This is a genomic window from Phocaeicola sp. ICN-14070 (genome assembly GCF_037892625.1).
Taxonomy (GTDB): Bacteria; Bacteroidota; Bacteroidia; order Bacteroidales; family Bacteroidaceae; genus Phocaeicola; species Phocaeicola plebeius.
In genome coordinates this window covers 1-57,671 of sequence record NZ_JBBKBF010000002.1, presented here as the reverse complement: position 1 = coordinate 57,671, position 57,671 = coordinate 1, and the positions used below count along the sequence as shown (strand labels likewise).

The following is a 57,671-nucleotide window of genomic DNA, read 5'->3' as shown; positions in this document are numbered from 1 at the left end:
TGTCAACAAAACCTGGCTGAATTTCGATATGCTTCTGGCAAATACTTCTTCCAATATGTGGAAGAAGATGCCGCTGGATTTGTACCGTTTTGTGCTCGGAGCGGATATGAGTAAGCTCAACCAGGTGGGGAAACATCCACGCCGTCTGAATCCGCACTATCCGGAGGATACACGTGCGTACACCTTTCGTTTTGTACCGTTGAAAGAATGTTACTTTTCCAACTTGGAAATAAGGGATAAAGCATCTATTTATGTATGGGGAAATTGGGGACAGTTGCAGATATTCATGGGTATCTGTGCGCTGCTGCTGGTTACCGGATTGCTGAACTTCATCAACCTTTACATGATTTTTATGCTCAAACGCACGCACGAATACGGTATACGCCGGGTGTTTGGAGCAGGAAGAGGAGCTGTCTTTGCACAGATTTTTGCCGAGAACTTTCTGCTTTCCGCTTTGGCGGTGTTGCTTGCGTGGGTATGCATTGAACTGACACGGATACCTGTGTCCCGCTTTTTCGGGTTTGATTTCTCCTATACAGCTTTCGATGGGTATTTGTCCTTGGCGTTACTGGTATTCCTTCCGCTGATGGCCTCGCTTTATCCGTATTTCCGTTTCACGCGTATCTTGCCTTCTGTCGGCATTCGTCTGGTGAGTACCGCCGGGCAGTCGGTACGGGCGAGGATGGGACTGTTGCTGTTGCAGTATGTACTTACCTTGATATTGGTGGTACTGGCATTTTATTTTAATCGTCAGCTTGATACTTTGTTGAATACCGAACCGGGGTATCGTACGGAGAATATTTTAGTGGCGCATCTGGCACACGAATCGAAGGATTATTCGTCCTATCGGAATCCGGAAGACATACAGGCACGTGTGCAGCGAGTGAAACAACTTGGTGCTAAGATGAAAGCTTGCCCCGATATAGAGTATTGGGTAGCGGATCAATCTGCGCTGACCTCCAGTGATTATGGAATGAAGTTTATAGGAAACAACGGGCGTACGGCTTTTTTGTATATGTGGTATGCCAATCCTTCTTTCTTCCGGCTTTATGAACTGCGTTTTGTAGAGGGAACGCTTCCCTCAATGGAAGAGGAAGAAGATTGGAACAGGGAGTATTATGTGGTGAACCGTGCGGCACTGAAGGCGTTGGGGTATGATTCCTGTCAAGGAGCTACATTGATGTATGAAGATGACAAGGTGAGGGCTCAAAACCCGGAAGCGCATCCTATTGTAGCGGTTATCGATGATTATTATGACGGACATATCAGTGCGGGTGTGCATCCGATGGTATTTGTGGTGCGACGTGGCTCTTCCGGTGACCTGTATACGTTGTCATACCGTCCGGGACGTCTTGCTGCGGTGATGGATTACTTGAAAAAAGTGGAACGTGAAATATATGGCACAGAGGAATTTGAATATACATTGTTTTCCGACCAGGTGAAACAGATGTATGCGGCAGACCGTCGGATGGCAATGCTTTACACTGCGTTTGCTTTTATCGCCATTGTCGTATCTTGTTTGGGGCTGTTCGGCATTTCCCTGTTCGATATCCGCCAGCGTTACCGTGAGATTGCCATCCGCAAAGTGAACGGTGCCATGCTGAAAGACCTATATGTGCTGTTGCTCCGCCGTTACGTGGGGATGCTGTTGCTGGCAGCCGTGGTGGCAGTGCCGCTGGCTTGGCTGGCCATCTACTATTATACCGCTGATTTGGTGGTGAAGGCTCCGGTGACGGTCGGTCTGTTCCTGACAGCCTTCCTGATAGTAGCGGTGATTTCTGTGGCTACATTGCTCTGGCAGGTGAACAAAGCTTCCCGCATCAACCCGAGTGAAGTAATGAAAAGTGAATAATAAAAGAATGAACTTATAATGATTGCACATTATTTGAAAGTGGCTTTCCGCAATTTGTGGAAATACAAGACACAGCATCTGATTGCGTTGGTCGGAGTAGGGGTGGCCTTGCTGTGTTTCAGTATCTGTCTCTACGTGGTCCGTTATGCTTTCAGTATGAATCATTGTTTTGCAAACTATGAACGGATTGCCGAACTCAATATTCGTGACATGAAAGAAGGGAAGGTGTTGAATTATACTCCTGCGACGTTGGCCGAGGAACTGCGTCTTCAAAAGCCGGATGGGATTGAGGCATTATGTGTGGTGGATTATTCACCGATAGAACGGCCTTTCAACGTGGAGATGCCTGACGGGAAGCAGTTACCTTATTCCTTCGCCGTGGCAGAGACGGATTCTTCCTTTTTCCAAGTATTGACTCCTAAGATTTTGTGCGGTTCGGCTGAAGTGAGCAAGATGATGCCAAATTCATTGGTCGTGAGCGAAAGTATGGCACGCCGGGTATATGGGGATATTCGACAGGCGGTAGGAAAACAGCTGGTACTGATGCGCCGGTTGTACACTTCGCCGGATTCTACTCCACGTACCGGTGGAACGGTTTATACCATTCAGGCAGTGATTGAGGATATTCCAGAGAACAACAGTATTGCTTTTATGAAGCATCTGGATATGTTTTCCCTCAACGATTCGGAAGGAATCATCCAGAATGATGCCCGTTATGCCATTATCAGATCCTTTACGTATGCGTTGCTGCGTAAAGGTTTTACTCTGGAGCAACTCAATGAGTGGTTTTATCGCAGCAAACAGACGCATCGGATGCATGATACAAGCTTTGCGGTGGAAGCTCATCCGATGGGAGATAGGGACTGGAATGGGGGACTGCTTCGTACGATGGTATGGACTACAATGGTAGCCGGGGTATTGATTTTACTGGTGGCCTTGCTTAATTTCTTTCATCTGCTCGCGGGGTCTTTCCTTACTCGTATGCGTGAATTCAGTATCCGGCGAGTGGCGGGAGCGTCTGGAGACAGTCTTTTCGTCCAACTGTTTACACAGTCTGCTTTGTTGGTTTTGCTGGCCGGCCTGTTGATCGGTGTTTGCATCGAGGTGATGGCTCCCTGGTTGAGACTGGAAATGGCCGGATTGTATTTGCAGTTTGACGCTTCTCTGCTGATGGTACAGAGCCTTGAGTATTTGGCTGGCTTGTTGGGAGTATGTGCTTGGGTGTGTGGAATAGTCGTGTGGAAGGTACGTCGCATGCAGGTGCATGCAGGGGTGACTGGCGGTGTGCACCGGGGAGGAAAGAGACGGCTGCGGAATCTGTTGTTGGGAGTGCAGCTGTTCATCTGTTGGGTTTTTATCTCACTGGCAGCGGCACTTTATCTGCAATCGGATAAAACGGGACGTACCTTGTTCGGGACATTGAGCTTGGAGGAGAAAGAGCAGATTTTGAGCATTCCGATGGATTTTTCCTTTATGAACGCCGTGCAGAAGCAGGATCTGATACATCAGTTTAAAAACTTGTCGGGAGTCGAAGAGGTACTTCCGGCCGACATCAATTATTTGGGAGGTGTTTCCGGTACGGGTATGTATACGGAGAAAGATGATAAAGGCAGTTATGTGGATGTAAATGTGATGCGTATAACTTCCGGTTTCTTTCGTTTCATGCACATTCCGATGCGGTCGGGACATACGCCGCGTGAATCGTCCGATTTGGTGATAGACGAGGCATTATCTCATCGTCTCGGAACGGACATCATGGGGAAACCGCTTTATAATTTTGACGGAGATGCCTACACGGTTAAAGGAGTGTGCCAGACATTTGTGTCCAGTGTGTATTATGATAGTGAAGGATTTATATTCCTCCTGAGCGGGTTCGATGATTATTGTGGGCATTGCTATATAAAATGTAAGGAAGGACAGGCGGAAACCGTCTCTCAGGAGGTCCGGAAGATACTGAAAAAGACGTTGCCGGAAAGTGTGGAAGTGAAGGTAAGCACGTTCATGGACGACATCCGTGAGTCACAGGCGCTTGAGTTCAAGCTCCGCGGAATTGTATTGTTCTTTTCGGTAGTGGTGCTGGTGATTTCGTTGTTGGGCGTGTATTCAGCCGTGACCATCGACACGGAATATCGGCGGAAGGAGATGGCTATCCGAAAGATTAACGGTGCCGGAATGCGTCAGATAGTCTGGCTGTTTGCCCGACTTTATGTTACTTTACTGACGGTGACGGCTGTGTTGGGATTTGCGTTGGTTGAATTTTTGTTGAGGCAGTTTAGTACCTTGTATACGGTGTTCTTCCAGCATGGGGTGGCTTTCTATTTTTGCCTCTTCCTGAGTGTCTCCTTGTTCGTCGCCCTTACGGTAGCTTTCCGTATTTGGCAGGTATCCCGGGTGAATCCGGCAGAAGAAATCAAGCGGGAGTAATATAATAGTATAATAACCTAAAATGAATAAATAACCATGAGAAAACAAGTATTAGCCTGTCTGCTCTTAGGTGCATTGGGAGCACAGGCACAAGAGAAATTTGTAGTGGAAGGACAGTTGAAGCACATTTCCGACGGAACCGTGTTCAGTTTGATGAAGCGAGAGGGGAATGTAGGGAGTATGGCGGCTACCGACACGTTGCGGAACGGCACATTCCGTTTTGAGCTGACTACCGCCGGAAACGGGCTGGAACGCTATGATTTGATGGCACATGACAAGACGAGTTTTCCACCCATGTCGCTCAGCTTGTGGGTGAATCCCGGAAGTCGTTTGCTCGTACAGGGAGAAAATCCGTATATTTACTCTTGGAAAGTAGAGAGTGATGTCAAGGAACAACAGTTCCAGCAGCAGCTGATGCAGGCTTCCCGCAAGGAATGGGAAGAGTTTCAGCGGTTGTCCATGCAGAAGTTTGAGCTGATGAGGTCGGCTGCACAGGGAGGAAACAAGGAACAGGCTCGTGCAAAGGTAGACAGTCTGCAACAACTGACGGATAAGTTGAGCGATCAGATTACGCAGCATACTATCGCACTTATGAAACAGTCGCCGGTCAATGCCGTCTGGATGGATGAATTGTATCGGATGGGGATGTCGGTGAAGTTCCGTAAAGACTATCCGTATAAGGAAGACGTGCAGCAGTTGTACGACCGTCTGGATGCCGCACAGAAAGAGACTTTTGAAGGGAAGAGCGTGTACCTGGCCTTGAATCCGCCGACTGTAGTGAAAGTAGGCGAGGAAGCTGCCGATGCGGATATGTACGACTTGGAAGGAAAGGTTCACCGCCTGGCTGAGTTTCGCGGGAAATACATCTTGCTGGACTTCTGGAGCCGGGGATGTGGTCCTTGTATCATGTCGCAACCGGAGCTGAAGGAAATCAGTGAGATGTACAAGGACAGCCTGGAGGTGGTCAGCCTGAGCATTGAGAACCGGAAGGGATGGGAAGAGGCTTCTAAATCGCATGTCATGACCTGGAATAATTGGAACGATTTGGAAGAGAACAACGGACTGTATGCCCGTTATGGTGTCAGAGGAATTCCCCATTTTGTGTTGATTTCGCCGGAAGGAAAGGTGGTTGACAGCTGGAGTGGATATGCAAAAGGTTGGCTGAAACTGAAAATTAAAGGCTCGATGGCTCCCAAACAGCCGATGCGTATCGAATGGAAGGACGGTCACAAAGTGGTGCATCATCCGCGGAAGAAAACAGAAAAGATGGAGGTGCTGACCATCCGTCAGGTGGAGCTGACCGACTCGACTACGGTACTTCGCGTGCATGCACGGTATATTCCAAATTATTGGATTCGGTTGGACAAAGCGACTTTCTTGATGTCGGACAAGGGGGTGAACTATCCGCTCCTGCGCAGTGAAGGTTTCGCGATAGACGAGCAAGTGTTTATGCCCGATAGCGGAGAAATGGATTTTACGCTCTATTTTGCTCCGCTGCCCAAAGATACCCGTTGGTTTGACTTTTCGGAAGGCGAGCACGTGGAAGGGGGATACTATATCGAAGGCATCCGTCTGACAGAATAATAACGTATTAAAATTGATAATGGATGATACTGAATGTCACACTGAAAATGATTTTGCGAAGCTGGTGGCGGAACAAGGTGTTTTTCCTTGTTTCAGTAGCCAGTTTGGCATTGGGATTAGCCTGTACCAACTTGTTGGTGACGTACTTTGTGCATGAGCATGGGTTGGAAGGGCATAATCCGGACCGTGGCCGTATGTTTTTCCTGCGGCAGGATGACCCGATGACGGAGGGGAAACGAGTGGCCTTTGCCGGCGCAGAGGTTCCTCCGCAGCTGAAGCAAAGCTATGTCGAGGTAGAGGACTTTCTCCGGTTAGGAAAACTGGATTTGCTTTACTGCAAGGTGAACGAGCAGAAGGTGGAAGGTGATTTTAAGATGTTGTCGGCCGATACGACCCTGACGAGCTTTTTTGATTATCGTACGGAAGAAGGTAGTTTGAGTCAGGTACTCTGTCAGCCGGGGAAGGTGGCGTTGAGTGAGGCTTGTGCTCGTCGCCTTTTCGGAGGGAAACAAGCGGTAGGAAAGCAGGTAGAGGCACATTTCCGTTTTGGAGAGGCCCGTACGTATGAAGTGGCAGCAGTACTTAAGGAGCGTGAACAATCGCTTCTGCAGTTTGACATGCTGATAGCACACGACCCTGATTTCTTCTGGGGTGGACTTACACTGCTGAAGCTGACTCCGGGTACGGATGCGGGTCACCTGGCTGATAAAATGAATGCGGACAAGGTACCTACACTGATGCCCGGTCAGACGAAATATTACTTGGATCCGCTGGACGCCATTTGTTTCACTACTCCCGACGATGCTTCCCAGCAGACACTCGATTATGTCAGTCAGACACCCGTGCAGACTCTCTATATCAGTCTGCTGGCAGCCGTGCTGATACTGATTATTGCTTGCTGCAACTATACCAACATGAGTTTGAGCCGCTTGCTGCAACAGCTTCGTATGATTCATGTGGAGAAATTGATGGGGGCTACCTTGCGCAATATCCGTCTGCAACTTTTCGGGGATGCTTTCCTGACGGTGGTGTTGGCATTCGGCTTGTCCATTCTGTTGGTCAATGACTGTCTGTCACTGTTTAATGACCTGTTAGGCTCGCGGTTGACCATGACGTTCTTCTTCAGTAGTCAGATGTTGCCGTGGTTGCTGTTATTCATTCTGTTGATGTCGGTAATACCGGCATGGTACATCAGCTGTCGCCTGTCACGCTTGTCGTTCACGGAGTACCGCACCCTTTACAGTGGCCGGCGCAAACAGCGTTTTGTGGCGGTACTGGTAACAGTGCAGTTCGTGATTTCCACCGGATTGTTACTGGCTACGCTGACAGCACGCAACCAGATGGAACTGACCCGCCAGCGGGCTTCGCGTTACGAGGGCTGCATTGAGATAGGGGATGCCTTTGGTGCTCCGTTGGCCCTCTTCAAGACGGAACTGGAAAAACGGGTGAAAGGGATTGAATCCATGACACTTTCCAAGGCTTCGGTGCTTAATGCTTGGATACGTCAGTTGAACGTGCAGCGTCCCGGTGGGAAGGAAGTGCGTACCAATCTGCTGACATTGGAAGGCGACTCCACGTTGTTGCGCACCTTGCGCATTGAACAGTTGAGTGGAGAATCTCCTTCTCGTCTGTTGGAGCGTCAGGCTTCTCCTGTACTAGTGAACGAGAGTTTTGTCCGCTTGTTAGTGCCTGCGGGTACGGAGGTCGTGGGGCATGCCTTGCGCGAGTTCGATACGGAAACAAAAGACAGTCTGGCTGTAATTGCAGGGGTGGTGCGCGACTTTTCCGTCAATTCGCTGGAAGAAGCGGTAACACCTCTTGTCATCACGCTGTTGTCGGCAAGTGACTTGCAGAAAGGATTCTATTTGCAACTGCGTCTTCGTCCGGAAAACCGTGAAGAGACCTTGCAGCAGATAGAAGCCGTATGGAATGAAATGAATCCTAACCAACCTTTCGGTTATGCAGATATGCACCGGGATTTTATGGCACGTAACGGGAAAGTGCTTTCTTTGTCGCATATCCTGACTTTCTATGCTGTGATTGGGCTGTTGCTGACAGGTTTCGGATTGTTTGGCATTGCCTGGTATGCCACCCGTCAGCGGATACGCGAAATCAGTATCCGCAAGGTGCATGGAGCAACACGGGGGCAGATTATCTGGCTGCTTAACAAGCCGTTCTGTATCTATGCTGTAGTGGCGTATGTAGTGGCCATGCCTGTCGGCTGGTGGTTCATGCTGCATTGGCTGGAGCAGTTTGCGTACCGTGCCCCGCTTTCAATTGGTATCTTTGTATGGCCGTTGCTGGTGGTGTGGGGCATCTCAGCGGTCATTGTCTGCCTGCAAGGTTGGATATTGAGTCGGGTAAATCCGGTAGAATGTATAAAACAAGAGTAATATCATTAAAATAAAATTTTGAAGTATGATTAAGACAGAAAATTTACAGAAAGTATTCCGCACAGATGAAGTGGAAACTTGGGCATTGAATAATGTAAATATCGAAGTGAAGGAAGGAGAGTTCGTGGCTATCATGGGCCCTTCAGGTTGTGGAAAATCTACCTTGCTGAATATCTTGGGACTACTGGACAATCCCACGGGAGGCAAGTATTTCTTGAACGGAACAGAAGTGGGGGGCTATACTGAATCGCAACGTACTTCCTTGCGTAAGGGAGTGATTGGTTTCGTGTTCCAAAGCTTCAATTTGATTGATGAACTGAACGTATTTGAGAACATCGAACTGCCCTTGTTGTATTTGGGCGTACCTTCGGCAGAACGTAAACGGAAAGTGGAGGCTGCCATGGAGCGGATGGGGATTACACATCGTGCCAAGCACTTCCCGCAGCAGCTGTCGGGCGGACAACAGCAACGTGTGGCTATTGCCCGTGCCGTAGTATCAGGGCCGAAGCTGATTCTGGCCGATGAGCCTACCGGTAATCTGGACTCCAAGAACGGACGGGAAGTGATGGAATTACTTACCGAGCTGCATAAGGAAGGCACCACCATTGTGATGGTGACCCACTCGCAGCATGATGCCGGTTTTGCCGACCGTGTTATTAATCTCTTCGACGGACAGGTGGTAACGGAAGTGAACCTTTAAAAATAAGGTTTAGGCTTGTTTCTTAAACTGGCCGGGCGACATTTCGCAGTAACGTTTGAAAAACTTGCTGAAAGAAGCCTGGTCAGAGAAACAGAGCTTTTCGGCCACGTCTTGCACGCTGTTGGCTGGATTGAGCAGACAGACTTTCGCTTCTTCTATCAGGCTTTCGCTGATGAGCTGGTTGGCTGTCTTGCCATAGAGTTTCTTTAACTTGGCCGATAACGCATCAGGGGATACGTAGAGTTGGTCGGCATACCATTTTACGGTGTGGTGATAACGGCAATTGGTATGCATCAGGTATAGAAAACGAGGGAGGGTATCTTTCCAGCGGAAAGAATGCTCGAGCTCGTTTTCTTGTTTATACATGCGGAAGATTATGTTCCATACTTCCAGGATGAGGGAACGAAGCGTGTTTTCCAGCATTTCAACCAGGAAATGATTCTCTTTTTGCTGAAGGGTGTGGCGTAGCATGTCCACATGTGATTGTATCCGGAGAAGATCCTGTTTTTCTAATGGGATAAACGGCTCTAGTACGTGTCTGTATACATAGGCTGCGACCTTGGAACGGATGCATTCGGCTGCCTGCAAAAAAATCTCCCTTCGGGTTATGAGCAGACATCCTTCGAAATCACGGTCTGTTTTCAGGTCGCTCCATTGGTAAGGTTCGATAAACTCGATGTAGGAAGGAGCAGGAATGACGGTCCGCTTGTCATTGGTCTGGATGCTGATTTCTCCTTTTAATACGAGCAAAGGCACCGTATGCTGTGTGTCGATACTTCCTTTCTGGAATTGATTTTCTCCCCGTACGGTGAAGATACCCATTTGTTCATTGTACACCATATCTCGCTCCGTTCCGTCTGCTTGCAGCGTCGGAACCAGTCCTTTGTAAACGCATATTCTTTCATTTTGTATCCTTAAACAGGCTTTTTATGCCACCAATCAGGCACGCTCCAGTTTTTATCCGAGCGTGACATTGAGCGGATCGGCCGGATGGACAAATAGTGGGGGAGCCCTTGTGACCAATCCGGGCGCCTGGCTGCTTCAGTCAGGCGGTAGGCTCTCTGGTGCAACCTCTTTTTCAGCGGGGACAGCTTATGGCAAATCTGAAAATCAGCAAGGCACAGCAGGAAGAAGCTTTGCTGCAGTTTCAGCAGACCTTGCTGGATGCCGGTGCGGAGGTGAACAATGCCCTGAGCCAGTGGCAGACGGCCCGTCAGAAAACGGTGCTTGACCGCGAGCAGGTGGCTCATCTGAAAGATGCGTTGCGTGACACGGAACTGCTGATGGAACACGGTACAACGAACTACCTGGAAGTGCTGACTGCTCGTCAGTCATTACTGGCAGCGCGACTGTCGCTCGTGGCCGACCGGAATGCGGAGATAAAAAGTGTCATTACCCTTTATCATGCATTGGGAGGGGGAAACAATTAACATATAGGTTGATATGAAGAAGATGATGATAATTGCTGCATGCGTGGGAGGACTCGCATGTATGCTGGCATGCAATAAAGAAGAGGTGGGTGCGTATACTCCGCTTCCTAAGATTCACTTGGGAGAGACGTTCAAATATAAATGTGAGCCGGAGAATTACATCCGGCTCGAATATGATACCCTTGGTGAGGCCGCTGTCTTGAACTTTTATAAAGACGAAATCACCTCATTGGATTATCTGGAGTACGATGAAAACTCGTGTACCTTCTCCTTTCACAAAGGAGAGACGGGGCTTTATCGTATCAGCTGGGAGTATACGTCGGGAAATACTTTGCGGATACTTTACGGACAGAGCGGTATGTGGTATCGGATGAATGCAAGCGGTACTCATGAATATCTGCTGGAAGCCAATGACGGAATGGCAATAAAGGTCATAGCCTACCGCACGAATTTTGATTCTTTGCATTGCACGATAAATCGTTTTTGTATTGAAGAATACAAAAACGAAGAACAGGAGTGAACCGAAGTTCCGGCCTGCTTTCACCTTCCTGAAGGCAGTGCCGGAATATCGGCCTCTATTCGGTTCTCCACCTCGTCGGGGAGCTTAGAGAAGAAATCCATTCCCGTTACCTTTTCCACGGAATCAACCGGTACCATATATTTTTCCAGTGCCTGATGATGTGCCTTGTTGTCGAACAGAAAGCCCATGGCGATGGGACTTTTCCGGTTATAAATCAGCACCACCTTGAAGAAACGGTCGGGCACGGCTACCCGATGCTCTCCGATGCGCTTGGGTTGCTTTTTATCATAGATAGGTCCGCAGGCAATGTACACTGTGCCATATTTCCGGGCCCAGCTGCGGCATAATTCCTCCAAATCTCCCCAGTCGTCCCGGTTCAGCTTCTGATTCTGCGGGCAGATGTTGCTCATGTAGAACGATTCCTCCATGGCTTTCTTGCTCCATTTCATGTCGGCTGCCGGAGCCATGTGTCCCCGGTCGTATCCAGAGCGCGTATAATCGTCATGCTCCACACGGGGTTCGGGCAAATCCGGGTCGGGTACGAAGCGGTTCTTTCGCTCTTCACTTCCTTTGGTCTCCTGCCGTGTCAGTTCCCAGGCCACCCAGTTGGGCGTTTTGTAGAAATTATTGTATGAAACGGTGTACCCTGTCCGCTGCAACTTGATTTCTTCCCGTTTGGTCAGCATGACGGGAATTTCCAGTTTGCTGCTGATTCGGCTGGCCGAGGGTTGTGCTTCCGTCTCGTCCTGCGACTTTTCCGGCAGGCGTTGTGTTACTTCCTTCTGTGCCTTCTCCAGTGTGTGCGAAAGTTCCTTTGTCAGTTCCTTAGCTTCCGGCAGGTTCTGCTGGTTCTGATAGAAATAAACACCGCCACCCAGAATCAGCAGCAGGAGTATGAAGCCTTTCAGGGAGCCGGTGGATGAACTTCTCTTTTTCTTTCCCATGGTGTGCGTGTATTAAACCAGTTTGAAACGCATCCGGAAGATACCGTCCTTAAAGTCGTGACTGATAATCTTGAAGGTGCCGATTTCTGACGTATTCTCTACATGCAGCCCGATGCACAGACACTCGTCGTAATCGCCTACGTGTACCACACGAACCGTCTCGGAAGCTCCTTCAGGCAGTCGTTTCATGTCAAAGCGTCCGGTAGCTTCTTCCTGTGTGATGAATTCCGTGGTGACAGGCAAGTGACGTGCGATTACTTCGTTGACAGTCGTTTCAATGCGTGCAATATCGTCTTCCGAAGGTGCTTGTGAAAGCGCAAAATCGAGTTTGCTTTTCTTCCGTTCGATATGGGCAGATACAGCCCGTCCGCATCCGAAAAGATTGACCATGGTGCGGTTGATAATGTGTTCGCAGGTATGCATAGGAGGATACTCCTGCTTGTTGTGTGCGTTAAGTTGGATTTCTTGTTCCATAAATTACATTGATGAATTGTTTTTTTCTTTTTGCTTTTTTTCTATCAGCATGCTCATGAAGGCCGAGCTGATGATACCTGTAGGAATGGCAATCATGGCGATACCAATCAGGCTGATGATACTGCTCAACAACCGTCCTAACGGAGTAATCGGGTAAATGTCACCGTAACCCACGGTGGTGAAGGCCACGATTGCCCACCAGAATCCGTCGCCGATATTTTCAAAGGCTTCCGGTTGTGCGTAGCGTTCGATGTAGTACATCAGAATGCCTGAAAAGCCTAACATGATGCCACAGGCAGTATAGGCCGTAACAAGCTCTTCTCTGACGGTCCGGAGTACGGTGCCAATCATCTGGAAGGAACGTGAATAGCGTATCAGCTTGAAGATAATCAGTACGTAGGCCAGTACCACAAGATGTACGTGCGGGGTTTCCTTGTACACATAAATCACCATGAACGGGATAATTGCCACGAAGTCGATGATTCCATAAAAAGAGAACAAGTAGCGCAGACGTGCCTTCCAGGCATGGTTACAGCTGGCATATTGTACGGGAGCTGCCGCAATTCGTAGTCCATACTCAATGGTGAATATAAAGGAAGCCAGGTAGTTGAATGCATACAGACTGTTACGGTAAGGAGCCGATTCCTCAAAGGAACTATATATGATGGAGCAGATGGAACTGATGATAAAGAACAATACAAAATATTGAAACCATTTTTTCATTAGCTGGCGATGAATCATTCGGTACAATTTTTCGTGGCGAATTAAGTGCGGGAACTTTTCGCGCAGCGGGTCTATAAGATTGTGAGGTTCTATGTTCATGGCCGTGATTTTGTTTAATGGTTTTCACTGGGTCTTGTCACTCCTATTTTTGCAGGATATGAATCTTCTAAAGTGACAAATATACTCTTTTCTTTTGCAATGAGAGAAGGAGTAGAGAGAAAAGTATAAAAGACGGGCTAATTTTCAATGTAAAATCGACTTTTTGAAAACGCTTTTGTCTTTAGTTTCAAACGCCAAAGCGTTTGAGGTAAGACGTACTTACGTTTTAGTTGAAATGTCCTTGCGTTTTAATACGAACGCAAAAGCGTTTTGGGGGAGGGAAAATAAGGGCATAAAAAAAGGAGTTCCGCTGAACTCCAACCTTTGTTAACCTTAAATCTAATACTATGAAAAACACATTGCAAAGGTACGCATTTTCTGTTTCTCTGCAAGTAAAATGCCCCTTAAAATCTGTTTTATAACATCTATTATAATTTGCATTTGCCAGAAACGTTTTTGTTAACGCTTCTTTTACTACCTTTGCAATTAAAAAATAGACAGATTATGGCATTTGAAGCGACGAAAAGAGAATGGGGAGAGCTGTATGCGTTTTTCCGGCTGCTGGCCGACGGTTACGTGTATGGTGGTACTCCTGATGTGAAGAAGAACGAAGCGCTCCGTCTTCCGGTGGCAATGGTTCAGCGGGAAGAACATGACGGTACGCGTCAGTATATTTTGGAAAAAGATACCGTGCACCTGAAAGGGGAGAATATAGACAAGCGGATTCCTCGTGAGGACTTTGCTACGGTGGCAAAGCTTATTTATGCAGCGATTCGTCAGAGCCGGGAGGATGATGTCACATCTCCCGATGGCGTGGAGGAGTTTCTGGATGAGGTAGCCATTTTCGATTTGGAAGCCAAGACGGACGACCGCACGGATTTCAGCGTGGCTTTTTACTCGGTAGATGCTCCGCTTACCGGATTCTGTGTCCGCTCCCGTCTGGGAATGATGATTCCGTTGCTTGACGGAGGGAGAACCGCTAATTTCAAGTTTGAGCAGACAGGTGTGAAGTTTGCTACCCCGACCGTCAACAAAATCAATGCGGAAGGTGAGGAGGACGATGTCATATCCCGTATGCTGATGATAGAGCGTCTGGGAGGCGCACTGAAGTACAGTGACGTGGCCGATAAGATTTTCCGCAGCAACCTGTCCATGATTGATTTGCACATGGGACGACTGATGGCGGAAATGACACGCCTGATGTGGTTGGACGGTATCACGAAGGTGTCGGAACTGACGGAGGAAATCAAAAAGCTGAATCCGCTGAAGATAAAGGACGAACTGATTACGAAGCACGGCTTTTATGAATATAAGGTGAAGGAACTGCTGCTGGCTTTGGCCATGGGACTTCGTCCGGCAAAGCTGTATAACGGAACAGACTCTGCCATTGCGGGATTCCTTTTCGTGACGGGTGACGGGGAAGTGTTGTGCTACCAGCGTGCCTTCCGTCAGACATTTGCCGATTTCCTTTTCCAGAACAGCCGCTTGGAAAAAGGTTCTACGGAAAAAGACAAGTATGGTTACCTGGAACGTGAAAATGGGGTATATTATTTTAAACTGAACCTGAAAATCGGTTTGTTGAAGCGATAAAGTTCGGATAGTAGATAAATGAAAAACGGATTCTCCGACCGTCGAAGTCAGGGAATCCGTTTTTTATGCATTTCCGCGAAGAGAATTATTCTTCGTGGTTGCTGTAATATTTCATGAACTGTGTACGTTCGAACGGGTTGATGTCACCTGCGGCTGAGGCATTCATCTTTCCTTTGAACTGTGCAATGGAATCATAGCCTTTGTCGTCCATCCATTCAGCCAGTTCTTTCTTCATCTCTTCAATCATCTGGTTGCCATGCTGGTAGATAACGCTGCAAACTTCTACGGCAGCTGCTCCTGAAAGCAGAGACTTGATAACGCCTTTTCCGTTGTGTACGCCACCTGAAACCGCATAATCCAGCTGAGGAACTTCTGCCGAAGCAATGGCTGTCCAGCGGATGCGGTCAGACAGTTCAGAAGGTGAACTCATTACATTGGCTGTAGTGAAAGTCAGGTTGTCAATCTGGATGTCCGGCTGGTAGAAGCGGTTGAACAATACCACAGCAGCAGCACCGTTGGCATACAACTGGTTGATAAGTGCTACCGGATTAGTCAGGTTGCTGCCCAGTTTCATGATAACCGGAATGCGGATTACTTTCTTGATGTGGCGCAGGATGTCGATGTGACGCTGTTCAAAGCTTCCCGGTGTATAATCCTTGCTGGTCTGCAAAGAAAGGATATTCAGTTCCAGTGCATCGGCTCCGGCTTCTTCCATCAGGCGGGCAAAGTCAGTCCATTCGCTGTCACTATAGCAGTTGATGCTGGCGATTACCGGAATCTTGCAGTGTTTCTTTACGTCTTCAATCAGGGTGATATGTTCGTTCAGCGCATGTGAGCGTACGTATGCTCCCAGGTAATCGTCGGCTTCTGGTGAGCCATAGCCCTGCATACTTCCTGCCTGCATGTTGATTTGTTCTTCGAATACTGATTTCAGTACTACTGCACCAGCTCCGGCTTCTTCCAGTTTCTGAATTTTAGCCAGGCTGTTAGTCAGTCCAGAACTACTGATAATAATCGGGTTGTTCAGAGTTAACCCTGCAAAAGTTGTTTTTAGTTGTGCCATATTCTTCTCGTTTTTAATATACTCTATCTCCAAAAATCTTGCTGCCTACACGCACCATCGTGCTTCCGGCCTGAACAGCCAGCGTATAGTCGTGCGACATGCCCATGGAAATTTCCTTGAAGGTGTCACAATCTTTAAAATAGGTAGCTTTCAGTTCGGTAAAGAAACGGTGAAGGCTTTCAAATTCGTTGATGATTTGTGATTCGTCGTCTGTATTGGTGGCCATTCCCATGACTCCGCTGATGCATACATGAGTCAGCTCTTTCCACGGGGTGGTTTCCAGCATCTCGCGACAGGCTTCAAAAGAAAATCCGTATTTGCTTTCTTCTTCTGCGATATGGATTTCCAGCAGGCAAGGTATCACCCGGTTGCATTTAGCCGCTTGTTTATCGATTTCAGCCAGCAGCTTGTAGCTGTCTACGGCATGAATCATGGCGATGTAGGGTGCGATGTACTTCACTTTATTGGTCTGCAGGTGGCCGATGAAATGCCACTGAATATCGGCGGGCAGGGAAGCCTGCTTCTTGCTCAGTTCCTGTTCCTTGCTTTCTCCGAAGATGCGCTGCCCGGTTTCGTATGCAGCCAGAATCGCTTCGTTCGGGTGAAACTTGGAAACAGCAACCAGACTGACCTGGGGAGGAAGTTGTGCCCGTACTTCTTTTAAATTAGACTGAATATCCATGGTGTGGTAGGTGTTTGTTTATCGTTTGTCTGCATCCGGGAACTCCGGTTTTACGTCAGGCTCTGCAGAGTAGGGATATACGTCCATCAGTGCGGTTTCGGCAACCGATGCGATGACGTAGTCGGCCATTGTGCCCTTCATGCCTTCATCCAGTTTCTTCACGGCATCGCGCAGGTCGGCAGCCTGTACCAGTACGTTGGTAGCTGTTTTCTTTTCCGCACCGCTTTTCTCGTCGAGGGTGATGAAGTAGAGCTTGCACTTGAACCAGCGGTCGGCAGCTTCCTCGTCGCTGGGAAAGAGCTCGCTATAGTTGGCGCGTTTGATGTCGGATACAGTGAATTCTCCGCTGATGAACGGAGTGATTTCTTCGATAATACGCGATTCGGCTTCGGTAAAGCTGAGTGCGTCCACCAGATAGGGTTCCGTTACTTTCTTGTTCATTCCGTTTTCGGCTACTTTCTCGTAACGGATCTTGCATTCAAACCAATTATGCATCATAATTTTTCTTGCTTTTCAATTTGTAATATTTCACACAAAGATACGATTATAAATTGAATGAGAGAATAAATGGTTTTGAAAAATCAGTCAATTCTCGGTTTGCAGCGGTTTTGTTGCATGAATTCCTGAATGAGGTCGGTGTAATTCCCTTGAATCAGGATGTGGTGGTTGCCCAGCGGATTATGCAGGAAATAGTCAGCCGGCTTATCCAGGCGTACCTTTAGCTGTGTGCGACAACAGGTCACCATGTTGGTATTTTCGATGCAATGTCCAGAACTCAGATAATATTCGTCCAGACATTCTCCCCCGCATTTGAAGAGGGTGACTTCGCCCGGATGTACAATGCCTTGAATGGCGATGCCGCTTTCTGTTTCAAAATGGTTGCGGATAATAAACTCTTCGGCCATTTTGGTAGGAATGGAGCAGTGTGCCAGCAGTACTTCGTTGCGGTCAAGGTATACAAACGAAGGATTGGCCATAAAGCCGGGCTTTCCGATGAGTTCTTTTACCATCAGCAAGGTCATGATGGATTGCAGGTCGCCTTCGCATCCGGCAGGTATTCCTTCGTCATTCAGCAAAGAAAGGGCCAGGCAGCCTGTGGTCTTCAGGCTCTGGATCAGCGAGAAGCAGGACAGGGTAAGAGCGTCCAGGTTTTCTTCCTTGCATACACGTCGGATGGCTTTGTACAGGCGCATGGCCCGAAGCAGTTCTTCCGGAGTAGCCTCCTGAATCCCTTTGGCGCGGTGGGCAAACAAAGAGGCTTCTGGTCCTATTTCATCTTCCGTAATCTCGTGGAAAGCTTTTTCTACGGTCTCAATGGAGATGTCCGTGTAAGTCACTCCCCAACGTTGTCCGGCTAACAGATAGTCTACGTGGCTGGCTACCAGCCAGGAGGCCGGAGTGCCGATTACGCCGATGCGTTTTTTCTTCAGGGAACGTTTGGCGGCAAATGCCTGGTGATGTAAAAGTACCTGATTTACCATGTCGGGCACTAAACCATGGATGATTTTGACCTTCATGTCTCTCGACTGAATCCATGCCGAGATTTCAAGGGCGGCAGCCAGTGAGTTGTTCAAGCCGTCTGTCAGTAGGGTGATGGGATAGGGCAGGATGCTGAAAAAACGCACCACTGCATTTTCCACGCCCCCGCTGGCAATGAAAGCCATTTTGTATTCATGACTGGGAATGCTTTCAGAGTCTGTATAGTTGACAAGGTGAAGGGTAAAATGTTTTTCCAGTTCCACGAACAGGTCTTTATGCTTTTCGTAGACTTGCTCCACCTTGTATGTGCCGGCTGTAAATATAATTAGGTAAAGGTTCATAATGCTTGAGTGTTTGGTTATCGATAGCAAACATACGGATTTTTTGGGTAGAAGACTTGGAAAATGCCTGAAAAGGCGTTAAACTTTACTTGGGGGGCCTTTTTCTCAAAAGAAAGGAGTAGACGTATTTTTCTGAGCACAAAGTTGTTTAATTTCGACATTCGCTTTATCTTTGCATTTCAGAATCTTTTTTAAACTATAAAATATGCCAAAAATATCCATCAGAGGAACTGAAATGCCGGACTCGCCGATACGTAAGCTTGCGCCTTTGGCTGAAGCTGCGAAAGAGAGAGGAATTCATGTATATCACTTGAATATTGGTCAGCCTGACCTGCCTACTCCACGAGCGGCCCTCGATGCGATTCGAAATATTGACCGCAAGGTGTTGGAGTATAGTCCCAGCCAGGGATACAGAAGCTACAGAGAGCGTCTGGTGGGATATTATGAAAAGTACGACATTCACCTGGATGCCGATGACATTATCATTACTACCGGAGGGTCGGAAGCTGTGCTGTTTGCGTTTATGAGCTGTCTGAATCCGGGGGATGAGATTATCGTGCCGGAACCGGCGTATGCCAACTACATGGCGTTTGCGATTTCGGCAGGAGCGGTTATCCGTACGGTGACGACTACCATCGACGAAGGTTTCTCTTTGCCGAAGGTAGAGAAGTTTGAAGAGTTGATTAATGAACGCACCAAGGGTATCTTGATTTGTAATCCGAATAACCCGACCGGGTATCTGTATACTCGCCGGGAGATGAATCAGATTCGGGATTTGGTGAAGAAGTACGACTTGTTCCTCTTCTCCGATGAAGTATATCGTGAATTCATCTATACAGGTTCTCCTTATATCTCTGCCTGCCATCTGGAAGGTATCGAACAGAATGTGGTATTGATTGACTCTGTATCGAAACGTTATTCGGAATGTGGAATTCGTATCGGTGCGCTGATTACGAAGAATCCGGAAGTGCGCAAGGCGGTGATGAAATTCTGTCAGGCTCGTTTGAGTCCACCGTTGATTGGCCAGATTGCAGCTGAGGCTTCGCTCGATGAACCGGAAGAATATGCTCGCGAAACATACGATGAATACGTGGAACGCCGTAAATGTCTGATTGACGGATTGAACCGTATACCGGGTGTTTATTCTCCAATACCGATGGGAGCTTTCTACACTGTGGCTAAACTGCCGGTGGATGATTGCGAGAAATTCTGCGCATGGTGTTTGTCTGATTTCAATTATGAAGGAGAAACCGTCATGATGGCACCTGCCAGCGGATTTTATACCACACCGGGCGGCGGTAAAAACGAGGTGCGTGTGGCTTATGTATTGAAGAAAGAAGACCTGGTACGGGCTTTGTTCATTCTGCGTAAGGCGCTCGAGGCCTATCCGGGAAGGGTGGATGAATGATGAGCAACTGGAAATTTTTTATTGCCCGACGGATTTACCGTAGCAGGGAAGGAGAGAAAGAAGTATCAAAACCGGCCGTACGCATTGCGATGGCCGGTATTGCTATCGGACTGGCTGTGATGATTGTGTCGGTGGCGGTGGTCATTGGCTTCAAGCATCAGGTGCGCGACAAGGTGATAGGCATGGGTTCTGATATTGTGGTTTCCAGTATAGAAGGAGCACAGCTTTACCAGATGAATCCGGTGGTGGCAAACGACAGCTTGTTGTCGGTGATACAGAATATTCCCCAGGTGAGCCATGTACAGCGTTATGCTACGAAACCGGGCATGATCATGACCGCTGATAACTTTCAGGGAATGATTGTGAAGGGGGTGGCGCAGGAGTACGATTGGACATACCTGAAGGCACACTTGCAGGAAGGAGAGATTCCTGCACTGACGGACTCCGTGGCTAGCAACCGTGTGCTGGTTTCCCGTTCCATGGCTGACAAACTTTCATTGAAGGTGGGTGATAAGCTTTATACCTATTACATAGAAGGCAATGTACGTGCTCGCCGGTTGACAGTGAGCGGGATTTTTCAGACCAATTTCTCTGCTTTCGATGATTATTTCCTGATAACTGACATGTATACGGTTAACCGTCTGAACGGATGGGAACCGGACCAAGTAGGAGGTGTAGAAGTGGCTGTGTCGGATTATCGTTTCTTGAATTCGGTGAATGATGACATTCGTGGTCATATTCAGGAGCAGACAGACCGTTATGGGGCAATCTATTGTTCTCGTACCTCAGAAGAACTTTATCCTCAGATCTTTGCATGGCTCGACTTGCTGGATACTAATGTATGGGTCATTCTGATTCTGATGACCGGAGTGGCGGGTTTTACCATGATTTCCGGATTGCTGATTATCATCCTTGAACGTACACAGATGATTGGGGTACTAAAAGCCTTGGGAGCCGACAACGCTTCCATTCGTCAGATATTCCTGTCGTTTTCTGTTTTCCTTATCGGAAGGGGAATGTGCTGGGGAAATGTCATCGGGCTGTCGTGTTGTCTTATTCAGTATTTTTTCGAGCCGATTAAGTTGGATCCGGCTACGTACTATGTCAATGCAGTGCCCGTGGAACTTCATTTGGGTTGGATTGTATTGTTGAACGTGTGTACCTTGCTGGTATCGGTAGGTATGCTGGTCGGTCCTTCTTATCTGATAAGCCACATTCATCCTGCAAAATCCATTCGTTTTGAATAAATCCTGCTTTAAAATCAAGAGCAAACAAATCTTTTTTACTAATTTTGCACTCTCAATTGATATTAAAGAATAAAATAACTATATAAAGTTATGGCAAAAGAATTAAAAGATCTAACCAAGAGAAGTGAAAACTATTCACAATGGTATAATGATTTGGTGGTAAAGGCCGATTTGGCTGAACAGTCTCCTGTGCGTGGCTGTATGGTAATCAAGCCTTACGGATATGCCATCTGGGAAAAAATGCAGCGTATCCTTGACGATATGTTCAAGGCTACAGGACATGTGAATGCGTATTTCCCGTTGCTGATTCCGAAATCTTATTTGAGCCGTGAAGCTGAACACGTAGAAGGCTTCGCTAAGGAATGTGCGGTAGTAACTCACTATCGTTTGAAGAATGCAGAAGATGGTTCGGGTGTGATTGTAGACCCGGCTGCCAAACTGGAAGAAGAACTGATTATTCGTCCAACTTCAGAAACTATTATCTGGAGTACTTATAAAAACTGGATCAACTCATACCGTGACCTGCCTATCTTGTGCAACCAGTGGGCAAACGTAATGCGCTGGGAAATGCGTACTCGTCTGTTCCTGCGTACAGCTGAGTTCTTGTGGCAGGAAGGTCATACAGCTCATGCTACCCGCGAAGAAGCTGAAGCTGAAGCACAGAAGATGTTGCACGTGTATGGCGATTTTGCTGAAAAATACATGGCTGTGCCGGTTATCAAGGGTGTGAAGTCTGCAAACGAACGTTTTGCCGGTGCATTGGATACTTATACTATTGAAGGATTGATGCAGGATGGTAAGGCATTGCAGTGTGGTACCTCTCACTTCCTGGGACAGAACTTTGCCAAGGCATTCAACGTGCAGTTCGTCGACAAGAACAATAAGCTGGATTATGTATGGGCTACTTCATGGGGTGTATCTACCCGTCTGATGGGTGCCTTGATCATGACTCACTCTGACGACAACGGTCTGGTTCTTCCGCCGCATTTGGCTCCGATTCAGGTTGTTATCGTACCTATCTATAAGAATGACGAACAGTTGAAACAGATTGATGCCAAGGTAGAAGGTATCGTCAACAAACTTCGCAGCATGGGTATCTCTGTGAAATACGATAACGCTGATAACAAGCGTCCGGGATTCAAGTTCGCAGACTATGAATTGAAGGGTGTACCTGTACGTCTGGTAATGGGTGGTCGTGACCTGGAAAACAACACGATGGAAATCATGCGTCGTGATACACTGGAAAAAGAAACTCGTTCTTGCGACGGCATCGAAGAATATGTACAGAACCTGTTGGAAGAAATTCAGCAGAACATCTATCAGAAAGCATTGAATTATCGTAACGAACATATCTATAAGGTAGATACTTACGAAGAATTCAAGGAACAGATTGAGAAGGGTGGATTTATCCTGGCTCACTGGGATGGTACTCCGGAAACAGAAGACCGCATTAAGGAAGAAACGAAAGCAACTATCCGCTGTCTGCCTTTCGAAGCAGATGAAGAAAGCCTGACTCCGGGTGTGGATATGCTGACTGGCAAACCTTCTGCACGTCGTGTCTTGTTTGCCCGTGCATACTAATTGGCTATACTTACAGTAATATCATAAAAAAAGTCCGGTTCTCTTGAAAGAGGGAATCGGACTTTTTTGATGGGCTTTATTCTGCTTTCAGGCATTCCATATATTCTTCGTAACTGATGAACCGGCCACCCATTGACTTGAGGTGAGGTGTTTCAAACTGACAGTCGATAAGGGTACCTCCGTGCGCATGGAGCAGTTGGGCCAGTCGTATCAGGGCAAGCTTGGAAGCATTGGGTACAAGCGAGAACATGCTTTCGCCGAAGAAGCATGTGCCCAAAGTTACTCCATACAGGCCTCCGACCAGTTTGTCGCCTTCCCATACTTCTACGCTGGCGGCCAGGTTCTGTTCGTACATTCGGATGTAAGCTTCAATCATTTCCTCTCCCAGCCAGGCTCCTTCCTGTTCGATGCGGAGCTTGGAGCAGTTACGTATCACCTGTTCAAACGCATGGTTGAAGGTTACCTTATACTTATCCTTGTTCATCAGCGTGCGCATGGAATGGGAGATGTGAATCTCTTCCGGAAAGATGACGAAACGCTGCAACGGGCACCACCACTGGATGACTTTCTCGCGGAAGGCATACCAGGGAAAGATACCGTTGGAGTAGGCCAGGATAAGGCGGTCAACGGACAAGTCGCCTCCAATGGCCAGCAGGCCGTCGAGGTCTCCCCAGTGCGGGTCCGGAAAAGCCAGTCTTTTTGTCAGTTGGAAAACCATGGTATCGAAATTATTGGAGAATACTCAGTTGATTGTTTTCGGCTGTTACCGTGATGTTACCTCCCTGCTTCAGTGAGCCAAACAGAATTTCACGCATGAGCAGCGGTTTCAGGTGGGCGGCGATGGCACGGTCCATTTCGCGGGCTCCGTATTCCGGTTTGAAACCCTCTTTCAGCAGCCATTCATGTGCTTCGGGTGTCAGGTGCAGGCAGACGTGACGGCGAGCCAGCTTTTCATCCAGCTGGCGCAACTTCTTGTCGAGCACTTGCGTAGCCATTTCCCGACTCATGTCATGGAATACGACGGAAGCCGACAAACGGTTGAGGAATTCCGGTTTGAAGGTTTTCTTTACCTGGCGAAGCATAGCCTGTCCGGTACTTACTTGGCTGTTGAAACCAATGGAAGCCTGATGTGCATACTGAGCACCGGCGTTGGATGTCATGATAAGGATCAGATGGCGGCAATCCGATTTCCGTCCTTTGTTGTCCGTCAGCACTGCATAATCCATTACTTGCAGAAGGATGTTGAAAATGTCGGGATGAGCCTTTTCGATTTCATCCAGTAGCAGCACACAGTTGGGTGTTTTCCGGATGGCATCTGTCAGTAAGCCACCATCTTCGTATCCGATGTAACCTGCTGGAGAACCGATGAGTTTGGCAATGGTATGCTTTTCCATGTATTCACTCATGTCGAAGCGTACCAGTGAGATACCTAATTCTGAGGCTAATACTTTGGCTACTTCAGTTTTTCCCACTCCCGTAGGACCGACAAACAACAGACTGGCCAGCGGCTTGTTCTCGTCCAGCAATCCGGCTTTGGCCATTTGCACCGCCTCCACTACCTGACGAATGGCTTCGTCTTGTCCGTAAATTTGTCCGGATATGCGTTCGTACAATGCTTCCAGTGAAGCGTTGTCTTCCTCCTTGAGTGCATTAGCATCAATCTTACAAGTACGTGAAAGTACTTCGGTAATCAGTTTTTTGTCCACCGTCTTTGTGCCGTCTGTGGCCGGATGAATTTCGCGGTAAGCACCGGCCTCATCAATCAGGTCGATTGCCTTGTCAGGCAGGAAGCGGTCGCTGATGTAGCGGGCACTGGCCTTTACAGCATACTCAATTACTCCCGGTTCATAGGTTACGTGGTGATACTCCTCATATTTTTCCTTCAATCCTTCTATGATGCGGATAGCCTCATCGATGCTGGGCTCCTGAATGTCGATTTGCTGGAAACGGCGTACCATTCCTTTGCTGCGTGAGAAATAACGGTTGTATTCCTCATAAGTGGTAGAACCGATGAAACGGATGTCTCCCTGTTCCAAGTAAGGTTTCAGCATGTTGGAGGCATCCATCGAGCCATCACCGATTTGTCCGGCTCCGATAAGATTGTGTATCTCGTCAATATAGAGAATGGCTTTCTTTTCTGCGCTGAGGCTTTTCATCACACTTTTCAACCGCTGTTCGAAGTCGCCCCGATATTGTGTACCGGCCAGCATACTACCCAAATCCAGTTCGTAAATGCGGCTTCCTTTCAGGCGTTCGGGTACCTCTCCGGCTTCTATGCGGGCTGCCAGTCCGTAAGCCAAGGCTGTTTTTCCCACTCCTGGTTCACCGATGTGCAGCGGGTTGTTTTTGTCTTTCCGGCACAGCACTTCGATGGTACGTTCCAGTTCCATTTCTCGTCCTATCAGCGGATTGTGATTCTCCAGCTGTTCGTTCAGGCAAATGATGAAATTCTTGGAAATACCATGAGGTTCGTCCGAATCATTCTCATCCAGACTAAGGTCGTCTCCATAAATGACCACCAGTTGGCTGATGAAATCCGGAATCCGTTCCTTCAGGTGTTTTTTCAGGAAGTAGCAAGCCCAGGATTCCGGCAACAGTAGCATGGCTTGTACTACGTGAGAAATGTCCAGCACTTCGGCATTGGATGATTCTACGAAGGCATACGCATTCTGAAACAGCAGGTTTGATTGTACGGAAAACTGTAGTTCATAGTTGGTATCTTCCGGCACCTGTTCCATTTTCTGTGCCAAATATTCGTCCACTTCCTCTTCCATCACCGGGATGTGACAGAAACATTCTTCTACGGCCTCCACAAAAGGGTCCTGGTTAAAGAGTGCGCTGAGAATATGCTCCGGAGTAATGAATTCATGGCGATAACGGAACGCCAGTCCCTGAGCAAACGACAGCGCTTTGTCTACATATACAGATTTTTCGATGTGACTCATTGATTGTTTACTGTTTAATTATCTTCGGGTTCTACGGTCAGTCGCAGAGGAAATCCTTCTTCACGTGCCATCTGGGTGGCTTTCTGTGCTTTGGACTGTGCCACGTCGTAAGAATAGACGCCTGCCGTGGCCGATTGCTGCTGGTGTACTTTCAGCATCAGTGCCTCGGCTTCCTCCTGCGATTTGAAAAACACGATTTTTAGGACCTTCACCACGAAATCCATGGTGGTGAAGTCATCGTTGTGGAGTATCACCTTATAATGTTTGGGTTCGTGCAGCTCCACACGCTTTTTTTCTTTGCATAACGATTGTTCTTTTTCCATTTGTCTACTTTGATATAGCGATTCAGACTCGCATCAACGTGCTGTGTTCAGCGTAAATTCCTTCTGATCGTACATTTGTCCACGGGTATCGGTCACAGCCAGTCGGAAAGTCACAGTACCCGTTTTGATACGTTTTCCAGCAGTGACGGTAGCCGTATACTTTACCCCGTTTCCCGGCAAAATCTGTTCCACCAGAATGGAAGGGGAAATATGCAGATGTTTCATTCCGCTGATTTCTGCCACACTGGGAATCACGTTGTAGGCAATTTCATTTCCTTCATTCATGACTTCGAAGATGATTTTGCTGCTTTCTCCCGAGCTGATGACATGGTCGCGGTCATTATCTATGAAACGGATGTTCCGGATGTATAAAGAAGAGAAGGCAGACTGTGTATAATCCGGCTCGGCGTATACCTGTTCCACGGGATAGTCTGCCCTGTTTTCTTCACGCGATTTAGGAGCCGTCAGCGCACCCCCAATAGCAGCTCCGGCCAGTGTACCGACAATGCTTCCAATGGCGGAACCTCTGTAGCTTCCTCTCCAGCCATGACGGGAGTCGCCTACCAGTCCACCGATGGCACCTCCCAAACTATTTCCGATGGCAGCACCACCTACAATGGCACCGGTACGTTCCGGTTGCGTCGTTCCGCATCCGCTACTTAGTAGGGACACGATTAGAAGTAAAATTGCGACTTTCTTCATGGATGTTTTCTTGATAAAAGTTTTTATTTGCGGTATTTAGCTTTAATGGCTGGCAGCTCTTTCTGGATGTCACTGATACGGCGTGCATCACTGGGGTGCGTACTCATGAACTCGGGAACCTTTCCGCCTGAACTTGCCGACATTTTCTGCCAGAAAGTCACGGCCTTGTCAGGGTTATAGCCCGCCATGGTCATCAGAATCAGTCCCATGTAATCCGCTTCCGTCTCGTGCTTGCGTGAGAAAGGAAGGGTTACTCCGTATTGCGCTCCCACACCGTACACCGTACTGGCGATGGCTTGTACTATCTCGCTCTTTTGTGAGAGACTTTCTCCCAGAAGTTGCGCTCCGTATTGGGCAAGCATTTGCTGGCTGATACGCTCGTTGCTGTGCTTGGCCACGGCATGCGCTACTTCATGTCCCAGTACCACGGCCAGTTCATCGTCCGACGATACGAGTTTCATCAGGCCTTCGTACACCACAATTTTTCCGCCGGGCATACAGAATGCGTTGATTTCGTCACTCTTTACCAGATTGAATTCCCAGGAGAAATCCTTGATTTCAGCCGAAAGTCCGTTGCTGCGCAGGTACCGTTCTGTGGCTGTGGCGATGTTTTTTCCTACTCGTAATACCATGGCTGTCTGGGTGGCATTAGCTGACTTTTGTGCACTTTTGATATAGTCCTTGTATTGGGTCAGGCTGGAAGAAAGTACTTCCTGATCTGAAACCAGTAACAATTGTTTACGTCCGGTGAGCGGTACCGAACTGCATCCTGCCAGCATCAGCAAGGAAAGGACATATACACTTAGTTCTTTTTTCATAACGGTTTCGTTAGTTGTTCTACAAACATAACAAAAAAATGATGATTTTTGATTATGTTTGTGGCAATAAACTATAAAAAAGAGATGAAAAAGGAACTTTTTATAGCATGTTCTCTTTGTGGGACCATGCTGGTGAATGCCGAGAATATAGAGGTCACTTCGTTTAAATACGCAGGACCGTATGAACTGATGCAGCCTTATCAGGTTGACAGTGTGGATGTTAATTCCAAGTCATGGAAAGCGGAGTCGCTGCTGAAGACGCCGGTGTCATTTTCTTTGCTTGAAGGAGCAGAGGTGAAGCAGGCAAACCAGCTGTCTCCGTCGTCAGGCTATGCCTTGCACTTGATGGGCTTTGTACTGGAGAATACACACTATGGAGAGGTGTCATTGAAGGTGGAAGGGGCTGAGCACTATCAGGTGTACGTGGATGGCAAGCATGTGGAAGATGCGTCACTGGCGCTGAATCCGGCTACGCATCAGGTGGTCATCAAGTATCTCTCCATGCCGGGCGAAAAGAACGTTCCGAAGGTGAGCCTGGATGCCAAGCAGGACGGGGTGTTTACTTTGCGTACCGAACAAGGCCGTCTGTTTACACTGGCCGATGTACTGCATGGTACCCGCTTTACGGGCACTGAACTTTCAGCCGATGGGAAATACCTGATTACGTCGTACACTGTCACAAAGGAAGGTGGGGAAACGACCTCGCAGACCAAGGTAAAGGAACTGAAGACCGGAAAAGTAGTCGCTACCCGGGGAGAAACCCTGCACTGGATGCCGCGTTCCGTGAAATATTATTATGTACGTCAGGGGGTATCCGGACGGGAACTGGTGACGGTAGACCCTGTATCCGGTCGTGAGGAAGTGTGGGTGAACCATCTGCCGGAAGGTAACTTTCAGGTAGCGCCTACGGAGGATTATCTGCTGTTTACCCTCGTACAGAAGGGGCCGGAAGAGAAAAAAGAAATCTATGAGTTCATTGACCCGGACGACCGTCAGCCGGGATGGCGCAACCGTACGTACCTGGCCCGTTTTGATGTGAAGACGGGCGTGTGTCAGCCTTTGACTTTCGGCTACAAGAATGTGTGGGCTACGGACATCTCTTCCGACGGACGCTTTATCCTGATGATGGCTTCCAACCACCGTATGGGAAAACGGCCGACCACCTTGTTCTCTGTGTACAAGATGGATGTGCAGACCTCGCAGGTGGAAGAACTGGTGAAAGATGACGGTTTTCTGACCAATGCGCAGTTCTCGCCCGACGGCCGCCAGGTATTGCTGGCCGGTACACCGGAGTGTCTGGGTGGCATCGGCAAGAATGTGAAGGAAGGACAGACCCCGAGCATGATTGACAATCAGCTTTACCTGATGGATTTGCAGAGTAAGCAGATTGAACCGCTGACCCGGACGTTCAATCCGAACGTGATGCAGACGGTATGGTCGGCTGTGGACAATTGTGTGTACTTCACCGCCGAAGACCGTGATTGTATCGCGCTGTTCCGCCTGAATCCGGCAAAGAAATACATTGAGAAGGTGAATGTGCCAGAAGAAATGGTATTGGGATTCTCTGTGGCCGAGAAAGCCTCTTCGTTGTCGTTCTACGGAGAAAGTGCGTCCAACTCTCACCGCTTGTATGTGGTTGATCTGAAGAAGGATGCCTCCAAACTGGAAGAAGATTTGAACGGGGAATTGAAGGATGTGCTGCTGGGTGAATGCAAGGCGTGGGACTTTGTAAACTCCCGTGGGGACACCATTTGCGGACGCTACTACCTGCCGCCTCATTTTGACCCGAACACGAAATATCCGATGATTGTCAACTACTACGGCGGATGCAGTCCCACAAGCCGCAATTTTGCCAGCCGTTACCCACATCATGCGTATGCCGCTTTGGGTTATGTGGTGTATGTGGTAGAACCGAGTGGAGCGACCGGTTTCGGTCAGGAATTCTCTGCCCGCCATGTGAATACGTTCGGTGATTATGTGGCCGACGACATCATCGAAGGAACTCGTAAGTTTGTGGAAGCTCATTCCTTTGTCAACGGTAAGAAAATCGGTTGCATCGGTGCTTCCTATGGTGGCTTCATGACGCAGTACCTCCAGACAAAGACCGACTTGTTTGCGGCAGCTATTTCCCATGCCGGTATCAGCGACCACACCAGCTACTGGGGCGAAGGCTACTGGGGCTATTCTTACAGTGAAGTATCGGCAGCCAATAGTTATCCGTGGAAGAATCCGGAACTCTTTGTCGACCACAGTCCGCTGTTCAATGCCGACAAGATACACACTCCGTTGCTCTTCCTGCATGGAGCGGTAGATACCAATGTGCCAGTGGGCGAAAGTATCCAGATGTTTACGGCCCTGAAACTGCTGGGACGTGAAACGGCACTGGTGGTGGTAGACGGACAAGACCATCACATCAAGGACTATCAGAAACGCATCCAGTGGCAGAACACCATCTTTGCCTGGTTTGCCAAATGGTTGCAGGATGACCCGACTTGGTGGAACACCCTTTATCCTCCTAAAACCTTGTAAAACGGATGAAAATATTACATACCAGTGACTGGCACCTGGGGCAGCAACTGTTTGAATACGACCGCAGCGAGGAACAGCAAGACTTCCTGCGGCAGTTGTGCCACTGGGTAGCTGCAGAACAGCCCGACGCGTTGATCGTGTCGGGCGACGTGTTTCATTATTGCAGTCCTTCGGCAGCCGTCCAGCGGTTGTACACGGATGCGCTGGTGGAATTTCATGAAACCTGTCCCGCTATGCAGATTATCATCACGGCAGGCAATCACGACAGCAGTTCCAAGCTGGAAATCAACCGGAATCTGTGGAAGTATGCTGGAGTCACCGTGGTGGGTTCTATCCGAAGAGACGAAGCCGGCCGGGTAGACTTGGAACGTCATATCGTGGAAGTGAAGAACGGTTGCGGCGAATTGAAAGGCTATGTGATAGCCCTGCCTCATGTGTATCCGCAAAACTTTCCGGCGCTCGATGAAGAAGTTCTGCGTGAGGAGCGGCAATCTCATTTCATCCAAACCTTGCTGAACCGTGTGAAGGAACGGAACCAGAGAAATCTTCCGGTGGTGCTGATGGCCCATCTGGCCCTGACGGGAAGTGACATTACCGGACAGGACGACGGACGCGGCGGCATGGAATACACGGATATCCGTCTGATGGGGGAGGGATACGATTACCTGGCCTTAGGGCATATTCATTTTCCGCAAACTCTGTCCGGCGGACGGGCCCGTTATTGCGGTTCCCCGCTTCCGGTCAGCTTTGACGAGAGTTACGGGCATTCCGTCAGTCTGGTAGAACTGGCTGCACACGGTGCTATGCCCGAAGTGCGTACCTTGCCGGTGCGGAATGCGTGGCCCTTGAAGGTACTGCCTTCGCAGGCCGTGCCGCTGGAAGAGGCATTGGAGGTGTTGCAGGCCATCCCTGATGAGGAAAAAATGTACGTGCAGTTACACGTCCGTATTCAGGACGTACCTCCGGCCTATTGCATGGAACGGGCCTATGAGCTGACCCGTGGCAAGCAGTGCCGTTTCTGCCGCTACAAATGGGAACGGGAAGTAGTGGAAACGCAGAAGGAGATTACAGAGCTGGACGTAGACCGTTTGCAGACTTTTTCTCCGTCGCAGGTAGCAGCCATCTATTATCAGGACAAGTTTCAGCGGGACATCGCTTCGGAAATGCTCGACATGCTGGAGGAAGCCGTGAAACGGGTACGAAGTCAAGAGGAGGAATAGTACATGAAATTACAGAAACTGATTATTGAAAATATAGCCTCCATCGAGAAGGCGTGCATTGATTTTGAGCACGGACCGCTGGGCGAGGATTCCATCTTCCTGATTTGCGGACCGACGGGAGCCGGAAAGTCGACGTTGCTTGATGCGGTGTGTCTGGCACTCTATAACACCACTCCGCGCTTGAAGCAGGCGGCCAATGAACGCTACCTGGACGAGAGCGACAGCTTTTCCGGTACGGGTGAGGTGAGCATTGACGATTCACGCATGCTGATGCGGCGTGACAGTGTGTCGGCACAAGTGGAACTGTGGTTTACGGATGCGGCAGGAGATGCCTTGCGGGCCGTGTGGAGCGTGGCAAGAGCACGCAACAAGGCCGGAGGGAAAATCCAGAAAGTGGTCTGGACACTTTCTTTGCAGGACGGTACTCCGCTCACGAATAAGTCGACCGAAACACGTACGGAGATAGAGCGGCGTATCGGTCTCACCTTTGAGCAGTTCTGCCGGACTACGCTGCTGGCACAGGGAGAGTTTACCAAGTTTCTGAAAAGCAAGGAGGAGGAAAAATCAAATATCCTGGAGAAACTGACGGGCACGGAAATCTATTCGTGCATCAGTCGGGAAATCTACGTGATGAAGACCGAAAAGGAGGCGGAGTTGCAGGAACTGAAGGCGCAGACAGGCGGCATTGTGTTGTTGACTGACGAGGAACTGGCCGCGCTTCAGGCGGAACAGCGCCAGGTGACAGAAGAGACTGCCACGCTCCGCACACAGTTGAAGCAGGAGCAGGACCTTCGGAAATGGATGACTGACGAGCAGAAGTTGGTACATGATCTGGAGGAGACTGGAAAGGCGCTTCAGGCACTGACGGAACGGGTGGAATCGGAAGATTACAAGCGTAATAAGTCGTTGCTGGATGACTGGGACCGTACGGCTGATGTGCGTTTTCAATGGACGGAACAGGTAGCCTTGCAGCAGCGTATCCGTACGTCGGAAAAAGAACTGGAACAACTGAAAGAGAAGTACCGTTCGCTGAGTGCCAGCCTGGGGCAACTGGAGCGTATGCAGGTGCAGTGCCGGGAACAGTGGGCGGCGTGTGAGACGTATCTTTCCAGTGTGCAGGAAAAGGTGCCGGTGTACGAATCGTTGCAATCGCTTTCGGCTTTATCCGATCAGATTCAGCGCGCGCTCCAGCAGTCGGAAGATTACCGGAAAGAAAAGGCACACAAGGCCGCAATCCATCAGAAAACGCTGGAAGTCCGCCAGGGAACTACGGCATCGTATGAACAGGCCCAAAAGGTAGCGGAAGAAAAGCAGCAGGAGGTGGCAGCGTGCCGCACGCAGTTAGAGGATTTGCAAGTGGAGGAACTCCGGCAGAAGAAGCAGGAAGCAGATGCCCGGCTGGACGGATGGAAGAAATTGCGGGAGGTACTTTCTGTCCGTGCAGAAAAGGAACAGGCCTGGCTGGATGTGCAGAAGAACCGGAAAACCTTGCAGGACGATTGCCGGCAGCAGCAACAGACGGTAGCGCAACTGAAAGCGCAGGCTGAGGTCTGTCGTAAGGAAAAGGAAGAAGTGCAGCAGGTGTACGACAAGCAGCGGATGTCGTGCGAGGACTGGGCACGCGAAGCCCGCGCACGTCTGTCAAAAGGCGATGTGTGTCCGGTTTGTGGCAAGGAGGTAGGTGATGACTTGAAGAGCGAGGCTCATTTTGTGTCGTTGCTGGAACCGGTCCGTGCGTTGCTGGAAGAAAAGGCACGTCGGGCGGAGGAAGTCTTGACCGCACTGGCACGGGCGGAAGCAGAGGTTCGCTCCCTGATGCGGCTGGAAGAAATGGAGGCGAAGAAGGAGACTATTGCAAAAGAAGCTTATTCTCTGGCGGAAAAGACCGTGACAGATATGCCGCTTTATGCCACCGTGAAAGAAGCGGACGAGGTCGTATCTCAGGTAGAGCAAGCCTTGTCGGCGCAGCAAGAAGTATGCGACCGGCTGGAAGCGCAGTGGAAACAGGCCGAGGAAGGACAGCAACGCCTGAATCGCTTAACGAAGGAACGGGAGGAACTGGCCACTGTCAGCGAGCAATGGCATCGGAAAGTAGAAGAAGCCGACAAAGCTGTGTCCCGCCTGGAAACCGAGCTGCGTATGCTGGAAGAGGCACTTTCGCGTGAGGCACTGACCGTTTCCCAGTGTATGGAGAAAGGGGAGACCTTGATTGTCTTTACGCCTTGGCAAGAAGCTTGGAAGACCGACCGGGAGAACTTCATTACTGCCTTGAAGAAGGAAACCGACCGGTATGTGGAACAGCAGACAAGGAGAGAGCAACTCTCGCACAGGGTAGAGTCGCTGGCTTCCCAAGTGGAGCAGGTGCAGTCCGTCCGTCAGGCTATCTTGTCGGAACTTCCGGCCTGGGAGCAGGAGACGGCAGAGACGATACCCGACGGGCCGTGTCCAGAAGGGCTTTCGGGACAATGGAACGCGCTGAACACTTCCGTGCTTTCTGTCTGCCATGCCATAAAGACATCGCAAAAGTTGAGGGAGGAAAAAAGAGCCGGAGTGGAAGCTTTTCTTGTCGGTCATCCTGAGATTTCCCGTGAGTATTTGGAGAAACTGGCCGGACTGGAAGTGGAAAAGGTGAACATGGCGCGCCGTACCTTGCAGAAACTGGACAACGACCTGACGAGCCGCCGGGCAGAAATGGAACGGGGCGGTCGGGAACTGGCGCAGCATCGGGCACAGCGTCCGTCGGAAACCGAAGGGATGACGCTGGCAGCCGTAGAGGAAACCATTTCCCGACTGGAAGAACAGCAGACCGGGAAGTTGGCTCGTTTGGGAGCCATTGCGCAGATGCTGGCACATCACGAAGAGTGCCTGCGACGTATCCGGAAGGTGAAGGAACAGATAGAAGTGAAGCAAAAGGAGGTGGACAACTGGGCGGGAGTGGCTGCCTTGTTCGGCAGTGCCGACGGTAAGAAGTTCCGTAACATTGCCCAAAGCTACGTGCTTCGCCAGTTGCTGGCCGGTGCCAATCATTACTTGAGCCGGCTGACCGACCGTTACCGTATGGAGTGTCCGCCGGGTGGACTTACCATTCTGTTGCGCGATGAATACCAGGGCGGGGTGAAACGTCCCACGTCCACCATTTCAGGTGGAGAGAGCTTTCTGGTGTCACTGGCTTTGGCATTGGGATTGTCTTCGCTTAACCGGAAGAGTCTTTCGGTGGATGTGCTGTTTATCGATGAAGGTTTCGGCACGCTGGACAGTGACTACCTGAACACGGTGATGGAAGCCCTTGAGAAGTTGCACCAGATAGGAGGCAAGAAGGTAGGCATCATCAGTCACGTGGAAGCCCTGCGTGAACGCATTGCCACCCAGATTCATGTGGAGCGGGTAAACCATACACTAAGCCGGGTGGAGGTTGTCAATACGATGGGAAATATGTAAATTTGTGGATTTTGTAAATATTTGATTATTAGTAGATTAAAATTTTGACAAAAAACGCCTTTGCGTTTGAACTAAAACGCAAGGACATTTCAGATGAAACGCAAGTACGTTTGAAGTAAAACGCACTTGCGTTTTGTTTCAAACGTACTTACGTTTTTTCAGGTAATAGGGGATAACTTTTTTTTATGACAAAAATCCAGATAGATGTCGTACTTTTGTGTCACGAAACTAAAAACATTATGATTATGTACAAATCTATTCTTCGTCCCTGGTTGTTCCGTATGGATGCCGAGAAAATTCACGGTCAGATTGTTGCTTTACTTCATGTTTATCGTCATTTTCCACCGGTGAAATGTCTTCTTCGTGCATTTTATCGTCCGAAGGCAACTCCGTTTCAATGGCGGAACCTGACTTTTGCCAATCGGGTGGGACTGTCGGCCGGATTCGACAAAGAGGCGAATTGCTTTGACGAGCTGAGTGATTTGGGTTTTGGTTTTCTGGAAGTGGGAACCGTTACTCCGGAAAAAGTAGCAGGAAATCCTTTCCCCCGAATCTTCCGTTTGCCGGAGGATCATGCGCTGGTTTCACGCACGGGCTTCAATAATCCCGGAAAAGAGGTTGTCCTGAAAAATCTGCAACGGAAACGGGAAGGGAAATACATTCTGGGAGTGAATATCAATACCAATACTCCGACCGATGCGGAGCGGGCCGTGACAGACATTACAGATTTGTACGAGACTTTCAGTTCGTATGCGGATTATTATACGATAAACTGGGGCAGCATGACGCCTGAAATTCTGGCTGACGTGCTGACGGCACTCGAGGGCTACAAGCAGCGTTTCCACAGACCGGTCTTCCTGAAGTTGCCTGCCGATGTGCCGGTGGAGAAACTGGATGCGGTGATTGAATTTGCAAAGGTGCATCATATTGACGGCTTCATTGCTACGGGACCTACACAGGACCGTTCGCTTCTGATTCATTCCGCACAGACTGAAGTGGAACGGGTAGGAGCCGGAGGCATCAGCGGACTTCCGGTCATTCACAAGTCTTTGGAGGTGATGAAGCATTTGTCGGCACATGCTCCCAAGGATATGTTGCTGATTGGTGCGGGAGGTGTGATGACACCGTTTGAGGCAAAGGCAATGCGGAATGCGGGAGCTCACCTCGTACAGGTGTATTCCGCTTTCATCTATGAAGGTCCTGGTGTGGTAAAGCGTATTGCCGAGAAAATATGAGCAGTGGCGTACATGTTGTATAAATGACGGTAGCCGACCTGTAAGATATAATCTTATGGGTCGGTTTTAATTTTATAGGGAGGTTTCAGGGTTGTCTTCAAGTTCTTTGTGATTTTTGGGTAGGAATCGCATGTTATATGTCTGCAAAATTGGGCTGGGTGTCATATTTATTACACCTGAATTTGAAATAATATCTTTTTTTTGCAAAAAAGTATATTATATGATGCTATCCAAACGACAAAAAATGATAACGGCTCTCATTGCAGGAGTGGTGGCAGGCGGTGGACTGTACTTCCTTTACCTCTTGAGAGCACATACGTATCTCACCGACGAGCCTTCGGCTTGTGTGAATTGCCACATCATGTCACCTTATTATGCCACTTGGATGCACAGCTCTCATTCGCGAAATGCGACGTGTAACGACTGCCATGTGCCACATGAGAATTTTGTGAAGAAGTGGACGTTCAAAGGGATGGACGGCATGAAGCACGTGGCTGCTTTTCTAACCAGTTCGGAGCCTCAGGTCATTCAGGCACATCCGGCCGGTTCACAGGTCATCATGAACAATTGTATCCGCTGTCATGAACAGTTGAATACGGAACTGGTAAAGACCGGCCGCATAGACTATATGATGTCGGAAGTGGGAAAGGGAAAAGCCTGCTGGGATTGCCACCGCGATGTGCCCCATGGAGGAAAGAACAGTCTGTCGTCCACACCGGCGGCCATTGTGCCACTGCCGGATTCACCAGTTCCGGAATGGTTGAGAAAGATGAAAGAATAATTTAAAACTCGTATAGTATGATTCATAATTTTAAATCTTGGCAGGGATGGCTGTTGTTTGGTGCATCAATGGCCGTCGTGTTTTGTTTAGGACTTGCCGTGTCTGCGTTGTCAGAACGCAGGGCCGAAGTGGCAAGCATATTTAATAACCGGAAGAATCCGATGAAAGGGATTGTGGCTCAGAACGAGAAATTCCAGGGAGATTTCCCGAGAGAATATCAGACTTGGACTGAAACTGCCCGCACAGATTTTGAAAGTGAATTCAACGGAAATGTGCAGGTGGATGTGCTGGCACAGCGGCCGGAGATGGTGATTCTTTGGGCAGGCTATGCCTTTTCAAAAGACTATGCCACTCCTCGTGGCCACATGCATGCCATTGAAGACATTCGTGCCACGTTGCGAACAGGAGCACCTCAGGGTGAAAAAGACGGCCCTCAGCCCTCTACTTGCTGGACCTGCAAGAGTCCTGATGTGCCGCGTATGATGCAGGAGATAGGGGTAGATTCATTTTACAATAACAAGTGGGCTGCTTTCGGCAATGAGATTGTGAATCCGATAGGCTGTTCAGATTGTCATGATTCAGAAACAATGGATTTGCATATCAGCCGTCCGGCCCTGATTGAAGCTTTTGCCCGTCAGGGAAAAGACATCACAAAAGCCACTCCTCAGGAAATGCGCTCGCTGGTGTGTGCACAGTGTCATGTGGAATATTACTTTAAAGGAGACGGCAAGTACCTCACTTTCCCATGGGACAAGGGCATGACGGTAGAGGCCATCGAGCAATATTACGATGAAGCCGGCTTTTCTGACTATACGCATGCTTTGAGCCGTACACCGATTCTCAAGGCACAGCATCCTGACTATGAAATTTCGCAGATGGGCATTCACGGACAGAGAGGAGTATCGTGTGCCGATTGTCACATGCCGTATAAGAGTGAGGGAGGAATGAAATTCAGTGACCATCACATCCAGAGTCCGCTTGCCATGATAGACCGTACGTGTCAGGTGTGTCATCGTGAAAGTGAAGAAACATTGCGCAATAACGTGTATGAACGTCAGCGTAAGGCCAATGAGATCAGAACCCGTCTGGAAAAAGAACTGGCTTCGGCACATATCGAAGCTAAATTCGCCTGGGATAAGGGAGCGACAGAGAATGAAATGCAACCGGTATTGAAACTGCTGCGTGAAGCTCAGTGGCGCTGGGATTTTGGAGTAGCTTCTCATGGAGCTGCTTTCCATGCACCTCAGGAAATTCAGCGAATCCTGTCGCATGGACTGGACAGAGCACTGCAGGCCCGTCTTTCTCTTGTCCGTATTCTGGCTAAGCACGGTTACACGGAGAGTGTGCCGATGCCGGATATTTCTACCAAAGAGAAAGCGCAGGAGTTCATAGGTCTGGACATCCCGGCTGAAAAAGCTGCTAAAGAACGTTTCTTGAATGAAACGGTTCCGAACTGGTTGAAAGAAGCAAAACTGAAGGAACGTATCATTTAAGTGTTATGTGGAAAAATACTTGGGGGATAAAAGAAGGAATAATGACCTGTGCGGGATTGCTCGTCATAGGTCTTATTCTTCATTTGATGACGGGTGGAGTAGACTGGAACAGCTTTTCCTGGCCATTGAATTTGTGTGTGGCAGTGGCTTACCTGGTGGGGCTGGTGGCATTGTATTCTTTGCGGAAAAAGCTTTATTTCGTGCGCTGGGCCATGTCGTACAAAGCGGCGATTCCTTCGCTGGCAGCTGTGTCGGTCCTTACATTCTGTATGGGTATGATTAAGCAGGTCCCGGGACATGTACCTGCTGAGGGTATTTCCATGTTTAACCGCATGATTTCATGGTGGCCTTTCGTGTTGGAGTATTTTTGGATGACGTCCATCGTAGGACTGGTATCGCTCAAGCACCTATTTTCATTTCGGTTTCAGAAGATACCGTTTCTGCTGAATCATTTTGGGTTATTCGTGGCGTTGGTATCTGCTACACTGGGTAGTGCCGATATGAAACGGTTGACGATGAATACACGTGTGGGTCAGGCTGAATGGCGTGCTACGGACACGAACGGGCAGTTAACCGAGTTACCACTGGCCATCGAACTCAAGAATTTCAGTATAGAAGAATATCCTCCCAAGCTGATGCTGATAGACAATGCTACCGGAAGAGCTTTGCCAGACAACGCACCTGCTCATCTGCTTTTGGAAGAGGGTGTCAGTCAGGGTGTGTTGTCCGGATGGAATATTGAGGTACGTAACAAGATAGATATGGCTGCCTCCGTGTCAGGAGAAGATACGGTGAGGTACGTGGAATGGCCGAGCATGGGAGCTACGTGTGCCGTCCATGTCAGGGCTACTTCTGCTGATGGAAAGCAGATGGCAGACGGCTGGGTAAGCTGCGGAAGTTTTCTGTTCCCGTATCAGGCGCTCCGGCTCGATAGTGTCTGCAGCCTGGTGATGCCCGACAGAGAGCCACGGCGCTTCTCGTCTGAGGTGACAATTTATACAGAGACAGGAAAAAAGCTTGAGCAGACAATTGAAGTCAATAAGCCGGCGAAAGTGGAAGGCTGGAAAATCTATCAGTTAAGCTACGATGAGGGCAAAGGTCGCTGGAGTGATGTCAGTGTGTTTGAACTGGTGTCAGACCCATGGCTTCCGGTAGTTTATGTGGGAATTGTAATGATGATGCTGGGGGCTGTATGCATGTTCGTAACGGCCCAGAAGAATAATAAGTGTTGAGAAGAATATGCTGAATTGGGACTGGTTTAGTTATTTTGCCCTGGTGGCTGTGCTGTGCTGGATAGCTGGTGCATGGAGTGCCTTTAAGGGGAGTCGTCTGCGCGCATGTGCGTGTACGGTGTTAGGGCTTGTGGTGTTTGGTACATTTATCAGCTTGTTGTGGCATTCACTGGAGCGTCCTCCTCTGCGTACGATGGGAGAAACCCGTTTGTGGTATTCGTTCTTTTTGCCTTTTGCCGGACTGATTACTTACATAAGGTGGAAATATAAATGGATATTAGGATTTGGCACATTGCTGTCGGTTGTTTTTATCTGTGTGAATATTCTGAAGCCGGAGATACACAATAAAGCGCTCATGCCTGCCTTGCAGAGTCCCTGGTTTGCTCCTCATGTCATTATTTATATGTTCGCTTATGCCATGCTGGGAGCTTCTGCCGTGATGGCCATTTACCTGCTCTGGGTCAGAAAGAACCGGTGTGACGAGAAGGAAATGGCCTTGTGTGATAACCTTGTATATGTCGGACTGTCGTTCATGACACTGGGAATGCTTACCGGTGCCTTATGGGCGAAGGAAGCCTGGGGACATTACTGGGCGTGGGACCCCAAGGAAACTTGGGCGGCTGTGACCTGGTTTTCGTATCTTACTTACATTCACATGCGAATAGGGTTACAGCAGAAGCGTCGGTTGTCATTGTCGGTCCTGCTGATTTCTTTTGTTTTTCTGCAGATGTGCTGGTGGGGCATTAATTACCTGCCTTCCGCACAAGGAAGCAGTATTCACACCTATAATATGAACTGATAAAAACGCTGAGAGTATGAGAAAAAGAATTTTGTCTGCATGGGCGGTGGCTTTGCTTCTTGGGCAGGTGTCCTTGGTCCATGCTCAGGAGAATGAAGAAAGTCATTTTTGGGCCTCAGCCCAGATTCGTACAAGAGGAGAATACCGGAATGGCGCGCTGTCTCCCCGCGGTGAGGGTGATAAACCTGCGGGGTTTATCAATGAACGTGCCCGACTGACTTTGGGATATGAACGCAAGAAGTTGTCGTTGAAGTTCTCGGCACAGCATGTCGGTGTGTGGGGGCAGGATGCGCTGGTTGACAAAAACGGGCGTTTTATATTGAACGAGGCTTGGGCTGCATTCCATCTGAATGACTCGTGGTTCATGCAGCTGGGAAGGCAGTCGCTGGTGTATGATGATGAGCGCATTTTGGGAGGACTGGACTGGAACGTGGCAGGGCGCTATCATGATGCCCTGAAAATAGGCTACAGACATGGAGGGCATCAGCTGGATGGTATCTTTGCTTTCAACCAGAATGACGAGACCCTGATAGGCGGAACATATTATGACAGCAGCAAGACCAAACTTTATAAAAATATGCAGTCCTTGTGGTATCATTATGATTTCGCATCTGCACCTGTGAAACTTTCTGTGCTGGCCATGAATCTGGGTCAGGAAGGAGGTGATGCCGAAACCCGAGAGTCGGATACACAATATATGCAGACGGTGGGCACGTACGTACAATTCACCCCGGCCTCATGGAATCTGTCAGGATCTTTCTATTATCAGACAGGAAAGAATGTATCCGCACGCAAGGTTTCTGCTTTCATGGGAAGTGTGCGGGCTTCGTATTCTATCAATGACAGCTGGACGGTCAATGTGAGAACTGATTACCTGAGTGGTAGTAAGAAGTCCGATGCCACTTACCGGGCTTTTAATCCGCTGTATGGCACTCATCATAAATTTTACGGAGCAATGGATTATTTTTATGCGTCCGATTTTGTGAATGGCTATGCACCGGGACTTTCTGACACGCAGATAGGAGTAGGTTATAAGGTATCTTCTTCTGTATCGATGGGACTGAATTATCATTATTTCGCCACAGGTGTGAAGCTGGAGAGCCTGAACCGTACCTTAGGGTCTGAACTGGATTATCAGCTGGACTGGAAAATCATGAAAGATGTCAGCCTTTCGGTGGGTTACTCGCTGATGAGAGGAACTTCGACAATGGATGTCGTGAAAGGAGGAAATCACAAAAGCTGGCAAGACTGGGGATGGGTGTCTTTGAACGTCAATCCGACTCTTTTCAAAAAATAATAGTTACGTGCGCAATAAAAAAGGACAAGGACTGTTCCACATTGAAGGAGCGGTCCTTGTTCTTTATATAATGCCTTTTATGGCTTTTCGGTTCAGTTCGATGTAATTGCCTTCTTTCCTTTTGAGGATGCCTTCTTTTTCCATCTTATTGAATTCGGTAGACAGGGCCGGACGTGTCACGTTAATGTATTCGGCCAGTTGCGTAAGGGTATGCGTCAGTTTCACGGTAGAAGTGTCTTTATCCAGCTGTTTCAGTAAATAGACCAGGATTCTTTCGCGAATGGTTTTTCGTGACAGCACGTCCAGTCGCATGGTGGTACACACGTTGCAGTTGCCTGATACGCAGAGAAAACTTTTCAGCATATCCGGATATTTGCTGATAAGATGGAAGGTGGAGTCCTTGGTGGCAGTCAGGAGGACCGATTTTTCCAGCGTACGGAATGTGGCGGGGAAACGGTTGTCTTTCTTGAACAGGTGAGGGGTGGCGAAAGCCCTGGGCGACTCAATGTGTTCGATTAAGACTTCATTGCCGTTGGCATCGATAATGTTTACCTCCAAGGTTCCTTCAAGCAATACATACAGATTACAGCATATATCTCCTTGCTCCAGGATAACCGTATTCTCGTTGATTTCCTGAAGACGGAAGTCAAGTCTTTTTAGAATCTCACTTTTCAGGTAATCCGGCAGTTCTTTAAAGAGTGGAATAGAAAAAAGTTTTTCCTTGTAATAATCGTTGAATGGTATGCTTTTCATTATCTGTCTTTCTGCATTTTCTTTTGCAAAAATATGTTTTTTGTTTATTACTTTCAATAGAAAGGCAGGATTAATCTGTTTTTGTGGGAGTGTTAATTAATCCCCTTGTCATAAATCTTACATGCAGATTGACTGGCGAGCCGTATTTTTGTGAAACAAATACAAAGGAAAAATCTGAATAAAAGGAATTACAGATGAGAAAAGCAAGTAGAGAAATGGATAGTCAGTGGGCTTTGGAGGTTATGCGCAGGGCTCCTTACATCACGGTCAGCTTTACCCGGGTCGACGGAAGTGCATACGGGGTGCCGCTTTCACTGGCTTGTACAAGTGATGACGTGTGGTATTTTCATTGTGATCCTGAAGGGGATAATCTGGATGCCATTGCCGTGCATCCGGAAGTATGTCTTTCGGCGGTTACGAAGTGCCAGCCTACTGTGGGGCCGAAGGACGGCACGTTTACACTTCAATATCGTTCGGCCATCGCTTTTGGCAAGGCGGAACGGGTGACGGATACGGAAGAGAAGATTGAGGCGCTTCGGGCCATCAGTCAACGTTTCCTGCCCAAGCACATGGATGCGTTTGATGAGGCGGTGCAGAGAAGCCTTTATCGTACGGAGGTGGTACGGATTACTTTATTAAGCCCTCCCACCGGCAAGCGTAAGCAATATGACAAGAATGGAGATGAAATGAAATACGGCAGGATGGAATGACTTTGCCGCAGGCTATATCGTAAAATGTAAAGGATGATGGAACTGTTTGATGTGTATTCGGTTTTTCCCGTGAATATCGTAAGGGGAAAAGGCTGTGAGGTATATGACGAGAAGGGGCAGGCCTATCTTGATTTGTATGGCGGACATGCCGTGATTTCGGTGGAACATTCGCATCCGTATCTGGTGAAGTGCATGAGTGAGCAGCTGCAGCAGCTGATGTTTTATTCGAACTCGGTAGTGAATAAGTTGCAGGAAAGACTGGCTTATGAGCTGGGTGAGCTGTCGGGGTATCCTGATTATCGGGTGTTCTTTGTCAACTCGGGAGCAGAGGCCAACGAAAATGCCCTGAAACTGGCTTCGTTTCATACGGGAAAAAACGGGTAGTGGCTTTCAGAAACTCTTTTCATGGGCGCACGTCGGCGGCTGTGGAAGTGACGGACAATCCTGCTCTTCATGCACCGATTAATACGAATCATAACGTGTATTTTGCAGCCTTGGATATAAAGGAAGTGGAAACTGAGTTGGCCAAGGGAGATGTGTGTGCCGTAATTTTGGAAGGGATTTCAGGAGTAGGGGGAATCCAGGTTCCTGATGAGGACTTTCTGCGGCAATTGAGGGAACTGACGATACGTTATGGGGTGGTATTGGTTCTTGATGAAATACAGTCGGGCTATGGTCGTACGGGGAAGTTCTTTGCTCACCAGTGGGCTGGCATCAAGCCGGACCTTATCACTGTGGCTAAGGGTATAGCCAACGGATTTCCTTTTTCGGGAGTCTTGATTAGTCCGATGTTTGCCGCTCGAAAAGGAATGCTCGGTACGACGTTCGGTGGTAATCATTTGGGATGCGCCGCAGCTCTGGCTGTGCTGAAAATTATCCGCGAGGAGAAACTGATAGAGAATGCTCTTCATGCGGGAATGTATCTGATGCAGCGGTTGCAGGAGCTGGACTCTCCGCTTATAAAAGAAATCCGGGGACGTGGACTGATGGTGGAACTGACCGTGCCGGTGAAAGGGGTACGCGAACCCCTGCTGTTTGAGGAACGGATTTATTGACGCACTTCATGCAAAAGGGGGCGGACAGTTGTACTTCCCTGCCGGACGCTACTTGACCGGAAGCCTGCAACTGAAATCGAATGTGACACTTTACCTGGAAAAGGAAGCGATGCTGTTAGGAAGTACGAGTCCTTATGATTATCCGGGTTTCAGCACCGAAAAGGAACTGAAAGTCAACAATGACCACTTTGACCAGGCGCTGATTTATGCGGAAGAGGCAGAGAATATCGGCATTACGGGAGAAGGATGTATAGACGGACAAGGCCGGGAACTGGTCCTTACGATTGACAGCCTGCATCATACGGGGGAACTGGTGGACAAGCACTATAATACGTATCGCAAACGGCCGAACACACGTCCAAAGTTGCTTTTTATGCGTAATTGCCGGAAGGTGGAGCTTCGGAAGACTAATTTTAGGAGTGGTGCGGCATGGGGGCTTTCTTTTTCTCTGTGTGTCGATCTGACGATTGATAGTCTGCATGTGGAAAACAGGGCGTATTGGAACAATGACGGGATTGACATCAGCGATTGTAAGGATGTACGTATCTCCAATTGTTTCATCAACTCAGCGGACGATGGCATTTGCCTGAAGTCGCATAAAACCGGGGAGCATGGAACGACCGGGTATCCATTTCCAACTGCCACATCATCAGCAGTGCCAGTGCCATTAAGTTTGGTACGGAATCGTTGGGTGGATTCAAGAATGTGACAATTGACAATATTCGGATTAAAGATACTTTTCGTTCGGCCATAGCCATTGAGTCGGTCGACGGGGCGGAGATTGAAAACGTGAAACTGGAGAATATAGAGATTGTGTGTCCGGGACGTGCTACACGCGGAATGGCCTATATGTCGGTGAGCCGTTTGAAAGACGTGCCGGAAAATGAAAAAGGATACCCGGAGTTTACCATGTTCGAGGAACTGCCTTCATGGGGATTCTATGTGCGCCATGTGAAAGGTATCCAGATGCACAATGTCAAGTTACGTTTGCAGGAAGATGATTTCCGTCCGGCTTTTGTGTTCGACAGGGTGAGCGATGTACGTCTTTCGGACATCAGTTTGCCGGAGAATAAAAAGGCGGGGCAGGTGGTGCTGCGGCAGATAAGCTTGCAATCGGCCGATAATGCGGTGAAAGAGTATGTCAGGGAAGTAGAATAGGTATCAGGAGTTACTTATATAAAAGCATGATGCCTTCCTGAGTCACGGAATGAATGGACTCGGGAAGGCATCATTATTTTTATGGCTATCGGATTTATTCCAAACAGGCATCCAGATCTTTGATGAGCTGTTCCTTGTCAAGATGCTGGCCGATGAAGACAATCTTCTGCATGCGGTCGCCATAGTGTTCATCCCAGTCTCTCAGCAGGCCGGGCTCGCGCTTCATCAGTTTCACGATTTCTTCTTCCGGCTGGGTAGCATACCAAAGTCCGGCTTCTGAAATCTGTTTCTGTCGTCCAGCCTGTTCGAATAGGAACGACATGTCGCGATTGTGGGCGAAGTAGCATACACCTTTGGCTCGAATTACGTTGCGAGGCCATTTTGTCATCACAAAACGATCGAACTTATGGATGTCGAAGGCAGGGCGGCGATAATACACGAAACTGCTGATGCCGTATTCCTCCGTCTCACCTTCTTCATGGTGGTGGTGATGGTGGCAGCCTTCGTGTGAGTGTTCATGAGCGTGTGCATGCTCGTGTCCTTCCTCGTGGTGATGCTCGTGTTCCTCATGATACTCATGTGCATGTGCTTCATGGTGAGGATGCGCTTCTTCTTCGGATACGGGGCGTTCTATCTCCCGAATCCATCCGGCAGAAGTGGCCACCCGTGCATAGTCGAATCGGTGGGTGCCTACAATCTTGTCGAGGTCTACCTTGGCATAGTCGCATTCAATGATTTCCGCACGGGGCTGTAGGGTACGGATGATGCTTTTGATGCGCTCCCGTTTTTCGGGAGTGACTTCCGATACCTTGTTCAGCAGCACGGTGGTACAGAACTCAATCTGCTGGATGAGCAGGTTGGCAATGTCTTCCTCTTCCAAGTCCTTTCGGGTAAGTTCGTTGCCACCGTCGAATTCGCTTTGCAGGCGGAGGGCATCGACCACGGTCACGATGTTGTCAAGGCGGCAGGTTCCGTACTTGGTGTAGGCACCACCCAACTGAGGAATGGAACAGATGGTCTGGGCAATCGGTTCCGGTTCGCAGACACCGCTGGCTTCGATGACGATGTAGTCGAAGCGCTGCATTTTCATCAGCTCGAATATCTGTTCGATAAGGTCGGTACGGAGGGTACAGCAGATGCAGCCGTTCTGCAAAGCCACCAGACTCTCTTCTTTCTGGCCTACGATACCGCCTTTCTGTATCAGTTCCGCATCGATGTTGATTTCGCCGATGTCGTTTACGATGACAGCAAACTTGATGCCTTCACGGTTGCTCAGCAGGTAGTTGAGCAGGGTTGTTTTTCCGCTTCCCAGGTATCCGGTAAGCAGAAGTATAGGTATTTCTTTTGTTTCCATGTGCAAATGTTTTTTTACGTGCCTGCAAAGTTAGTGTTTTTCTGCAAACGGTGTGCGCTTCTTTTTCGTAGAAGCAGGTTTAACTTTCGTTATAGGTCGGTGTCACGTATGTGACAAAGTTTCTCTGCCGGAGGGCCTATCTTTGCACCCGTAATCAATAAAACGAATTAAATATGAAGACAATAGACTGGAAGTATACGAGTGTGGGACAAATTGTGGCCGATGATTTTGCAGCAGCAAGCGTATTTAAAAAATATGGCATTGATTTCTGCTGTCATGGCGAAGTGATGCTGGAAAAGGCCTGTGCAGATTTGGGACTGGCTGTAGAAGAAGTGGAACAGGCATTGCTCCGTCAGGATGAAGCTGGTAACGGACGGATTCCGTTTGATTCGTGGCCGCTGGACCTGCTGATGGATTACATCCTGAAGATACATCATCGGGGAATTCGTGCCCGTGGACCGGAACTGCTGGCGTTGCTGGAGAAGGTGGAACGAGTACATGGGGAAGCGCATCCGGAACTGCATGAGTTGAAAGCACTGGTCTGTGAATCATTGGAGGACTTGGAAATGCATCTTCAGAAAGAAGAGAATGTGCTGTTCCCATATCTCTATGAATTGTACACTGCAAAGGAACAGGGACAGCGTATGGCCCCGATGCATTGCGGTACGATATCGAATCCTATCCGGGTGATGAAGATGGAACACGAGGGGGAAGGAAACCGCTACCTGCACATCATTCAGTTGACGAATCACTTCTCCGTACCTCAGGATGGCTGTGCCAGCTACCGTCTGCTGATGCAGGAACTGGAAGTGTTTGTGGATGCCTTGTTTGAGCATATCCACCTGGAAAACAATCTGCTGTTCCCTCGCTTTGAGGAAATTGAACGGGAAATCGTATATTAATATTTTGATATTGGAAAGAATGGATAACGGTGTGGCGCATGCAGGAAAGTATGCGCCACATTTCATAAATCAGTAATCGATTTTATCCAAGATTCCCGCCAGATAGGCAATAGTCACTCCGTAGTTGGTCATGGGAACCTGCTGGGCGCGGGCCTGGCCGATGCGGTTCAGCACATACTTGCGGTTGAACATGCAGGCCCCGCAATGGATAATCAGGTCGTATGGGGCCAGGTCTTCCGGGAAATCCGGGCCCGACACGATGTCGATTTGCAGGCCTTCACCGATGCGCTTACGGAGCATATTCGGGATTTTCACCCGCCCGATGTCTTCTGTCAGTGGGGCATGCGTACATGCTTCAGCAATCAGTACCCGTGACTCCGGTGTCAGTCGGGCAATGGCATTGGCTCCTTCCATGTAGTAGTCGATGTCGCCTTTGTACTGGGCAAAGAGGACGGAGAAAGAGGTAAGCCGGCTTTCGGCAGGCTTCTTTTCATATACCGTGCGGAACACCTGTGAGTCGGTGATAATTAGCTTCGGCGGACGGGCTAATGCGGCCAGCATGGCATCTATCTTGTCGGTGGTACAGCTCATCACCAGGCATTTGCGGTCCAGCAGCTCGCGGATGGTTTGTACCTGAGGTAGGATAAGGCGGCCTTTGGGGGCCTGGATGTCCTGTGGCATAACCAGCATGACGGTATCATTTTCTTCTACCAGCCGGCCTACGATGCCTTGTGCCATGGTTTCATCCGGCAACTTGTTTCGCAGGCTGCGCAGAATGTCGTCCAGACCTTTTCCGGTGAGGGTGCTCACTAATAGGGGAACCTGTCCGCATTGCTGTTCGATGCGGCGCATGGTCTGTTCGGCATCGGACAATAGGTCACATTTGTTCAGTATCCAGATAACAGGCACATTCTTTTCTTTCAGCAAGCGTTGCCAGTGCAACTCTTCGTCCAGGTGCTCGTCGGTACAGACCATCAGGGCGATGTCGGTTTTCTCCAGCGCACGCTGTGTCTGGCGGATACGGAGTTCGCCCAGCTCGCCTTCGTCGTCGAAGCCGGCCGTATCAATGAATACGCAGGGACCGAGACTATGGATTTCCATGGCCTTAAAAACCGGGTCGGTGGTCGTGCCGGGGATATCCGACACAAGGGCTGTATCCTGATGCGTCAGGGCATTAATCAGTGATGATTTTCCGGCATTTCGCTTACCAAACAGACCGATGTGCAGCCGGTTGGCACGGGGAGTATCGTTCATACGTTTAATCAGGCTTTAAGTTCACACATTAGAAACGGAAGTCGCGTTTTCCTTCGGCAATCCGTTCCAGATTTTCCAAGGCTCTTTTGCGAATGGCGGGATTCGGAATCTCTTCCATCTGCTTGCGAATCATGTCTTCAGCCAGTCGGCGTGTTTCGGGCGAAGCGTAGTCGCAGAGGTATTCCTGAAGCGTCATCAGGGCATTGGGGGCACAGCAGTTGGCTATCTGGCCTGTCTTGACCAGCGACATGAAACGGTCGCCCGTACGTCCTTCACGGTAGCAGGCCGTACAGAAGCTGGGGATGTAGCCCAGTTTCAGCAGCCAGGCCACGATTTCATCCAGGCTGCGGTGGTCGCTTACATCAAACTGAGCCGAGTTTTCTTCCGGCAGTTCTTCGGTAGCATAACCTCCCACGCTGGTGCGGGAACCACCGCTGATTTGTGATACGCCAAGGGCAAGCACCTTCTCGCGTGAACGCTGCGATTCACGTGTGGAAATAATCATACCCGTATAAGGCACGCTGATTCGGATGACGGCTACAATCTTCTGGAATATCTCGTCGGAGATAGCATTCTCGAAGGTAGAAGCGTCAATGTCGTCGGCCGAGCAGATACGGGGCACACTGATGGTGTGCGGACCTACGCCGTAAGTCGCTTCCAGGTGTTCGGCGTGCATCAGCAGTCCCACAAAATCGTAGCGGTAAGTATTCAGGCCAAACAGTACGCCGATACCCACATCATCGATTCCTCCCTGCATGGCACGGTCCATGGCCTCCGTGTGGTAGGCATAGTTGCTTTTCGGACCTCTGGGGTGAAGCTTTTCGTAATTCTCTTTGTGGTACGTTTCCTGGAATAGAATGTAGGTACCGATACCGGCTTCGTGCAGGCGGCGGTAATTCTCCATCGTAGTCGCGGCAATGTTCACATTTACCCGGCGGATTGCTCCGTTCTTGTGCTTGATGCTATAGATGGTCTTTATCGACTCCAGAATGTATTCGATGGGGTTGTGAATCGGGTCTTCTCCAGCTTCCAATGCCAGACGCTTGTGCCCCATGTCCTGCAGGGCGATGACTTCACGACGGATGTCTTCCTGTGTCAGTTTCTTGCGGGCAATGGTCTTGTTCTTAACGTGGTAAGGACAGTAGGTACAACTGTTTACGCAATAGTTTGACAAGTAAAGAGGTGCAAACATTACGATGCGGTTGCCGTAGAATTTCTGCTTGATTTCACGAGCCAGGCAGTAGATTTCCTCCACCAGTTCCGGGTCGTTGCATTCCAGCAGTACGGCAGCCTCGCGGTGGGAGAGTCCTTTACAAAGGCGCGCCTTTTCAATGATGGAACGTATCAGTTCCTTGTCCTGGCTTTTGCTTTGGGCATATTCCAGGGTATCGAGAATTTCTTCGTGGCAGATAAATTCTTCTGCCTTTTGAGAATCAATCTTGTACATAGCTGTAATGTAATTTATAGTGTTTTGCCGGGATAATCTCCTCGGCTTTTATCTATTTCGTAACCAATGGCAGCCAGCCGTTGTGCCAGCAGACGCAGTCCTTCGGCAGCTTCTGAGCCCATAGAGGCTTTATTATCATACAAGGCATAATTCTTTCGCTGTTCTACCGGAGAGAGGTTGGGCATCACTACATTGGCACCTGCCAGTATGCCTTTCTCGCGCCCGTCAGGGGTAAGGCTTGCCAGGGCGGTGGTAGAAGGAATCAATGCCTGCGGATGCATCAGCCGGAAGATGGAAAGCAGCGTGAGTGTCTGCGTGAGACTGCCGGGCGGGCAGGAAGCGAAAGGAGTGTCATGATGAGGAAGGAAAGGGCCGATACCAATCATCTGGGGACGGAATTGTTCTATGAAAAGAATGTCTTCCACCAGGTGCTCGACGGTTTGTCCTGGACTTCCCACCATGATGCCGGTTCCCGTCTGGAATCCGATGCGTTTCAAATCGTTCAGACAACGCAAACGGTTGGACAGTGACATGTCTTCAGGATGCAAGCGGCAGTAATGTGCTTCGTTGTGCGTTTCGTGGCGCAACAGATAGCGATTGGCACCTGCCTGAAAAAAACGTTCGTAGGAAAGTGTAGGACGTTCACCAAGTGAAAGGGTGATGGCCACATCGGGGAATTCGGTTCGTATGGCAGTCACCACTTCCGTTACCCTGTCATCGTTCATGTAGTTGTCTTCTCCTCCTTGCAGGACGAAGGTACGGAATCCTAATTCATACCCATGCCGGCAGCAAGCCAGAATGGTTTCCGCATCCAGTCGGTACCGCTTCAGATGGCGGTTGCTTTTTCGGATGCCGCAGTAGAAACAGTCGTTGTGACAACAGTTCCCTATTTCAATAAGTCCACGGATATAGATTTTGTTTCCGAAATGGCTTTGTGCTACGGCACGTGCCTTTTGCATGAGAAAGTCGAGGTCTTCCCCCCGGCACTCCAGCAGAAGGGTACGCAATTCACCGGGGGCCAGTGTCTGCTCCCGGTAAAGGCGTTCAATAAGTTCCCTCATGGGTTTATTCCTGATTATTGTTTTCGTACTTCAAGGTACGTTTCAGCAAGTCTTGGTTCAACTGGCGTTTTCCGGCTACAGGATCGTTGTGTGCGCTCGGGCCGGTTACGCATCCGCCTTCGCAAGCCATCATTTCGATGAACTGTGCATCCACTTTTCCGGTCTTGGCGTAAGCGCGGAGTACACCGATGTTCTTCTTCGTGAAGTCAGAGAACTGCATAATCTTGATGCCGTTGGCTTTCGGGCCCAGGTAAGCTTTCACTGCTCCAGCTACACCGCCTGCCTGTGCAAATCCGTGCGCTTCACATACGGATTCGTATGCCACTTTGTACGGGTTGGCCTGTTCCAGTTCGATGCCTAAGCCGCGGAACATCGGGTGAAGTTCTTCGAATGTCAGTACGTAGTCTACGCATTCGTCGCGCTGTGCTTCTTTTCTTTTGGCAATACACGGGCCGATGAAGACCACCTTGGCATTCGGGTATTTCTGTTTGGCGATACGGGCTGTATAATACATCGGAGAGCCTGTGCCTGATACGTAAGGCTTCATGTCTGGGATGTGCTTGTTTACCAGTTCGATGTACGACGGACAGCAGGAAGTAGTCATGAATTTCTGTCCTTCTTCCAGCTTCTCCAGCAGTTCGTGTGCTTCGTTGCTGGTAGTGTGCATGGCACCTTCGGCCACTTCAATTACATCAGCAAAACCAATCTCTTTCAATGCTCCGTACACTTGTTCGATGGTAGCCTTGAACTGTCCCAATACGGACGGAGCCGGAATGGCAATTACCTGTTCTCCCTTACGGATAGCTTCCAATACATCGAACACCTGTGAGATTTCGAAGATGGCTCCGAACGGGCAGGCATTCAGACATTTTCCACAATAGATACACTTGCTTTCGTCGATGTGCTCGATGTAGTGTTCGTCCTTGCTGATGGCTTTCACCGGACAAGCTTCCTCACAAGGCACCGGAATGTAGACGATGGCGTGATACGGACAGCTCTTGTGGCAGATACCACAGCTGATACACTTGTCGTGGTCAATTTGTGCCTGACCAGTCTTCTTGTTAAAATGTACAGCTCCCTTCGGACAGTTCATGTAGCAGCTTCTTGCCACACAACCCCGGCAAAGGTTACTTACTTCGTAGTTCACCTGTACACAAGAAGAACATGCTTCGTCGATGACACAGAGAATATTTTCCTTGATTCTTTCCTTGCGTTCCAATGCTTTGCGGGCATATTCAGAAAGCGGAGCCAGCTCATCCGTTTCATCGGTCATATCCCAGCCCAGCAGCGGAAGCAACTTATATTTAGTAACGGCACGTTCCTTGTGGATACAGCAGCGTCCTACCGGCTGTGAGCGGCGAGGACTGATTTCCAGAGGAATGCGGTCAATTTTTTCTACTAATTGATTTTCTTTCCATAAAGCAACCAGGTTTTCCAGCAATTTATGCCGGACAATCATTACGTTGTTTGTAAAAGCCATAATCGAAATAAAAAGGTTTGTTAGTTATTAGTTATCCTAAAATTATAGAGTCCGTGTGCGGTTTACTCTTCCGTTTGTCCCTCGGCAGCTCTTAGAATCAAGGTGGTAGCTCCCAAGGTAATAATAGCTCCGTCTTCAATGCGGATTTGGTCTTTCGGTCCTAAAATTTCATTCATCAGGAAAGTTCCTGTGATGCTGTCATTATCGCGCAGGGTGTAAATGATTTTCCCTTGCTTATTCTTCTTGACGTTGATGTAACAATGCCGACGGTCCAGACTCGGATCATTACTTTCGATAGGGATGTCGATGTCGTTACCTTTGCATCGGCGGCCGATGAGGTTGTCTCCCTCATGCAGCGGAAGTACTTGCTTGTAGGCAAATACGTTTTCCACGGCCAGTATGTTGCCGAAATCCTGCATGCCTTCTTTCTCGTCGATTACTTCCTCCTTACGGTTGGCGGCATTCAGTTTCGATTTTCCGATACGGATGCTGAACTGCTTCTTGCAGTTGTCACAGATAAAAACGAGTGACTGTCCTTCTCCATACTTGGTTTCATCAAACTGGATGAAGTTGTCACATTTGGGGCATCTTACTCTTTTCATTCTGTTTTAAAGGGCATATTTATTTTGATGTGAATACCCAGGCACTCTTGAATTCTTCCTGTTTACGCAGCGTCTGCACTTTCTGGTAAGCTTCGCCTGAAGTGGCATAACTATCCAGTGCGATGCGGAAACGTCCGTTCGATTCAAGCACCTGACAATTCTTGTATCCTTTCTGCTGGAATTTTTTCAGTTCACGTTGTGCATCGTCCGATGTCGGCAGACTGGCTACGATGATGTAGGCCGTCTTTTTACTTGCAGCGGGTTGTGTAGACACTTGCTTAGATGATTTGGCTGCCTTTGTTTCAGCTTTTGCTGTAGCCGTTTTAGCTACGACTGTTTTTGCAGCAGGTGCCGCTGCAATTTTTTCCGTCTTCACAACTACCGGTTTCAGCGTGTTCACGTTGTTACGGACACGTTTTTCGCCCGTCTGCTTCTTTACAGCCTTCTGTGCAACTACTGTGTGAGGAGTTGTTTGTATGCTGGTGGCCACCGACTGGTTGCGGATGGCATCAAACATGCTGATAGAACCTAAAGAGGCGTAGTTCGCATCGTCCATGTACGTGTTTTCTACCGGAACGGAGAGTACGAAGAACAGACATACGGCTACGGCTATCGCTACTATGTTGCGCGTGAAGTGACGCAGGGAGAAATGCTTCTTCGATTTTTCTGTCTGCTCGTTTACTTTTGGAAGCAGCTGTTTAAGAGAAGACGAAACAGTAAGAGGCTGTAACTGTGGAAGCGTGAAACTTTCCAGTCCGTACAGACTTGGAGTGAAATAAGATGCGGCTGCCGGTTCAAAGGCATAACCGCCGTTCATGTTATAATAAATCGTACCTACGTTGTTCAGTGTGACCTGACCTTGCTGGTACAATTGGTCTTTCAGTTCAGCCACTGTTTTTTCAATCCGGCGGGTTGCATCGGGAAAGTCGGTGTTAAAAGCCTGCATGTACGACTGTACCAGCAGCCCATCGTTCATTATCAGTTGCGGATTGAATCCAATGGTGCGGAGGGGCGGCATGAATTCTCCTTTTTGGATGGAATATGCGGCCTGCCGTTTGTGGGCAATGAATCCTCCCAAGCCGGGAACGATGACACAATCATTCTCCAGCAATAATACTTCTATATGTTTTGCCAATTCAATCATATTGCAAAAATAATACATTTTTCTCTTATGTGGAGTATCTTTCAACGGGCATTTTTCGGAGGAAAACCAAATTTGTTGTATTTTTGCCGAAGAAAATGTAGAAATTCATTTACGCATGAAAAAAATGGGCTTGGGAATGCTCCTTGGGGGATTAGGAATGCTGGCAGGATGTCTGTCTCCCCAGCAGCACGGAGCAGAAAAGCAGGATGAAAATCAGGAAGTCATACAACGGTTGCAAGGTATCTGGCTGGATGACAACACGGAGGCACCTTTATTCAAAATTCAAGGCGACAGTATTTATTATGCCAGCCAGATTAATGCCCCGATGGCTTTTTCGGTACACAATGATACCATGACGGTGTACAGTGCCCAGCCCATTCATTATTTCATAGAAGAATGCCTGTCGTACAGCCTGCGCTACCGCACGTCGGTGGGCGAGACGGTGAGCCTGCATAAATCCGAATCGGATACCTTGTCGTTTGGTACGGTGGTTCCGGTGAAAGTGGTAGAAAACGGGGTGTTTGAGAAAGACTCGGTTATTTTTCACGGAGGAGAGCGCTACAGAGGTTATGCGTACATCAACCCGACCAAGAAGCGGGTAACCCTTGTCAGCATCAATGAAGAAGGTCTTCCGGTGGAAAATATCTACTATGACAATATCATCCACATCTGTGTGTACAAGGGAAAGGACCGCTTGTTCTCCAAAGATATAAATAAGGAAATGTTTGCCCGCGTGGTACCTGCCGATTTTCTGAACAACGCCATCCTGAGCGATATGGACTTTGTGAGAGTGGATGAAAAAGGTTATCGTTACGTGGTTACACTTTGTATTCCCGACGGAGCGGCTTGTTATAATGTCCGGCTGGACGTGAGTAAGGAAGGAAACATCGTTTTCTCTCGTTGAGCGGGAAGGTATAATGAAAAAATATCCTCCAGACTGTTTGGATGAAAATCGCAGTCTGGAGGATATTTTTTTATTCTGCCTGCTCCTTGAGCGAACGGTTTACTTGTTCTATGTAATCGAGGATTTCCTGCCGTCCGGTCTTGTTCTCCGAAGAAGAGATAAAATGCGGAGGCAGCTCTTCCCATTGCTCTTTCAGCGTGTCCAGGAAACGGTTTACGCTGGCCTTCGTCTTTCCCACACTCTGCTTGTCGGCTTTGGTGAAAATCAGGGCGAAGGGGATGCCGTTTTCTCCTAACCACTCGATGAATTCCAGGTCGATGCGCTGCGGTTCCAACCGGCTGTCGATGAGGACGAACAGGCAGGTCATCTGTTTCCGTTCCAGCACGTAGTATTCAATAAGCTTCTGGATTTTCTCCATCATCTTTTTTCCCCGCTGGGCATAGCCGTAGCCCGGAAGGTCTACCAGATACCATTCTTTGTTGATGAGGAAATGGTTGATGAGCAAGGTTTTTCCCGGTGTGGCCGAAGTCATGGCCAGTTTGGGATTCTTGGTCAGCATGTTGATGAGGCTGGATTTTCCCACGTTGGAGCGCCCGATAAAGGCATATTCCGGAAGATGAGTCTGGGGGCACATGTCGGCCCGTGAGTTGCTTACGACGAACTCTGCGCTGGTTATGTCCATAGGTTATATCTGTGAGTTGTTTTATGCAAAGGTAATATAAAAACGGGATTCGGTGGAAGACTTCCTTGAAAATAATGTCTGCGAAATGGAGGTCGGTTCTCGTTTTATCCGTATTTTTGCCATTCATATTAAAGAAGCGATAAACATGAATCAACAATATCCTTCAGTTTTACTGGAAAAAGCGGTGGGGGAGTTTGCCAAGCTTCCCGGCATCGGACGGAAAACGGCCATGCGCCTGGTGCTGCATTTGTTGCGTCAGGACACGTCCACGGTAGAGGCCTTCAGCAGTGCCATTTCTACCTTGAAGAAAGAGGTGAAGTATTGCAAGGTGTGCCATAATATTTCCGATACGGATGTGTGCCGCATCTGTTCCAATCCTTCGCGCGATGTGACCACGGTGTGTGTGGTAGAGAATATACGCGATGTGATGGCGGTAGAGAACACCCAGCAGTATCGCGGACTGTATCATGTGCTGGGCGGGGTGATTTCGCCCATGGACGGCATTGGTCCTTCAGATTTGGAGATAGAGAGTTTGGTAAATCGTGTGAAAGAGGGTACCGTCAAGGAGGTAATCCTGGCGCTGAGTTCTACGATGGAAGGAGATACCACCAACTTCTACATTTTCCGCAAACTGGCGGGCTGCGATGTGAAGATAACCGTCATTGCCCGTGGAATCTCCATTGGTGATGAATTACAATATACGGATGAGGTGACGCTGGGACGCTCCATTGTGAACCGCGTGGCGTTTACCGGAACCCTTTAAAAATAGAACGAAATGGAAAAAAGAATGACTCGTCTGCTTCGTGTGCTGGAAGCGGAATTTGCCTTGTTCTGGATACTCGTCGTGGCAGGGTGTGTGTTGTATGAAACGGATGTGTTGCCTCAGGGAAGTATGGTGGGCGATGCGCAGGCGGAATACATTTTGCAGACTGTCGGCATCTTGCTGACGGTATGTCTGATACCCTTGTCGCTGCGCATGTTCAGCCTTTCGCTGACACGCTATGTCCGTCAGTTGTCTTTGCCCGAAGCGTTGGTGAGCTACCGCCGCTGGTGTGAAATCCGTCTGGCCATGCTGCTGGCTCCGGCACTGTTTAATCTGACCGTGTATTATACTACGCTCGATGTTACCAGTCTGTTGTGTATGGGTATGCTGCTGGTAGCTTCGCTGTTTTGTGTGCCGGGACGCGGCCGCCTGATACGGGAGCTTGATTTGCAGAAAGACGAACCGGAAAAATGAGAAGGTTATGAAACAGGGAAATGTCAGTCTTCGCGCACCCGAGCCGGAAGATTTGGAGGTGATGCTCTCGTTTGAGAACGATGCGGCACTTTGGGAACTGGGTACGGCTACGGGTCCTTATTCCCGTTACCAGATGAAACGCTACATCGCGGAGAGTCAGAATGACTTGTATGCCGACGGGCAACTGCGGCTGATGATAGTATGTGAGGAGCAGGGAGTGGCCGGTATTGTGGATGTGTTTTCTTTTGATGCGCGTCACAACCGGGCGGAAGTAGGAATTGTGGTACGGAAGGACTTGCGGGGGCAGGGAGTGGCGCAGGCGGCGCTTTCTCTTTTGGAATCACATTGCTTCTCTTTGCTGGGGCTCCGGCAATTGTATGCCTATGTGCCGGTGGGGAATGTAGCCAGCCGGAAGCTGTTCACTTCGGCAGGCTATACTGAATGTGGCATCCTGAAGGACTGGATACGGGTAGGCACTTCTTATCAGGATGTGTGTTTCTTTCAGAAAATCAACGAATTGTAGAATTATAAAGACCTGATTCTGAAAAGGATTGGAAAAAAGATTTACATTCGGATGAAAAC

Annotated in this window: 49 protein-coding genes and 2 pseudogenes (1 of these 51 running past the window's edge); 29 read left to right on the top strand and 22 right to left on the bottom strand. The window is 48.9% G+C overall.

Annotated features, from left to right (window positions below; all coding sequences use genetic code 11):
• The 5 genes in view from WKT20_RS01070 to WKT20_RS01050 are tightly spaced (at most 36 nt apart) and all read left to right on the top strand, a layout consistent with a single transcriptional unit that may run on beyond the window.
• On the top strand, positions 1 to 1,852 hold the 3' portion of the coding sequence (locus WKT20_RS01070; RefSeq protein ID WP_340416668.1) for an ABC transporter permease. 530 nt of this gene lie to the left of the window's left edge; only the last 1,852 of its 2,382 coding nucleotides appear in the window; its start codon lies off the left edge, out of view; the stop codon is at positions 1,850 to 1,852.
• An 18-nt stretch (positions 1,853 to 1,870) separates the two neighbouring features.
• Positions 1,871 to 4,276 carry an ABC transporter permease gene (locus tag WKT20_RS01065; protein ID WP_340416667.1) on the top strand — a complete coding sequence of 802 codons (2,406 nt, stop codon included), beginning with the start codon at positions 1,871 to 1,873 and terminating at the stop codon, positions 4,274 to 4,276.
• Between the two features lie 36 nt (positions 4,277 to 4,312).
• Entirely contained in the window at positions 4,313 to 5,860 is a 1,548-nt protein-coding gene (locus tag WKT20_RS01060) for a TlpA family protein disulfide reductase (RefSeq protein WP_118164651.1), read from the top strand.
• A 23-nt stretch (positions 5,861 to 5,883) separates the two neighbouring features.
• On the top strand, positions 5,884 to 8,253 hold the full coding sequence (locus WKT20_RS01055; protein ID WP_340416666.1) for an ABC transporter permease: 2,370 nt from the start codon (positions 5,884 to 5,886) through the stop codon (positions 8,251 to 8,253).
• 25 nt (positions 8,254 to 8,278) lie between these two features.
• A complete protein-coding gene (locus WKT20_RS01050) occupies positions 8,279 to 8,953 on the top strand; it encodes an ABC transporter ATP-binding protein (protein ID WP_117701570.1) in 675 nt (224 codons plus the stop codon).
• A gap of 9 nt (positions 8,954 to 8,962) precedes the next feature.
• On the opposite strand, the gene WKT20_RS01045 is transcribed toward WKT20_RS01050, so the two are convergent.
• The gene (locus WKT20_RS01045) at positions 8,963 to 9,793 is read right to left on the bottom strand and encodes a helix-turn-helix domain-containing protein (RefSeq protein WP_340416665.1); all 831 of its coding nucleotides are present in this window, start codon (positions 9,791 to 9,793) and stop codon (positions 8,963 to 8,965) included.
• Positions 9,794 to 9,866: 73 nt separating this feature from the next.
• Between WKT20_RS01045 and WKT20_RS01040 the strand changes: the two are divergent.
• Positions 9,867 to 10,383 (top strand): annotated as a pseudogene (locus WKT20_RS01040) (TolC family protein); the annotation flags it as partial.
• A 13-nt stretch (positions 10,384 to 10,396) separates the two neighbouring features.
• Positions 10,397 to 10,903, top strand: a complete 507-nt coding sequence (locus WKT20_RS01035; RefSeq protein WP_340416664.1) for a hypothetical protein — start codon at positions 10,397 to 10,399, stop codon at positions 10,901 to 10,903.
• 20 nt (positions 10,904 to 10,923) lie between these two features.
• On the opposite strand, the gene WKT20_RS01030 is transcribed toward WKT20_RS01035, so the two are convergent.
• Genes WKT20_RS01030 through WKT20_RS01020 form a run of 3 tightly spaced genes read right to left on the bottom strand, consistent with a single transcriptional unit; the run spans position 10,924 to position 13,143 of the window.
• On the bottom strand, positions 10,924 to 11,847 hold the full coding sequence (locus tag WKT20_RS01030) for a DNA/RNA non-specific endonuclease (RefSeq protein ID WP_340416663.1): 924 nt from the start codon (positions 11,845 to 11,847) through the stop codon (positions 10,924 to 10,926).
• Positions 11,848 to 11,859: 12 nt separating this feature from the next.
• Complete coding sequence (locus WKT20_RS01025; RefSeq protein ID WP_340416662.1) at positions 11,860 to 12,321, bottom strand: hypothetical protein; 462 nt, start codon at positions 12,319 to 12,321, stop codon at positions 11,860 to 11,862.
• Positions 12,322 to 12,324: 3 nt separating this feature from the next.
• The gene (locus WKT20_RS01020; RefSeq protein ID WP_118242557.1) at positions 12,325 to 13,143 is read right to left on the bottom strand and encodes an ion transporter; all 819 of its coding nucleotides are present in this window, start codon (positions 13,141 to 13,143) and stop codon (positions 12,325 to 12,327) included.
• A 504-nt stretch (positions 13,144 to 13,647) separates the two neighbouring features.
• Between WKT20_RS01020 and WKT20_RS01015 the strand changes: the two genes are divergently transcribed.
• Positions 13,648 to 14,733, top strand: coding sequence for an HpaII family restriction endonuclease (locus WKT20_RS01015; protein ID WP_340416661.1), 1,086 nt, complete (start codon positions 13,648 to 13,650; stop codon positions 14,731 to 14,733).
• An 85-nt stretch (positions 14,734 to 14,818) separates the two neighbouring features.
• Here WKT20_RS01015 and WKT20_RS01010 read toward each other — a convergent pair whose 3' ends face one another.
• The 4 genes from WKT20_RS01010 to WKT20_RS00995 all read right to left on the bottom strand — a co-directional run bounded on the left by WKT20_RS01010 (position 14,819) and on the right by WKT20_RS00995 (position 18,298).
• Positions 14,819 to 15,796, bottom strand: coding sequence for a dihydroorotate dehydrogenase-like protein (locus WKT20_RS01010; protein WP_258361942.1), 978 nt, complete (start codon positions 15,794 to 15,796; stop codon positions 14,819 to 14,821).
• A gap of 13 nt (positions 15,797 to 15,809) precedes the next feature.
• Complete coding sequence (locus WKT20_RS01005) at positions 15,810 to 16,478, bottom strand: YggS family pyridoxal phosphate-dependent enzyme (RefSeq protein WP_117701583.1); 669 nt, start codon at positions 16,476 to 16,478, stop codon at positions 15,810 to 15,812.
• Between the two features lie 18 nt (positions 16,479 to 16,496).
• Entirely contained in the window at positions 16,497 to 16,979 is a 483-nt protein-coding gene (locus WKT20_RS01000) for a DUF4494 domain-containing protein (RefSeq protein ID WP_085930674.1), read from the bottom strand.
• Positions 16,980 to 17,059: 80 nt separating this feature from the next.
• Positions 17,060 to 18,298: a fucose isomerase gene (locus WKT20_RS00995; protein ID WP_340416660.1), complete on the bottom strand. Its 1,239-nt coding sequence runs from the start codon at positions 18,296 to 18,298 to the stop codon at positions 17,060 to 17,062.
• Positions 18,299 to 18,503: 205 nt separating this feature from the next.
• On the opposite strand from WKT20_RS00995, the gene WKT20_RS00990 reads away from it, so the two are divergent.
• From WKT20_RS00990 to proS, 3 genes are all read left to right on the top strand, one after another.
• Positions 18,504 to 19,706 carry a pyridoxal phosphate-dependent aminotransferase gene (locus WKT20_RS00990; protein WP_118164640.1) on the top strand — a complete coding sequence of 401 codons (1,203 nt, stop codon included), beginning with the start codon at positions 18,504 to 18,506 and terminating at the stop codon, positions 19,704 to 19,706.
• A complete protein-coding gene (locus WKT20_RS00985; RefSeq protein ID WP_117701589.1) occupies positions 19,703 to 20,953 on the top strand; it encodes an ABC transporter permease in 1,251 nt (416 codons plus the stop codon). Before WKT20_RS00990 ends, WKT20_RS00985 begins: the two co-directional genes overlap by 4 nt.
• A gap of 90 nt (positions 20,954 to 21,043) precedes the next feature.
• The gene (gene proS / locus WKT20_RS00980; RefSeq protein WP_007560437.1) at positions 21,044 to 22,534 is read left to right on the top strand and encodes a proline--tRNA ligase; all 1,491 of its coding nucleotides are present in this window, start codon (positions 21,044 to 21,046) and stop codon (positions 22,532 to 22,534) included.
• A 76-nt stretch (positions 22,535 to 22,610) separates the two neighbouring features.
• Here the strand turns inward: proS and aat are convergent, their stop codons facing one another.
• From aat to WKT20_RS00955, 5 genes are read right to left on the bottom strand one after another with little or no spacing between them, the layout of a single operon-like run.
• Positions 22,611 to 23,252, bottom strand: coding sequence for a leucyl/phenylalanyl-tRNA--protein transferase (gene aat, locus WKT20_RS00975; RefSeq protein WP_340416659.1), 642 nt, complete (start codon positions 23,250 to 23,252; stop codon positions 22,611 to 22,613).
• A gap of 10 nt (positions 23,253 to 23,262) precedes the next feature.
• Positions 23,263 to 25,479, bottom strand: a complete 2,217-nt coding sequence (locus WKT20_RS00970; RefSeq protein WP_340416658.1) for an AAA family ATPase — start codon at positions 25,477 to 25,479, stop codon at positions 23,263 to 23,265.
• 14 nt (positions 25,480 to 25,493) lie between these two features.
• Complete coding sequence (locus tag WKT20_RS00965) at positions 25,494 to 25,802, bottom strand: ATP-dependent Clp protease adaptor ClpS (protein WP_007560443.1); 309 nt, start codon at positions 25,800 to 25,802, stop codon at positions 25,494 to 25,496.
• A gap of 33 nt (positions 25,803 to 25,835) precedes the next feature.
• Entirely contained in the window at positions 25,836 to 26,504 is a 669-nt protein-coding gene (locus WKT20_RS00960) for a glycine zipper family protein (protein ID WP_302462502.1), read from the bottom strand.
• A 23-nt stretch (positions 26,505 to 26,527) separates the two neighbouring features.
• Positions 26,528 to 27,322 carry a M48 family metallopeptidase gene (locus WKT20_RS00955; protein WP_340416657.1) on the bottom strand — a complete coding sequence of 265 codons (795 nt, stop codon included), beginning with the start codon at positions 27,320 to 27,322 and terminating at the stop codon, positions 26,528 to 26,530.
• Positions 27,323 to 27,406: 84 nt separating this feature from the next.
• Between WKT20_RS00955 and WKT20_RS00950 the strand changes: the two genes are divergently transcribed.
• From WKT20_RS00950 to WKT20_RS00910, 9 genes are all read left to right on the top strand, one after another.
• Positions 27,407 to 29,851, top strand: coding sequence for a S9 family peptidase (locus WKT20_RS00950; RefSeq protein ID WP_340416656.1), 2,445 nt, complete (start codon positions 27,407 to 27,409; stop codon positions 29,849 to 29,851).
• Between the two features lie 5 nt (positions 29,852 to 29,856).
• On the top strand, positions 29,857 to 31,071 hold the full coding sequence (locus tag WKT20_RS00945) for a metallophosphoesterase family protein (protein ID WP_340416655.1): 1,215 nt from the start codon (positions 29,857 to 29,859) through the stop codon (positions 31,069 to 31,071).
• Between the two features lie 3 nt (positions 31,072 to 31,074).
• Positions 31,075 to 34,509, top strand: coding sequence for an SbcC/MukB-like Walker B domain-containing protein (locus tag WKT20_RS00940; protein WP_340416654.1), 3,435 nt, complete (start codon positions 31,075 to 31,077; stop codon positions 34,507 to 34,509).
• Between the two features lie 245 nt (positions 34,510 to 34,754).
• Positions 34,755 to 35,744 carry a quinone-dependent dihydroorotate dehydrogenase gene (locus tag WKT20_RS00935; RefSeq protein ID WP_340416653.1) on the top strand — a complete coding sequence of 330 codons (990 nt, stop codon included), beginning with the start codon at positions 34,755 to 34,757 and terminating at the stop codon, positions 35,742 to 35,744.
• Positions 35,745 to 35,964: 220 nt separating this feature from the next.
• The gene (gene nrfH, locus WKT20_RS00930) at positions 35,965 to 36,525 is read left to right on the top strand and encodes a cytochrome c nitrite reductase small subunit (protein WP_340416652.1); all 561 of its coding nucleotides are present in this window, start codon (positions 35,965 to 35,967) and stop codon (positions 36,523 to 36,525) included.
• Between the two features lie 17 nt (positions 36,526 to 36,542).
• On the top strand, positions 36,543 to 38,018 hold the full coding sequence (nrfA, locus tag WKT20_RS00925; RefSeq protein WP_270653167.1) for an ammonia-forming cytochrome c nitrite reductase: 1,476 nt from the start codon (positions 36,543 to 36,545) through the stop codon (positions 38,016 to 38,018).
• A gap of 5 nt (positions 38,019 to 38,023) precedes the next feature.
• On the top strand, positions 38,024 to 39,250 hold the full coding sequence (locus WKT20_RS00920; RefSeq protein ID WP_340416651.1) for a cytochrome c biogenesis protein ResB: 1,227 nt from the start codon (positions 38,024 to 38,026) through the stop codon (positions 39,248 to 39,250).
• A gap of 10 nt (positions 39,251 to 39,260) precedes the next feature.
• Positions 39,261 to 40,049, top strand: coding sequence for a cytochrome c biogenesis protein (locus tag WKT20_RS00915; RefSeq protein WP_118028070.1), 789 nt, complete (start codon positions 39,261 to 39,263; stop codon positions 40,047 to 40,049).
• Positions 40,050 to 40,065: 16 nt separating this feature from the next.
• Complete coding sequence (locus WKT20_RS00910) at positions 40,066 to 41,346, top strand: alginate export family protein (RefSeq protein WP_340416650.1); 1,281 nt, start codon at positions 40,066 to 40,068, stop codon at positions 41,344 to 41,346.
• Between the two features lie 63 nt (positions 41,347 to 41,409).
• On the opposite strand, the gene WKT20_RS00905 is transcribed toward WKT20_RS00910, so the two are convergent.
• A complete protein-coding gene (locus WKT20_RS00905; protein ID WP_177298822.1) occupies positions 41,410 to 42,099 on the bottom strand; it encodes a Crp/Fnr family transcriptional regulator in 690 nt (229 codons plus the stop codon).
• A 194-nt stretch (positions 42,100 to 42,293) separates the two neighbouring features.
• On the opposite strand from WKT20_RS00905, the gene WKT20_RS00900 reads away from it, so the two are divergent.
• The 4 genes and pseudogenes from WKT20_RS00900 to WKT20_RS00885 all read left to right on the top strand — a co-directional run bounded on the left by WKT20_RS00900 (position 42,294) and on the right by WKT20_RS00885 (position 45,022).
• Positions 42,294 to 42,809 (top strand): pyridoxamine 5'-phosphate oxidase family protein, encoded by a 516-nt coding sequence (locus WKT20_RS00900; protein WP_340416649.1) that lies wholly within the window; start codon positions 42,294 to 42,296, stop codon positions 42,807 to 42,809.
• Between the two features lie 36 nt (positions 42,810 to 42,845).
• Positions 42,846 to 43,861, top strand: a pseudogene (locus tag WKT20_RS00895) (aspartate aminotransferase family protein); the annotation flags it as partial.
• Positions 43,862 to 43,973: 112 nt separating this feature from the next.
• Positions 43,974 to 44,573 carry a glycosyl hydrolase family 28 protein gene (locus tag WKT20_RS00890; protein ID WP_340416696.1) on the top strand — a complete coding sequence of 200 codons (600 nt, stop codon included), beginning with the start codon at positions 43,974 to 43,976 and terminating at the stop codon, positions 44,571 to 44,573.
• Positions 44,570 to 45,022 carry a hypothetical protein gene (locus WKT20_RS00885; RefSeq protein WP_340416648.1) on the top strand — a complete coding sequence of 151 codons (453 nt, stop codon included), beginning with the start codon at positions 44,570 to 44,572 and terminating at the stop codon, positions 45,020 to 45,022. Before WKT20_RS00890 ends, WKT20_RS00885 begins: the two co-directional genes overlap by 4 nt.
• Positions 45,023 to 45,116: 94 nt before the next feature.
• Here the strand turns inward: WKT20_RS00885 and WKT20_RS00880 are convergent, their stop codons facing one another.
• Positions 45,117 to 46,376 carry a GTP-binding protein gene (locus WKT20_RS00880; protein ID WP_270653172.1) on the bottom strand — a complete coding sequence of 420 codons (1,260 nt, stop codon included), beginning with the start codon at positions 46,374 to 46,376 and terminating at the stop codon, positions 45,117 to 45,119.
• A 173-nt stretch (positions 46,377 to 46,549) separates the two neighbouring features.
• Here WKT20_RS00880 and ric point away from each other — a divergent pair, with 173 nt between their 5' ends.
• On the top strand, positions 46,550 to 47,278 hold the full coding sequence (ric, locus tag WKT20_RS00875) for an iron-sulfur cluster repair di-iron protein (RefSeq protein WP_278454007.1): 729 nt from the start codon (positions 46,550 to 46,552) through the stop codon (positions 47,276 to 47,278).
• Positions 47,279 to 47,347: 69 nt separating this feature from the next.
• Here ric and hydF read toward each other — a convergent pair whose 3' ends face one another.
• From hydF to WKT20_RS00845, 6 genes are all read right to left on the bottom strand, one after another.
• Positions 47,348 to 48,532 (bottom strand): [FeFe] hydrogenase H-cluster maturation GTPase HydF, encoded by a 1,185-nt coding sequence (gene hydF / locus WKT20_RS00870; protein WP_270653173.1) that lies wholly within the window; start codon positions 48,530 to 48,532, stop codon positions 47,348 to 47,350.
• Positions 48,533 to 48,560: 28 nt separating this feature from the next.
• Positions 48,561 to 49,979, bottom strand: a complete 1,419-nt coding sequence (hydG, locus tag WKT20_RS00865) for a [FeFe] hydrogenase H-cluster radical SAM maturase HydG (RefSeq protein WP_270653174.1) — start codon at positions 49,977 to 49,979, stop codon at positions 48,561 to 48,563.
• A gap of 14 nt (positions 49,980 to 49,993) precedes the next feature.
• The gene (gene hydE / locus WKT20_RS00860; protein ID WP_270653175.1) at positions 49,994 to 51,040 is read right to left on the bottom strand and encodes a [FeFe] hydrogenase H-cluster radical SAM maturase HydE; all 1,047 of its coding nucleotides are present in this window, start codon (positions 51,038 to 51,040) and stop codon (positions 49,994 to 49,996) included.
• A gap of 4 nt (positions 51,041 to 51,044) precedes the next feature.
• A complete protein-coding gene (locus WKT20_RS00855; RefSeq protein ID WP_270653176.1) occupies positions 51,045 to 52,520 on the bottom strand; it encodes a 4Fe-4S dicluster domain-containing protein in 1,476 nt (491 codons plus the stop codon).
• Positions 52,521 to 52,582: 62 nt separating this feature from the next.
• Positions 52,583 to 53,122, bottom strand: a complete 540-nt coding sequence (locus WKT20_RS00850; protein WP_007560480.1) for an FHA domain-containing protein — start codon at positions 53,120 to 53,122, stop codon at positions 52,583 to 52,585.
• Between the two features lie 19 nt (positions 53,123 to 53,141).
• Complete coding sequence (locus tag WKT20_RS00845; RefSeq protein ID WP_118441393.1) at positions 53,142 to 54,266, bottom strand: HU domain-containing protein; 1,125 nt, start codon at positions 54,264 to 54,266, stop codon at positions 53,142 to 53,144.
• A gap of 115 nt (positions 54,267 to 54,381) precedes the next feature.
• Between WKT20_RS00845 and WKT20_RS00840 the strand changes: the two genes are divergently transcribed.
• Complete coding sequence (locus WKT20_RS00840) at positions 54,382 to 55,170, top strand: DUF4738 domain-containing protein (protein WP_117701613.1); 789 nt, start codon at positions 54,382 to 54,384, stop codon at positions 55,168 to 55,170.
• A gap of 70 nt (positions 55,171 to 55,240) precedes the next feature.
• On the opposite strand, the gene yihA is transcribed toward WKT20_RS00840, so the two are convergent.
• On the bottom strand, positions 55,241 to 55,852 hold the full coding sequence (yihA, locus tag WKT20_RS00835; RefSeq protein WP_117701614.1) for a ribosome biogenesis GTP-binding protein YihA/YsxC: 612 nt from the start codon (positions 55,850 to 55,852) through the stop codon (positions 55,241 to 55,243).
• A 145-nt stretch (positions 55,853 to 55,997) separates the two neighbouring features.
• Here yihA and recR point away from each other — a divergent pair, with 145 nt between their 5' ends.
• Genes recR through WKT20_RS00820 form a run of 3 tightly spaced genes read left to right on the top strand, consistent with a single transcriptional unit; the run spans position 55,998 to position 57,612 of the window.
• The gene (gene recR / locus WKT20_RS00830; RefSeq protein WP_117701673.1) at positions 55,998 to 56,615 is read left to right on the top strand and encodes a recombination mediator RecR; all 618 of its coding nucleotides are present in this window, start codon (positions 55,998 to 56,000) and stop codon (positions 56,613 to 56,615) included.
• A 12-nt stretch (positions 56,616 to 56,627) separates the two neighbouring features.
• Entirely contained in the window at positions 56,628 to 57,089 is a 462-nt protein-coding gene (locus tag WKT20_RS00825; protein WP_117701615.1) for a hypothetical protein, read from the top strand.
• Between the two features lie 7 nt (positions 57,090 to 57,096).
• The gene (locus WKT20_RS00820; RefSeq protein ID WP_117701616.1) at positions 57,097 to 57,612 is read left to right on the top strand and encodes a GNAT family N-acetyltransferase; all 516 of its coding nucleotides are present in this window, start codon (positions 57,097 to 57,099) and stop codon (positions 57,610 to 57,612) included.
• Positions 57,613 to 57,671: the final 59 nt, after the last annotated feature.

What these genes read in the sequence shown, in the direction of transcription:
- WKT20_RS00890 (WP_340416696.1), top strand. Translation starts at nt 43,974, where the DNA reads ATGCTGTTAGGAAGTACGAGTCCTTATGATTATCCGGGTTTCAGCACC.
- nrfH (WP_340416652.1), top strand. Translation starts at nt 35,965, where the DNA reads ATGATGCTATCCAAACGACAAAAAATGATAACGGCTCTCATTGCAGGA.
- WKT20_RS00990 (WP_118164640.1), top strand. Translation starts at nt 18,504, where the DNA reads ATGCCAAAAATATCCATCAGAGGAACTGAAATGCCGGACTCGCCGATA.
- nrfA (WP_270653167.1), top strand. Translation starts at nt 36,543, where the DNA reads ATGATTCATAATTTTAAATCTTGGCAGGGATGGCTGTTGTTTGGTGCA.
- WKT20_RS01055 (WP_340416666.1), top strand. Translation starts at nt 5,884, where the DNA reads ATGATACTGAATGTCACACTGAAAATGATTTTGCGAAGCTGGTGGCGG.
- WKT20_RS01005 (WP_117701583.1), bottom strand. Translation starts at nt 16,478, where the DNA reads ATGGATATTCAGTCTAATTTAAAAGAAGTACGGGCACAACTTCCTCCC.
- WKT20_RS00820 (WP_117701616.1), top strand. Translation starts at nt 57,097, where the DNA reads ATGAAACAGGGAAATGTCAGTCTTCGCGCACCCGAGCCGGAAGATTTG.
- WKT20_RS01035 (WP_340416664.1), top strand. Translation starts at nt 10,397, where the DNA reads ATGAAGAAGATGATGATAATTGCTGCATGCGTGGGAGGACTCGCATGT.
- WKT20_RS00845 (WP_118441393.1), bottom strand. Translation starts at nt 54,266, where the DNA reads ATGATTGAATTGGCAAAACATATAGAAGTATTATTGCTGGAGAATGAT.
- WKT20_RS01045 (WP_340416665.1), bottom strand. Translation starts at nt 9,793, where the DNA reads ATGGTGTACAATGAACAAATGGGTATCTTCACCGTACGGGGAGAAAAT.
- hydE (WP_270653175.1), bottom strand. Translation starts at nt 51,040, where the DNA reads ATGAGGGAACTTATTGAACGCCTTTACCGGGAGCAGACACTGGCCCCC.
- WKT20_RS00965 (WP_007560443.1), bottom strand. Translation starts at nt 25,802, where the DNA reads ATGGAAAAAGAACAATCGTTATGCAAAGAAAAAAAGCGTGTGGAGCTG.
- WKT20_RS00970 (WP_340416658.1), bottom strand. Translation starts at nt 25,479, where the DNA reads ATGAGTCACATCGAAAAATCTGTATATGTAGACAAAGCGCTGTCGTTT.
- yihA (WP_117701614.1), bottom strand. Translation starts at nt 55,852, where the DNA reads ATGGACATAACCAGCGCAGAGTTCGTCGTAAGCAACTCACGGGCCGAC.
- proS (WP_007560437.1), top strand. Translation starts at nt 21,044, where the DNA reads ATGGCAAAAGAATTAAAAGATCTAACCAAGAGAAGTGAAAACTATTCA.
- WKT20_RS00960 (WP_302462502.1), bottom strand. Translation starts at nt 26,504, where the DNA reads ATGAAGAAAGTCGCAATTTTACTTCTAATCGTGTCCCTACTAAGTAGC.
- WKT20_RS01025 (WP_340416662.1), bottom strand. Translation starts at nt 12,321, where the DNA reads ATGGAACAAGAAATCCAACTTAACGCACACAACAAGCAGGAGTATCCT.
- WKT20_RS00880 (WP_270653172.1), bottom strand. Translation starts at nt 46,376, where the DNA reads ATGGAAACAAAAGAAATACCTATACTTCTGCTTACCGGATACCTGGGA.
- WKT20_RS00825 (WP_117701615.1), top strand. Translation starts at nt 56,628, where the DNA reads ATGGAAAAAAGAATGACTCGTCTGCTTCGTGTGCTGGAAGCGGAATTT.
- WKT20_RS00905 (WP_177298822.1), bottom strand. Translation starts at nt 42,099, where the DNA reads ATGAAAAGCATACCATTCAACGATTATTACAAGGAAAAACTTTTTTCT.
- WKT20_RS00920 (WP_340416651.1), top strand. Translation starts at nt 38,024, where the DNA reads ATGTGGAAAAATACTTGGGGGATAAAAGAAGGAATAATGACCTGTGCG.
- WKT20_RS00850 (WP_007560480.1), bottom strand. Translation starts at nt 53,122, where the DNA reads ATGAAAAGAGTAAGATGCCCCAAATGTGACAACTTCATCCAGTTTGAT.
- WKT20_RS01065 (WP_340416667.1), top strand. Translation starts at nt 1,871, where the DNA reads ATGATTGCACATTATTTGAAAGTGGCTTTCCGCAATTTGTGGAAATAC.
- WKT20_RS00900 (WP_340416649.1), top strand. Translation starts at nt 42,294, where the DNA reads ATGAGAAAAGCAAGTAGAGAAATGGATAGTCAGTGGGCTTTGGAGGTT.
- WKT20_RS01020 (WP_118242557.1), bottom strand. Translation starts at nt 13,143, where the DNA reads ATGAACATAGAACCTCACAATCTTATAGACCCGCTGCGCGAAAAGTTC.
- hydF (WP_270653173.1), bottom strand. Translation starts at nt 48,532, where the DNA reads ATGAACGATACTCCCCGTGCCAACCGGCTGCACATCGGTCTGTTTGGT.
- WKT20_RS00985 (WP_117701589.1), top strand. Translation starts at nt 19,703, where the DNA reads ATGATGAGCAACTGGAAATTTTTTATTGCCCGACGGATTTACCGTAGC.
- WKT20_RS00840 (WP_117701613.1), top strand. Translation starts at nt 54,382, where the DNA reads ATGAAAAAAATGGGCTTGGGAATGCTCCTTGGGGGATTAGGAATGCTG.
- WKT20_RS01010 (WP_258361942.1), bottom strand. Translation starts at nt 15,796, where the DNA reads ATGGCACAACTAAAAACAACTTTTGCAGGGTTAACTCTGAACAACCCG.
- WKT20_RS00910 (WP_340416650.1), top strand. Translation starts at nt 40,066, where the DNA reads ATGAGAAAAAGAATTTTGTCTGCATGGGCGGTGGCTTTGCTTCTTGGG.
- aat (WP_340416659.1), bottom strand. Translation starts at nt 23,252, where the DNA reads ATGGTTTTCCAACTGACAAAAAGACTGGCTTTTCCGGACCCGCACTGG.
- recR (WP_117701673.1), top strand. Translation starts at nt 55,998, where the DNA reads ATGAATCAACAATATCCTTCAGTTTTACTGGAAAAAGCGGTGGGGGAG.
- hydG (WP_270653174.1), bottom strand. Translation starts at nt 49,979, where the DNA reads ATGTACAAGATTGATTCTCAAAAGGCAGAAGAATTTATCTGCCACGAA.
- ric (WP_278454007.1), top strand. Translation starts at nt 46,550, where the DNA reads ATGAAGACAATAGACTGGAAGTATACGAGTGTGGGACAAATTGTGGCC.
- WKT20_RS01060 (WP_118164651.1), top strand. Translation starts at nt 4,313, where the DNA reads ATGAGAAAACAAGTATTAGCCTGTCTGCTCTTAGGTGCATTGGGAGCA.
- WKT20_RS00995 (WP_340416660.1), bottom strand. Translation starts at nt 18,298, where the DNA reads ATGAACCTTTACCTAATTATATTTACAGCCGGCACATACAAGGTGGAG.
- WKT20_RS00945 (WP_340416655.1), top strand. Translation starts at nt 29,857, where the DNA reads ATGAAAATATTACATACCAGTGACTGGCACCTGGGGCAGCAACTGTTT.
- WKT20_RS01030 (WP_340416663.1), bottom strand. Translation starts at nt 11,847, where the DNA reads ATGGGAAAGAAAAAGAGAAGTTCATCCACCGGCTCCCTGAAAGGCTTC.
- WKT20_RS00950 (WP_340416656.1), top strand. Translation starts at nt 27,407, where the DNA reads ATGAAAAAGGAACTTTTTATAGCATGTTCTCTTTGTGGGACCATGCTG.
- WKT20_RS01015 (WP_340416661.1), top strand. Translation starts at nt 13,648, where the DNA reads ATGGCATTTGAAGCGACGAAAAGAGAATGGGGAGAGCTGTATGCGTTT.
- WKT20_RS00940 (WP_340416654.1), top strand. Translation starts at nt 31,075, where the DNA reads ATGAAATTACAGAAACTGATTATTGAAAATATAGCCTCCATCGAGAAG.
- WKT20_RS00955 (WP_340416657.1), bottom strand. Translation starts at nt 27,322, where the DNA reads ATGAAAAAAGAACTAAGTGTATATGTCCTTTCCTTGCTGATGCTGGCA.
- WKT20_RS00855 (WP_270653176.1), bottom strand. Translation starts at nt 52,520, where the DNA reads ATGGCTTTTACAAACAACGTAATGATTGTCCGGCATAAATTGCTGGAA.
- WKT20_RS01050 (WP_117701570.1), top strand. Translation starts at nt 8,279, where the DNA reads ATGATTAAGACAGAAAATTTACAGAAAGTATTCCGCACAGATGAAGTG.
- WKT20_RS00935 (WP_340416653.1), top strand. Translation starts at nt 34,755, where the DNA reads ATGTACAAATCTATTCTTCGTCCCTGGTTGTTCCGTATGGATGCCGAG.